Here is a 54,709-nt window from a genome sequence, read left to right on the forward strand (position 1 = left end):
GAATGTGATCATCTTGGCGGCCATCGGCTGCTCCTGTTCCTGCTCTGGTTTCTGCTCTTGTCGGAAGGCCCTGCTGGGCCCTCGGGGGCGTGGCCGGGACGGCGCCCGCGACGGACGGCTCGCGCAGGACGGGCATGGCAGTCTGATCTGCGGAGCCTCGCCGTCTCCGGCGACGCCATGTGGTCGGCACTTCGGGTGGGAGGTGCCGGGCGTCGTCCCGTACTTTACCCACAATGTGCGTGGCACGCACAAGTTGCGTGGCGCGCATCATCGGGTAGGCTTCTCGCCATGAACGATGACGCCATGGATCTGCGGTCCCGTAACAAGCAGGCCACCCGGGAGGCGATCGGTCACGCCGCACTGCGGCTGGCCATCGAGCAGGGCCCCAACGGGCTGGCGCTCGTTCGCGTCCATGACATCGCCACTGCTGCGGGTGTTTCGCCGCGTACGTATAACAACTACTTCTCCAGCCGGGAGGAGGCGATCTGCGCTTTTCAGGCCGATCAGTCGCGGCGGGTGGGGAAGGCGCTGCGGGCCAGGCCCGCGGGGGAGGCGCTGGAGGAGGCGGTGATCGCGGCCGTGGTCGAGCTCTATACCGATCCTGAGCCGGATCGGGCCGGTCTTGCCATGATCATGTCGACGCCCGCGTTGGAGGGGGAGGCGCTCAAGGCGTTCAGCATGGCCGAGGAGCCGCTGGCGGAGGCCATCGCTGAGCGGACCGCTGGCGATCCTCGGACTGACCTGTTTCCTGCTGTGACGGCTGCGGCTGTTGCCGGGGCTATCCGGGTGGCGGGGCGCCACTGGTTGCAGCCTGGGGTCACCGGCTCTTTCGCTGGTGTTTTGCGTAGTGCGCTGTCGTGTGTCTTCGCTGCTGGGCGCGGGGGCGGGAGAAAGGAGTGAGGCGCGGGTGGCGGAGGAGTGAAACGCGGTGTGGACGGTGAAGTGAGGCGGAGGCTGCAGTGACGGGCGGCAACGGAGTGCGGCGAGGGGTGGATTCGGGACGGGTGACGGTGTGGGTGATGGCGTCAGTTACGCAGTAGGTGATGGTGTGAGTGGCGGAGCGGGTGATGGTGTGAGTGACGGAGCGGGTGACCGTGTGAGCGAGGGGGCCGCTGGGGGAGCATGCTGGGGACCTACGACGTGCTGACTCGCGGGAGGCGGCGCAGTGCAGACGGGTGCACGTTTCCGAGGCATTCAGATGAAGAAGCTGTCGCCCGCATGAGGATGCCGACATCCTGGCGAAGCCGCTGGCCTTTTCGCCGCAGAGCCTCCGACTACTGACGCTCGCTGCTCATCAGGCCGTCCCGCTGACCGGCATTTACATCGGCTGGCGCCCACGGCGGCACACGACACAACTCGACAATCTCAGCCTTGAACGTGCGGCGAGGACACGGCTTTTCCTTCCCGTGCTCTCCACCATGGATGTCATTCCGGGGACGAAACCGGATCAAGCCCACCGGGGCAACTCCAGTGGTGAGTCATTGCGCGGCGCAGTTTCGCACTGCGGCACGGTTCGGGGCAGTCTGCGTCGTCAGCGGGTGATCACATCTCCCACCCGGCCGAGTCCATCACCGGACGTACTTCCACGGTTCCGCCATGTCCGTCCGCTACGAGCGCCGCCAGTTCGACGGCCCGCTCCCGGCTTTCGCAGTCGAGCAGGTACTGCCCGGCCGCTTGCTGCGCGACCGGAAGGTACGGTCCGTCGTTCACCTCCACCACGCCATCCCTGACCTGTACGACGGTGCTGATGGACGGGTCGGAGAGAGCGTGGCCGGCGATGAGCTCGCCCGAGCGGCCGGCCACGGCCAGGATGCGTTCGTGATCGAGTGCGGTGGCGGCGCTCGCGTAGACGTTCAGCAGGAACTTCACCGAGCTCAGCCGTCGGCCGTGCCCGCGAAGACAACCGGGCGCACCTCGATGCCAAGGCCCTCGACGCCGGCGTCCGGGATGAGCGCGGCCAGTTCGAGGGCGCGCTCCCGGCTGTCGCACTCCACCAGGTAGTAGCCGCCGAGGAACTCCTTGGCCTCCAGATACGGCCCGTCCGTCACGACCGGGACGCCGCGACGGACCCGCACCACGGCGCTCTGCCCCGGATCGGCCAGGGCCGCGGTGCTGATCAGCTCTCCGGACTTGGTGACGGTTTCCATGAATCCGCCGTGGCCGCTCATCACCTCGTTGCGCTGCTCCTCGGTGAGCGCCTCCCAGACCTGGGGGTTCGTGTGCATGATCAACAGGAACTTCATGTCATCTCCTTCGATGGACGTTCGGTGCCCCCGTGGGGCCGTTCACCGTGGGGTCGGAGCCGGTTGCGGGTTTTTGCCGTGGCGGACGCAAGAATTCTTCCGCTGCTCCGACCTCCCTGCGGAGCGGGTGTTCCCGCTCGACGGTTACGAATGGAGCATACGAATGAGTCTTCCCCGCATCGGCGTGACCCTGCCGCAGGTCAGCCCGTACGCCGGCCCCGACGCCGTCGTCACCGTGGCGCAGGCGGCCGAACGGCTCGGCTATCACGCCGTGTCCGCCAGCGACCGGCTGCTGATCCCCGCCGGGCCGCACTGGAACAACGACGCGGGCCTGCCCGAGGACCACGTCTGGGAGTCGCTGGAGCTGCTGACCTGGGCGGCGGCGCACACCCGGCGCATCCGCGTGGTCACCGGCATCCTGAACACGATCTTCCAGCCGCCCGTCGTCCTGGCTCGCAGGCTGGCCACGCTCGACCGGCTCTCCAAGGGGCGGCTGGTCGTGGGCATCGGGCAGGGCGGTGGCACCCGGCTGCCGCCGTTCTACATTCCCGAGGAGTTCACCGCGGCTGGGGTGCCCGCCGGGCGCAGGGGTGCGGGGTTCGTTGAACATACGGCGGCGATGCGTGCCTGCTGGGCTCCTGACCCTGTGGAGTTTCACGGTGAGGACTACCGGATCCCGCTGGCCAAGGTGGGGCCGAAGCCTTGGCGGGGCAGCATTCCGCTGCTGTTCGGTGCGATCACGCGTACCACGATTGAGCGGGCTGCGCGTATCGGGGACGGGTTCATTACGACTGCGGTGAATTGGGATGACACTCGTACGCAGGTCGGGTGGTACCGGGACGCTAGCAGCGGGAGCGGGAGCGGGAGCGGGAGCGGGAACGGGAACGGAGGCGGCAGCGAGAGTCGGAGCGGAGGCGACAGCGGGAGCGGGAGCGGAAGCGGGAGTGGAAGCGGGAGTGGCAGCGGCGGAGGCAGTCGCAGCGGAAGCGGGAGCGGGAGCGGCGACGCCAGCGGAAGTGGGAGCGGGAGTGACTGGGGCAGGGGCACGGGCAGTGGCCGGGGCGGGGGTGGTGGCACGGTTGTGGTGAACATCATTCCGACTCCTCCCGGGGAGCCGGTCTCGCCCCAGGTCTTCGCCGGCGCCGTGCTGGGGCAACTCGATCGTGCGGTGGAGGTTGGTGCTGATGAGGTGCACATCGCGCTTCATCTCCTGCCGATGGACGCCGAGCAGCAGGTCGGGTTGATCGAGGAGTTGGCCGCTGAGCTGGGGCTGCCTGCGTCCGCGCCGGTTTCGTAGCCGGTTCTGGCGGCCCGCCTTGACCGGTCGTGCGGCGATCTGGAAGGCGGGTGGCGTTGATGGTCGCTCCGGTACGTGTAAGTGTGGCCTTCGGCGACGAAGGGCGGATCGATGAGATCGTTCACGGGGAAGACGGCCGTCGTCACGGGAGGCGGCGCCGGGATGGGCCGCGAACTGGTCGTGCAGCTGGCGGCTGAGGGCTGCTCGGTCGCCGCCTGCGACATCGACGAGGCGGCCCTGGCCATCACCGCTGAGCAGGCCGCCAAGGCCGCCAAGGCTGTGAACGGCGAAAACGCGCGGGCCGCCAGGATCGCGCCCGGAGGTGATGGGCGAGCCGTCGCGGCCGGGCCTGGCGGTGACGGGCAGGCCGTCAACAGCGCGCCCGAGGCACGAGCTGCCGAGAGCGCGTTCGAGGTGCGGGCTGCCGAGAGCGCGTCCGAGGCGCGGGCTGCCAAGAGCAGACCCGAGGCGGGAGGTGACAAGAGCGGGCCCGAGGTGGGGGCTGCCAAGAGCGGCCCCGAGGCGAGGGCTGACAAGAGCGGGCCCAGTGGTCAGGCGCGGGCCGTCAACGCCGCGCCCGGCGGTGAGGTTCGGATCACGACCCACCTGTGCGACGTGTCGGACGAAGCCCAGGTGGCGAGATTCCGCGACGAGGTGATCGAGCGACACGGCACCGACCACATCAACCTGCTGTTCAACAACGCCGGCGTAGGCGGCGGCAGCAGCTTCGTCACCAGTCCGCGAGCCGAATGGGAGCGCACGTTCGCCATCTGCTGGGGCGGCGTCTACAATTGCTCGCGCGCGTTCATGCCCCTCCTCATCGCCGCCGACGAGGCCTGCCTGATCAACACCAGCAGCGTCAACGGCTTCTGGGCGTGCGGCCCGAACATGCCGATGAGCGCCTACAGCGCCGCCAAGTTCGCGGTGAAGGGTTTCTCGGAGTCGCTGCTGGTGGACTTGCGGCTCAACGCCCCCCACGTGCGGGTCGCGCTGGTGATGCCCGGCCACGTCGGCACCGAGATTGTGATCAACTCGCGAAGGCTGCACGGTGGCGCGGAGCCAGACGACATGACCCCGGAGGAACTCGCGGACGCCCGGGGCCTCGCCGCCGCCGTCGCCGGGGTTCCCGCCGATGCGCTGAGCGACGAGGCGGTGCGGGCGGCGGTCAAGGCCATGGGGGAGGGCTTCCGCGACAACGCCCCGCTCTCCGCCGCCGAGGCCGCGACGATCATCCTCGACGGTGTGCGCGCGGGCACCTGGCGCATTCTGGTCGGTGACGACGCCCGCGCGCTGGACGAGGCGATGCGCGCCGACCCGCTGGACCTGTACGAGCCCGGCAGCCGGACGCTGGCCGAGATGTTCGCCAACATGCGCCCGCGCGGGGAGTGAGCGGGCTCGGGGCCAGCGGAAGGGCTGGTCACGCAGCCTCGCGACGCTCCCGCCGTCTCGTCCGGGTCAGCGGAGGGGCTGGTCGCGCAGCCTCGCGACGCTCCCGCCGTCTCGTCGGGGTCAGCGGAAGGGCCCGGTCACGCAGTACGTGATGCCGCCCGACGACGCCCCCGACGTCCCGCGCTGGGAGGAGAAGTACAGCCGGTCGCCGGCCGGGCTGAAGGCGGGCCCGGTGATCTCCGACCCGCTCTGCCCGCTGATCCGCAGGAACGGCGAGATCTTGTCGTCCGGCGTGATCAGGCAGATCTCCATGTTCCCGCCGTCCTCGGCCACGTAAAGGTCACCGGAGGCGGAGCCGGTGACGTTGTCGACCCCGGTGAGCGGCGGCGTGCCCGGGCTGACGAGGCTGTCGTCGTAGGCGAGCTCGTACCTGTTCGTGGTCGGATCGACCTGCCACACCCGGTTGTCGCCCTTGGTGGTGAACCAGACGGTGTCGTTCGCGTAGTGGCAGCCCTCGCCCCCGTTGAAGGACTTCGATCCCGATACCTGGCTGCGGGTGGCGGTCGGGGAGCCGTCCGGGTCGGGCACGTTCGCCCAGGTGAAGGAGCCGGAGGTGGCGGAGCCCGCGACCAGCACCTGTAGGGTGCCCGACGACAGGTCGCCCCAGGTGGTGGGAACGAACCGGTAGAACCGTCCGTCTGGCTCGTCCTCGGTCAGGTAGATCACCCGCCGCACCGGGTCGGCCGCGGCGGCCTCGTGCTTGAACCTGCCCATCGCGGGCCGCTGCACGGCGGCGCCGCCGAACGGGTACGTCTCGTAGACGAAGCCCCGGCTGACCTCCTCGCACGACAACCAGGTGTTCCAGGGCGTCTTGCCGCCCGCGCAATTCGTCCGGGTGCCCGACAGGATGCGGTAGGCCGAGGTGACGTCGCCGTCGGCGTCGAAGCGGAGCGCCGAGGCGCCGCCGCCCGGGTTGATCTCCGAGTTGGACACGTAGATCCAGCCGCTGCCGTCGGCGAAGCATGCGCCTCCGTCGGGCGCGTCGTGCCAGGTGTAGGACGTGCCGGTGACGGCCTGGCGGGACCGGGCAATCACTCGGCTGGTGAAGCCGGCGGGCAACCGGATGCCGTTGGCGTCGGCGGCCTGCAGCGCGCCGTACGGGCCGGGGGCGTTCTGGGCGGGCGCGGCCAGGGCCGCCCCCTGCCAGAGACTGCCGGAGAAGGCGATCGTGCCGGCGCCGAGCACCGAGGCGCGCAGGAAATGGCGGCGTTCCATCGACGAACCTCCTGAGTGGGGGTGCAGCCTCGCCGACAGTAAGTCGACCACATGGACACCGATCTGTCAGGAAAGTTAACGACAACGGTGTGTTGCGCCACATTCCGGGTGGATCGCGAACAAGACTATGATAATGGTTTTCATTACAAGCATGGAGGTTCGCGTGGCCACTCCTGTCGTCCTGGTCGCCGGTCCGTACGCCGACGCCCGCGCGGCCGTCGTACGGCGGCTGCTCGCGGATCACCCCGGAGCGGCGCTGATGAGCTCCGGCCCGCCCCCCGGCGCCGCCTTCCTGGTGATGGAGCTGCCGGACACCGCCGAGCCGCGCCCGTTCGCCGAGGCGCTCGCTGCCGAGGCCGGGCTCCGCCTGACCGGCGTGCTCACCGCGCTCGACGCCCGGCACATGCCCGTGGACATCCTGCGCGCCGACCGCCTGCCCGGCCGCGACGAACGGTACGTCGCCGAAGTGCTGGCCAGGCAGCTCGAGTACGCCACCCACCTGGTGCTGGACGGCGGCGACGCCGAGGACGGCGAACTGTCGCGGGCCGTGCTCGCCCACCTGGCGCCCGCCACCCCCGTCCACCACCTGCGCGACGGCCTGCCCCGCCTGACCGGCCGGACGGTGTGCCCCCGCGAGCTGGCCGACCGCGTCGAACCCGCCACCGCGCTGCTGCCCTGCGAGGCCAGGACCGGCGCGGTCACCACGGTCGTCTGGCACCGGCTGCGGCCCCTGCATCCCGGCCGTCTGTTCGAGGTCACCGAGGAACTGGCCGCCTGCTCCGTGCGGGGGCGCGGGCGCTTCTGGCTGGCCGGGCGGCACGACCGGCTGCTGGCCTGGGACTCGGTGGCCGGGCGGCTCGCCGTGCGCGACGCCGGGCCCTGGCTGGCCGCCATGCCGCCGTCGGCGTGGGACGCGTGCCGCCCGGCCCGCCGCGCCGTGGCCGCCCTCGACTGGAACCCGCTGACCGGCGACCGGGTGCAGCACCTCGTCTTCACGGGGCCCGACCTCGATCGCCGGCGCATCTGGGAGTTGCTCGACGGGTGTCTGCTCGGCCGGGCGGAGATGCTGGCCGGTTCGGACGTCTGGAGCGGCTACGAGGACCCGTTCTCTCTCGTTCTCGACGCGGACGCGATGCTGCCGTCGTAGGGGCGAGCGGCCCGGCGGCCCCGCCCCACGCTGCGCCGCCGGTCAGCGCCGTCGGTCAGTGCCGCCGGGTCGGTGCCGCCGGGTCGGTGCCGCCGGGTCAGCGCCGCCGGGCCGGGTGGTGCCGGGCCGGGCGGCGCGGGTTCACGGCTTTCCGGGGCGGGACGCGTACGGCAGCAGTGCCATCTCCCTGGCGTTCTTGATGGCGCGGGCGAGCTCCCGCTGCTGCCGCACACTCACCCCGGTGACCCGCCGGCTACGAATCTTCCCCCGATCGGAGATGAACCGGCGCAACAAGTTCGTGTCCTTGTAGTCGATCCGCTCCACCCCTGCCAGCGGATTCGGCTTCCTGCGTGGCGCGCGACGGCTCTTCATGCGATCTCCTCAAGGTCCAGCATCGGTGCGAACGGATCATCGAGCAGGGCCACGGGCCCGTCCTCGGGGGTGGTCAAACAGGAGTCCAGCAACGCCCGCAGCCGCTCGCCGTCCAGGTCGGGCCCGGTGAACACGAGATGCTGAACGCGATCACCGACCTCGCAATGCCAGTCCAGGGAAGCGGCCAGCCGCCGGGCGGGCGAGACGAGGTCCCACGCGGCCTCGGGCAGCGCGGCCAGCCACGGGCCCGCGTCCTCGACGGAGACGATCCCGGCGACCGCGTCCCAGGCCAGCAGCCGGCTGGGCCGGGTGGCCAGCCAGAAGCGGCCGCGCGAGCGTACGGACTCGGTGACCAGCTCGTCCACCGCCTCGAAGAGGCGGCCGGGGTGCAGGGGGCGGCGGCTGTGCCAGACCATGGTGGTGATCTCGTCGGTGCGGGCGTCGCCGGGAAGCTGCGCGGTGGCGGGCTCCACGCGTTCGGCCAGCTCGGACGTGCACAGCGCCGTCCCGGTGACGGCGGGCATGGCGGTGACGGGATGCACCGGCGTGAACGGGGCCAGGTGCGTGAGCACGGCGGCCGTCAGCTCCTGGTCCTCCTCGTCGCCGCCGTGCGGCACCAGGCCGGTGCCGTACTCGATCTGCCGGGTGAGCACCTCGGCCAGGAAGCGCTGGTCGCCGGCCGCGGCGGGTTTGCCGACCTCGATGAGGCGTTCGCCCCTGGTCAGGTCCTCGGGCATGGCGGCGGCGTCCACGGCGGTGAGGACGGCGGTGAGCCGCAGCAGGTCGTGCGCCTCGGGGCAGTCGACGGCCTCGGCGACGGAGCGGGGCTCGACGGAGTCCCACAGGTCGGCGATCAGCAGTGGCGCGGTGGGTGCGAGCGCGATGAGCCGGGGGAGCAGGTCCTCGCGCACCGTGCAGGTGACGCAGCCGTGCGCGAGCCGCACCTGCGCGCTCTCCCGCACGCCGCTCGCGTCGCGGACGGTGCGCGTGATCAGGCCGGTGGTGACCCGCCCGAGGTCGTGGTGGACGGCGAGCGAGCCGGGATGGCCGGCGAGCAGCCGCTCGACAGCGGCCGTGCGGGCCGCGCCGTGCAGGCCCGCGACGAGGACGACGGGGGTGGGCACCGGACCTCCAGTTGTCGAAATGAAAATCGTTGTCGTTATCATGGCACAGCTCCGCAACCCGAAAGGAACCGCTGTGGCCAGAAACGAGCTGCGGCCGCTGATCAAGCTCCGCTCGACAGCCGGCACCGGCTACACCTACGTGACCAGGAAGAACCGCCGTAACGACCCCGACAGGCTGACGCTGCGCAAGTACGACCCGATCGTGCGCAGGCACGTGACGTTCCGCGAAGAGCGATGACCCGTCCCGACGGAAGGAAATGATGTCCGCACACTGCCAGCTGACCGGCGCGGCGCCGGTCTTCGGCAACGCCGTCTCCCACTCCCACCGGCGCACCCGCCGCCGCTGGGACCCCAACATCCAGCGCCGCCGCTACTGGCTGCCGAGCGAGGGCCGGCACGTACGGCTGACGCTCAGCACCAGAGCCATCAAGATCATCGACAGGATCGGCATCGAGCAGGCCGTGGGGCGCATCCGCGCCAGGGGGGAGAGAGTCTGATGGCCAAGAAGAGCAAGATCGCCGCCAACGAGCGACGCAAGGCCGTGGTGCGCCGCCACGCCGAACGGCGGGCCGAGCTCAAGGAGATCATCCGCACCGGCGGCCCGCAGGAGAGGGCCGACGCCGTGCGGGAGCTGGCCCGCCAGCCCCGCGACGCCAGCCCCACACGGGTGCGCAACCGCGACTCCATCGACGGACGCCCCCGCGGTCACCTGTCGAAGTTCGGGCTCTCGCGGGTGCGCTTCCGCGAGATGGCCCACCGGGGCGAGTTGCCCGGCGTGACGAAGGCGAGCTGGTAGCGGTGGCCGTGCCCAAGCGGAAGACGTCCCGCTCGAACACGCGGCACCGCCGCAGCCAGTGGAAGGCCGCCGCGCCCGACCTCGTGCCCATCGTGGTGGACGGGCGGGAGCTGCTGGTGCCGCGGCCGCTCGTCAGGGCGTACCAGCGAGGCCTCATCACCCCCCGCTGACCGCCCCCACCGGCCGGCGCCGCACGGCGGCGCCGGCCTCCGACCTCACGGCCTGAGCGCTGACCTCACGGCCGGGCCTCCGACCTCACGGCCTGAGCGCTGACCTCACGGCCGGGCCGCTGACCTTACGGCCTGAGCGCCGACTTCGCTGCCTGAGCGCCGACCCTACGGCCCAAGCACTGGGCCTCACTGCCCGGCCGCCACCTTCAGCCCGGCGATGTCGATCTTCTGCATGCCCATCATGGCCTTCATGACCTGCTGCGCCGTGGCCGGGTCGGGGTGCTGCAGCAGCTCGTGCATTTGCTTGGGGATGATCTGCCAGGACAGGCCCCACCGGTCCTTCAGCCAGCCGCACTGCGACTCCTCGCCGCCCTCGGTGAGCTTGTCCCACAGCTCGTCCACCTCCTCCTGCGACTCGCAGTTCACGTACAGCGAGATCGCCTCGTTGAACTTGTACTGCGGACCGCCGTTCAGCGCCAGGAACCGCTGGCCCGCCGCCTCGAACTCCACCATGAACGCCGGCCCGGTGTCCCCCTGGCGCTGCACCGACACGATGCGGGAGTCGGGGAACAGGGAGGTGTAGAAGGTGGCGGCCTGCTCGGCCTGGTCGTCGAACCACAGGAACGTGGTGATCTTCTGCATGGCGGGTCCCTCCTCAGGGGTTGTCGTTCGTTCCGCACCAACGCGTCGTACGGGCGGGGCGCGGATCGACACGATCCAGGAAAGAAATTCTCAGCCGAGCACGGCGCCGATCGCCGTCATGATCGGAATGGACAACCCCGTGGTCAGCAGCACCGCCCCGCGAGCCAGCCGCCTCCCCGTGTCGTAGGTGACGGCGTACACATAAATGTTCTGCGCCGTGGGCAGCGCCGCGAACAACGTCGCCGCCAGCAGTTGCGTGCCCTCCAGGCCCAGCGCGAAGCGGGCGGTCACGTACGCGAGCGCGGGCTGCGCGAACGCCTTGAGCGTCACCGCCAGCGCGATGTCCTTGCCCACGCCGTTCTCCTCGGGCGCGGCCGGGGCGCGGCGCGAGCCGTACAGGCTGAGGCCGTACGCCAGCAGCGCCACCGGTACGGCCGCGCCGCCGAGCAGGTCGATCGGGCGCATGACCGTGACCGGCAGCGAGACGCCGCTGAGCGCGAGTGCCAGGCCGAGCAGTGAGGCGACGGTGAGCGGGTTGCGGAAGGGCAGCAGGAGTGCCGCGCGCGGGGAGCGGGAGCCCTTGTCGAGGATCAGGAACGAGACCGGGGTCAGGACGAGGAGCTGGAAGAGCAGGATGGGCGCGACGAGGGCGGCGTCGCCGAGCACGTACAGCGAGATCGGCACGCCGAGGTTGCCGGCGTTGACGTAGGAGGAGGCGAGCGCGCCGATCGTGGCCTGTCTCGTGGTGCGCCGCCAGGCGAGCTTGGCCACCAGCACGAACACGAGTTGCGTGACCGCCACCGCGATGATCTCGGTCAGCAGCACCGGAGAGAGCAGCGCGCCCAGGTCGGCGCGGGACACGGTGGCGAACATCAGCGCCGGGGTCGCCACGAAGAACGCCAGCCGCGACAGCACCAGCTCGTCGCTGGACTTGAGCAGGCCGATGACACCGATGACGTAGCCGAGCACGGCGACCGACACCAAGGCGGCGAACGCCGCGACTACCCCCGACAACCCATTCCCTCCCAAACTGGACGTTCAGGAGGGTATCTGAGGTATCCGGGCTGGTCCGAGCCCGGCTCACCGGCTTAGGACAACCGGAAGGGGGTAAGCCCGTCGTAAGGCGCTGACCTGCGGAAACTTCGTCATGTGCGGGCGCCGAGAGCACCACGGGGCAAATGGGGGGTTCCCGGTGACCATTGACGAACCGCGTACTGACGAGCCGTTGACACCGGTGGTGGCGCCGGTGAGGCCGTCGAGCAAGGGCCGCATCATCGTGCGCTGGCTGTCGAGCACGGACCACAAGGTCATCGGCTACATGTACCTGATCGCCTCGTTCGTGTTCTTCTCGCTGGGCGGCATCATGGCGCTGCTCATCCGGGCCGAGCTGATCCATCCCGGCATGCAACTGGTGACCAACGAGCAGTACAACCAGCTCTTCACCATGCACGGCACGATCATGATGCTGCTGTTCGCCACCCCGCTGTTCGCCGGGTTCGCCAACGTGATCATGCCGCTGCAGATCGGCTCGCCGGACGTGGCCTTCCCCCGGCTGAACGCGGTGAGCTTCTGGCTGTTCCTGTTCGGCGGCCTCATCGCGGTCAGCGGCTTCCTGAGCCCCTCCGGAGCGGCCAGCTTCGGCTGGTTCGCCTACACGCCGCTCTCGGACGCGACCTTCTCGCCCGGCGTCGGGGGAGACCTGTGGGTCATGGGGCTGAGCCTGGCCGGCGTCGGCACGATCCTCGGCGCCGTCAACTTCATCACCACCATCATCTGCATGCGCGCCCCCGGAATGACCATGTTCCGCATGTCCATCTTCACCTGGAACGTGCTGCTGACCAGCATGCTCGTGCTGATGGCGTTCCCCGTGCTGGCCGCCGCGCTGCTCGCGCTGGAGGCCGACCGCAAGGTGAACACCCAGTTCTTCCACCCCGAGAACGGCGGGGCGATGCTCTGGCAGCACCTGTTCTGGTTCTTCGGCCACCCCGAGGTGTACATCATCGCGCTGCCGTTCTTCGGCATCATCACCGAGGTGCTGCCCGTCTTCAGCCGCAAGCCGATCTTCGGCTACATCGGCCTGGTCGGCGCCACCATCGCCATCGCCGGGCTGTCGATGACCGTCTGGGCGCACCACATGTTCCCCACCGGGCAGGTGCTGCTGCCGTTCTTCTCCTTCTTCACCTTCCTCATCGCCGTGCCGACCGGCGTGAAGTTCTTCAACTGGACCGGCACCATGTGGCGGGGCCATCTCAGCTTCGAGACGCCCATGCTGTTCGCCGTCGGCTTCCTCATCACGTTCCTGCTCGGCGGCCTGACCGGCGTCATCCTCGGCTCGCCGCCGCTGGACTTCCACATCACCGACAGCTACTTCGTCGTGGCCCACTTCCACTATGTGGTGTTCGGCACCGTGGTGTTCGCCATGTTCGCCGGGTTCTACTTCTGGTGGCCCAAGATGACGGGGCGCATGCTGCACGAAGGCATCGGCAAGCTGCACTTCTGGATGCTGTTCATCGGCTTCCACCTCACGTTCCTGGTGCAGCACTGGCTCGGCGTGGCCGGCATGCCGCGCCGGTACGCCGACTACGGCGCCGGCGACGGCTTCACCGACCTGCACCTGATCTCCTCCATCGGCGCGTTCCTGCTGGGCGCCTCGACGCTGCCGTTCCTCTACAACGTCTGGTACACCGCGCGCACGGCCAAGCGGGTCGTCGTGGACGACCCCTGGGGGTTCGGCAACTCGCTGGAGTGGGCCACCTCCTGCCCGCCGCCCCGGCACAACTTCACCAGCATGCCCCGCATCCGCTCCGAACGCCCCGCCTTCGACCTGCACTATCCGCATGTCGGCGGCCGTGCGGCGGAGTGAGGGCGTGGACGGCGTGGACGGGGTGGACGGACTGTCGCCGCGGGAGCGGCTCGTCCTGGCGGAGATCGAGCTCGAGCTGCGGCACAGCGGGGAACGGCTGGCCAGCCGGCTCAACGAGTTCAACGAACGCGCGGCGGAGGGCGGCCCGCGCCGCTTCGGCGATCACGTCAGCCGCGGCGAGGTGGCCGTGGTGGCGGCCATGGTGCTGATCCTGACGGGGATACTGACGCTGGTGATCGTCACCTGCGGCAAGTGACGCCGTCCTCACGTACGACGTGCGGCAGGCCGTACACTGTTCGGGCCAACCGTGCGGGAGGAGACGAACAGTGGCCGACGGTCAGCCGCTGCCCTCGGTGTGGGCGCGCCCCCGGCGCGAGCGCCGCGAGCAGCCGTCACTCAGCCGCGAGCAGATCGTCGCCGCGGCGCTGCGGCTGCTCGACGAGGACGGCCTCGACGCGCTCAGCATGCGCAAGCTGGGCTCCGTGCTGAACGCGGGCGCCACCTCCATGTACACCCACGTGACCAACAAGGACGAGCTGATCGAGCTGGTCGTGGACGAGGTGTACGGCGAGGTCGAGGTGCCGCCGGGAGACTGGCGTGAGGCACTGGCCGGCTGCGCCCGCAGCATGCGCGCCACGCTGCTGCGCCATCCGTGGATCGTGTCCGTGCTCGGCGAGGCGGGCGTGGCCTACCTGGGGCCGAACGTGTTGCGGCTGTCCGAACGGATGCTCGCCGTGCTGGAGGAGGGCGGGTTCGCCCTGGAGGCGGCCGATCGGGCGGTGAACACCGTGGTGGCGTACGTGATCGGCGCCGCCACCAGCGAGGCCGCGTGGCTGACGACGCTGGCCCGCAGCGGCAGGAGCGAGCAGGAGTGGGCCGAGGCGCTGTGGCCCGCCGCCGAGGCCGCCGTCCGCGACCACCCCCGGCTGCGCGGCCTGTACGCCGGGCAGCGCGGGCAGGACCGGGGGCGGACGCGCGCGGAGGAGTTCGAGGACGGGCTGGCGTGCGTGCTGGACGGCGTGGCGAGCCGGCTCAAGTGACCCGCAGCGCCTCGAGTCCAGCGACCCCATGACGCCGCCGACGACCCGGTCACGCCTCCAGTGAGGTGGCCGTGGGCTGAGCGGTGAACGACACCCGCCGGTACCACTCGTTGCCCAGCAGTTGCGCCCGCGCCCGTTCCGGCAGCGACGTCAGCAGCGTCATCGACGCGCCCCGCTCCACCTCCGACTCGTGCGCGTGCATGGCCGCCCACTTCCGCTCCGCCCACGCCGCCACGTCCAGGTGGACGGCGATCTCCCCGTCCGGCACGCCGAGCATCGTCTGCCCCGGCTCGGGCGGCGCCCCGAACACCTCCTCCCACCCCGCCACGACCACCGAGCGCGGAAACGTGGCCAGGTAGACGGCCCGTGGCCGCCACGGATCGCCCGCCCCGGGATAGAGCTGGTCGTATCCGGCCGCCTCGGCCGCCGCCAGCGTGACCCGGTGGGCGTGCACGTGATCCGGATGGCCGTAACCGCCGTAGCCGTCGTAGGTGAGCACCACGTCCGGCCTGACCTGCCTGATGTGCTCGACCAGCCGTCCCACCGACTCCTCCAGCGGCACGTCCACGAAGCGCGGCGCGCCCGGCGCCGAGTCTGGCTTGCCCGCGTCGGCGTACCCGAGCAGCCGCGGCCCGCCCGCGCCGAGGATCTCCAGCGAGCGCTCCAGCTCCCCGGCGCGGCCGGTGCCCGCCGCCCAGGTGCAGGTCACCACGGCCGTCCTGGCTCCGGCGTCGGCGTACCTGGCCAGGGTGCCGCCCGTCCAGATCGCCTCGTCGTCGGGGTGCGCGTGCACGCACAGCAGTCCGAGATCCACTCGATCATGCTAGTGGCCTGCCCTATCGTGGATCGCCCCATCCACGACAGGAGCCACATGTCCACGCCCCGGCTGCGCAGGGCGGCGCGCGCCGTCATCCTCGACCAGGACGACCGGGTGCTGCTGTGCAGGATCGACCTGACCGCCGAGGACGGCCCGGTCGTGTGGGCCATGCCGGGCGGCGGGGTGGAGCCCGGCGAGACGAGCCTGCGGGCGCTGGCCCGCGAGCTGGAGGAGGAGATCGGGCTGCGCCTGGACGGCGAGCGGCCGCCGCACGTCTGGCACCAGAGCGTGACCGGCCCGTACGCGCCCGGCTACGACGGCGTGGTCAACGACTACTACCTCCTGCGGCGGCCCGGCTTCGTGCCCCGGGGGGCCATGAGCGACGAGGAGCTGGCGGCCGAGCACATCACCGGGTGGCGGTGGTGGAGCGTGGCGGAGATCGCCGCGGGCCACGGCGACGACCTCTTCTCGCCCCGCGACCTGGCGGGTGTCCTGGGCGCGCTGCTGGCTGACGGCGTGCCCGCCGCGCCGATCCGCATGGGGATATGAGCCGCGGCCTCGGACGCGCGGCTCCCGGCGCGCGGCCCTTGAACGTGCGGCCGGGGTCCGCGTGGGGTCATGACGTGCGGCCCTTGAACGTGCGGCGCAGGTCAGCCACCCACTCCCCGGGGATCTCCCACGGGATGAAGTGCCCGCCATGGTCATGGCAGGTGATGTTCACATGGTTGTACCAGGCGGCCCTGTCACCGCCGAGGAAGCCGCGGACGCGCTCCTCGCCCGTCGTCACGCCGGGCGGGTTCTCGTAGCCGACGAACGTGATCCCGGTGGGCGCCTCGACGACCGGCCACCGGTCGTGCGACGGCGTCCACGGGTAACGGTTGTTGTTGGCGTAGGTACGGATCGAGGTGTCGATCCCGCCGCCGGCCCAGTAGATGGTGGCGTGCGTGAGCAGGTCGTCCTTGCTGAACACGCGCTCCACGTCGCCGCCGTTGTCCGACCACTTCGCCCACCGCTCCAGCAGCCACGCCAGCATGCCGGAGGGGGAGTCGGACAGGCCGAAGCCGAGCGTGCTGGGGGCCAGCATGTGCGCGGCCAGGTGCACCGCGAAGCGCCGGTCCAGCTCGACGAACCGGTCGTGCACGTCGGCGGGCAGGCCGGGCGGGATGGGCGCGCCGCCGCTGAGGTCCCACGCCCTGTCGCCGTTGAACATGGTGAGCTTCTGCGCCGAGCCGATGTGCGTCGCGTACAGCTCGCCGGCGTACTTGTGCCCGAGCTGCCCGGTGATCAGCGCGCCGACGTCGCAGCCCGCCGCGGCGTACTTGTCGTGGCCGAGCACGCCGGTCATCAGCTCGTGCCAGACGTCGGCCATCTTCCAGAAGTTCATGTCCGGGCGCTGCGTCAGCGGCGTGGAGAAGCCGAAGCCCGGCAGCGACGGCACGATCACGTCGAACGACTCGGCCGGGTCGCCCCCGTGCGCGGCCGGGTCGGCGAGCGGGTCGACGACCTTGGACCAGTGCCAGAACGTCCACGGCCAGCCGTGGCTCAGGATCAGCGGCACCGGGTCGGGGCCGGCGCCCGGCCTGCGCATGAAGTGCAGGGGCACGCCGCCGACGTCCACGCGGTAGTGCTCGTAGCGGTTGATCGCCCGCTCGGCGGCCCGCCAGTCGTAGCCGTCCGCCCAGTACGCGACCAGCTCCTCCAGGTACGCCCGCCGCACCCCGTAACGACCGTCCTCGTTTCCGGCGTCCAGCGGCCATCGGGTCGCCTTCAGCCTGCGGCGCAGATCGTCCAGGGTCTCGTCCGGCACGTGCAGCGGCACCGGCTCCAGCGGGAACGGCCGATCGGGCATCGTCAATCCTCTAGACCTTCGAGGCGCGCGGCGATCTCCGTCATCCGGGCCAGGACCCGCGCGTAACCGTCGAGCTCCGCCTGCTCCCGCGCGTCGAGGTGCTCGACCACGCGCGCCAGCCGCGCGATCCTGTCGGCGCGCCGCGACTGGACGACCTGCTCGCCCTCGGAGGTGAGGGACAGCAGCACGGCCCGGCCGTCGCGGGGGTCGGGGCTGCGCGCGACCAGGCCGTCGCGCTCCAGCTTGGTGACCAGGCTGGTCAGCGCGGGCTGCTTGAGCTGCTCCGTCGCGGTCAGCTCGGTCAGCCGCATCGGCCCCTTGCGGGACAGGGTGTGCAGCACGGACAGGCTTGAGAAGCTCAGCCTCCTGACCGCGGGGAGCCGGATGAAGTACGTGTTGAAGTCCTCGATCGCGCGGGCCAGCGCGTCGAGGCCGGGCTCCCCGCCGGGTGAAGAAGGCACGTGCGCAGTTATATCAAACTTCGATATAACTGCGCACCGCGGTCAGTTGACGCAGTCCTGCTTGTCGAGCCCGAAGGCCAGCTCCCTGACCTTGCCGCCCTTGGTGTAGAGGAAGGCGTAGTAGGCCTTCGCGTTGCCGGGCACCGCGACGTACGAGATGCCGGCGGGCGAGACGCGCAGCCCCGGGTAGGCCTTCCTGACCTGCTTGGCGGAGGAGCCGAGGCCGATCCCCTGCGGCGTCCTCATGCCCTTCTGCGCCAGGATCACGGCCACCCCGACCCGCTTGGAGATGTACAGGCCCACGCGGCCCTTCCCCGCCGGGTGCGCCTTGAGGTTCCAGCCGGAGCACGGGCTCGCGCCGGACCCCATCCTGAAGACGATCTTCCCGGTGGCCTTCGCCTTGGTGGCGCTCATGCCGAGCTTCACCGCGCCGTAGCCGTACGGGCCGAGGGCGGGCTTCTTCGCGGTCGTGGCGGCGAGCGCGGGCGCGGCGGAACCGGCCACCAGCGCCCCACCGGCCAGCAGGGCGACGAGCAGCTTCTTCATGATTTCCTCCCCGTTGTCATGGCATATGAGGATTCGTCGGTCAGGGCTGGATGGATCACTGCCCAGGACGCAGGATGGTCTTCCACGCCGAGCACTCGCCCGTGGGCCGCTGGGCCGTGCCCCGGCAGACCCGCACCTTGACCTGCCGCGCGTCGCGGTAGTCCTTCCTGAACGTGCCGACGCCCGGCACGCAGTTGTAGAAGCCGTGATCGCGCCGGCGCCCGTCGCGCGAGCCCTGCGAACGCAGCACCGCCCACGCGCAGCCCTTGCCGCGCGTGTCCTCCAGATTGCCGGTCACGAGGTGGCCGAACTGGTGGATGGCGACCTCGCCCCAGGCCGAGGCCATGCCGTCGGCGGAGTGCACGGCGCGCCACTTGCGCAGCGCGGGCGTGGCGGCGGCCGGGACGCTCAGCGTCAGCGAGACGGCGGCGGCGGTGACCAGGACGACGAGCGAACGCATGAAAAGACTCCAGGTGGCGGTGACGATCGAACCCTCCTACGAATATTGCGCCGCTCTTGCGATCGGCTTGGAGATCGCTGATCACGTCACCAGCTCGCCCGCCGGGCGGCGCGGGCTGCGCGCCACGTACGGGCCGTAACCGAGCCTGATGATCATCTGGGCGTGGCCGCGCCGGTGGTACGGGTCGCGGCGGCTGCGCATGTCCCGCAGGTCCAGCGGCTGGTTCAGGAACGACGCCGACACGTCGTGCAGGGCCGCGACCAGCAGCACTCGCTGCAGCGCCTGACCGGCACGCAGCCAGTCGGCGGGACGGTCGCCCATCGTGGTCAGCACCGCGAGCTGCGGCCGCTCCTCGAAACGCGCCTCGCCGTCGTGCCGGCCGAAGTCCCGGACCGGCGAGGGGTCGCGCAGCGCCCGCGGCCCGTGCACGTGGCCGGGCAGGCCGTCGTGCCGCGCGCCCCGCATCGTCCAGGCCGCCACCTCGGCCAGGTAGCCGCGGTCGCGGGCGAGCTCGTCCTCGGCGATGGCCGCGTAGTCGAGCATGTCGGCCGTGGCGGGCCGGCCGAGGCGCACCAGGGCCGCGCCCTCCCGGGAGGCCGCCAGCCGCAGCTCCTCCCACACCGCGCGCGGCAGGCTCCGGCTGATGAACGGGCGGCGGCTGGTGCGGCGCACCGGGATGAGGTCGTACAGCTCGCGGGCGTCGCCGGGAACGGGCGACGCCGCGCCCAGGCGGACGGCCGCCAGCAGGCCGGGCTCCTCCCCGGGCGACGGCAGCAGCCACACCATCGGCCGCCACCCCGCCGTCCGCACCGCCAGGCGCAGGTTGAACAGCGCCGCGCCGCAGCTCACGTGCTGGTTGCGGCCGCGCGGATCACCGACCCGCAACCGCCGGTCCTGGTCGGCGAGCACCTCGACGTACTCGCCGCGCACCACGCGGAAACGCCAGGGCTGGGTGTTGAGCACCGACGGTGCCTGGCCGGCCGCCACCAGCAGCCGACGGACACCGAGCTCGGTGGCGATCGAAGCGGACATCGCACACACCTCCTGCCACCGACGCTCGCGCACCGGCCCCGCCCCCGAAGAGTGCCGGACGGCCTCCTGGCGGCGCCGAAGGTCCCACGGCGGGGGCAAGGACCAATGACCTTCGAGCGCGGGTCCTACGGCACTGAGCACGGAAGGCTCCCGGCGGTGTGATGGAGGCGTGACAAGGACTGCACCACCGAGCTGGAAAGGGAGGCTCGTCATGGCAAGCACCATCCACCAGCCGCAGGCGACCGTGGAGACCGCCGTTCGCCGCCCCGTCGACTACGTCTGGGCGGCCGCCCGGATCTCGATCGGCTGGATCTTCCTGTGGGCGTTCCTCGACAAGACCTTCGGGTGGGGCTTCGCCACCCCCGCCGAGCGGGCCTGGATCAACGGCGGCAGCCCGACGACCGGCTTCCTCAAGAGCACGGGCGAGAACGCGCTCGGCGGGCTCTTCGGCTCGCTGGCCGGTCAGGCCTGGGTGGACTGGCTGTTCATGGCCGGCCTGCTCGGCGTCGGCCTGGCCCTCATGCTCGGCATCGGCACCCGGATCGCCGCCGGCGCGGGCACCGCGATGCTGCTGCTCATGTGGGCCGCGGAGCTGCCCCTGGAGAACAACCCGTTCATGGACGACCACATCATCTACTCGATCGTCATCATCGGCCTGGCCCTCGCCGGAGCGGGCCGCACCCTCGGGCTCGGCAACCTGCCCATCGTCCGGCGCACCCCATGGCTCAAGTAGCGGGCCACCCCGCCCACCCCCCGGACGCCGGGGGGTGGGCGTTTCGCCGTGCCGTCACTCGAACAGCGACGGGTCCCCCGTGCCGACGCGGAGGATCTCGGGCTCGTCCTGCGACAGGTCGACCACGGTCGTCGGGGTCGCGCCGCACTCGCCGGCGTCGATCACGGCGTCCACCGAGTGGTCCAGCCGCTCCTTGATCTCCCAGCCCTGCGTCGGCGGCTCGTCCTCGTCCGGCAGCAGCAGGGTGCTCGACACCAGCGGCTCACCCAGCTCGGCCAGCAGCGCCTGCGTCACCACGTGGTCGGGGATCCGCACCCCCACCGTCTTCTTCCTGGGATGCAGCAACCGCCGCGGCACCTCCTTCGTCGCCGGCAGGATGAACGTGTAACCGCCAGGCGTCGCCGCCTTCACCAGCCGGAACACCGCGTTGCTCACATGCACGAACTGGCCGAACTGCGCGAAGTCCCTGCAGATCAGGGTGAAGTGGTGGTCGCTGCCGAGGCCGCGGATCTCCCTGATCCGGTCGATGCCCTCCTTGTTGCCCGGCCGGCAGCCCAGCGCGTACGAGGAGTCGGTCGGGTACGCGATCAGCCCGTCGGCGCGCAACAGGTCGACGACCTGGCCGATCAGGCGGGGCTGGGGGTTTTCCGGGTGAACGTCGAAGTATCTGGCCACTCTCGGATCCTAGAAGCGGTCCACCACCACCCAGGACATCCGGCGTCTAGACTCTGCGCGCATGCGCCTAAAGACGATCTTCGCGCTGTTCCTGGTCTACCTCGTCACCGCGGCACCCCTGTTCCTGCCCGGTGAGCTGCGGGTGGTCCTCCAGCCCGCCACCGGCGACGGGGTCGAGGTGTTCTACGAGGTCACCTCTCCCGTGATGCTCAGGTCGTACGAGGGGATCGAGCCCTTCAACCGGGCGCGGCTCCTCGCCGAGCAGCGGGCCGAGGCCTACCCGGACGACCTCGGCCCCCCTTACATCGCGCACGGCGGGGCGTACCGGCTCGTCGCCCCCTACGTCACCGAGCGGGGCCGCGCGCTGGCCACCCCGGTGATCTCCGGCGTGTACTGGCAGGACGGGCGGCGGGTCAGGTTCGACATCGTGCCGGAGGTGCGGCGGGTCGCCAACAGCCAGGCGGCGCTGAGCCGGCTGCGCGAGAGCACGGCGGGGTCCGAGGAGCCAGCCGTCCACGCGGGCGGCATCGACGCGGAGGTCAACCGGATCGTCCTGGAGACGAACGTCTTCGATCCGGGCCTGCGCCGCCGCCTGGCCGAGCGGTACGGCGGGCTCGTCATGGTGAAGTGGGATCCGTTCGGGGGGCCTATGAAGCTCCTGTGAGGAGCTGTTCGACGAGGTCGGCGGCGCGCGTGGTGCCGCCCTCTGCGCGCGCGTCCGCCTGGAGCCGCGCGGAGCGGCGGGCGACCTCCGGGTCGGCGGTGAGTTCGAGCAGCGCGGACCGCAAGGCGGCGGCGGTGGCGTCCGCGGTGTCGATGCGCCGGGCGACGCCCAGCTCCACGAGCCGGTCGGCGTTGAGGAACTGCTCGGCGCCCTGCGGAACGGCGATCATCGGGACGCCGGCCAGCAGCCCCTCGCCGCAACCGCCCATGCCGGCGTGGGTGACGAACGCGTCCGCCCGCTCCAGGATCGCCCGCTGCGGCACCCAGGGATGCACCTCGACGTTCGCCGGGATGTCGCCCAGCTCGGCCGCGTCGGTGTGCCGGCCGATCTGCAGGACGACGTGCCAGCCCGGCAGGTCGCCGAAGGCGGCCAGGCACTGCCGGTAGAACTCGGGCTGCCGCGTGTACGCCGACCCCAGGGAGATCAGCAGCACCTTGCCCGCGCCGGCGGGGGGTGTCCACTCGTCCTGCTCGCCGGGCGGGCCGTAGCAGGGGCCGACGAAGGTCACCGTGCCGGTGTCCACCTGGTCGGCGTGCGGCTGCATGGCCCGCGTGGTCAGCGCCAGAGCCCGCGACGGGACGCCGGAGAAGGCGTCCACGTCGGTGGTGGACGCCCCGGAACCGGCCAGCCACCGCGCGAACCTGTCCTGGTACGCGTCCGCGCCCGGCAGCCGCCGGATCTGCGCCGCCACGTCCTCGTCGTAGCCCTTCCAGGCCACGAACGTCGGCGACAGTTGCAGCAGCGGGCGGCCCTGCGACTCGGCGAGGGCGCGGGCGGCGTAGGCGCCGATGTCGTACAGGTACAGGTCCGCCGGATCCTCGTCGTAGGCGGCGCGGAGCTGCGGGAGCGCCCGCATGGCGTCGTCCAGGAAGAGGCTCATCGCCGCCACCGGGTCGTCGGGCCAGGAGTCGTCGGCCACCGGCAGCACGGAGGTGCAGGTGACCGGCTCGGCGCCGGTGGCGGCGATCAGGTCGCCGACCACGGGATCGTTGGCGTAGGTCACCCGGTGGCCGCGGGACACCAGCTCACGGATGATCTCCAGGCTGGGCAGCACGTGGCTGACGATCGGGATGCCGGCCATCGCGATGTGCGCCATGGTCACTTTCCTCCGGGGGTGGCGGCTACGAGGTCGGCGACGCTGCCCGACATGATCGTACGTACGTGCCCGGTGATGTGCTCCGCAGGCCAGTCCCACCAGGCCACCGCCAGCAGCCGGGCGACGTCCGCCTCGCTGTAGCGGGTGCGGATCAGCCGGGCCGGGTTGCCGCCGACGATCCCGTAGTCGGGCACGTCGGAGGTCACCACGGCCCCGGCGCCGATGATCGCGCCGTGCCCGATCCTGACGCCCGGCATCACCGTCGCGCCGTAGCCGAACCAGACGTCGTTGCCGACCACTGTGTCGCCGCGGCTCGGCAGGCCGGTCAGCAGGTCGAAGTGCTGCGCCCACGAGCCGCCCATGGTGGGGAAGGGGAAGGTCGAGGGGCCGTCCATGCGGTGGTTGGCGCCGTTCATGATGAACCGCACGCCCGTGCCCAGCGCGCAGAACCTGCCGATGACCAGCCTCTCGGGGCCGTAGTGGTAGAGCACGTTGCGCGTCTCGAACGCGGTCGGATCGTCGGGGTCGTCGTAGTAGGAGTACTCCCCGACCTCGATCAGCGGGGACTTCACCAGCGGCCGGAGCAGCACCACCCGCGGCTGCTCCGGCATGGGGTGCAGCACGGTCGGATCGGCGGGGACGAGCGGATTCATGAGGTGCGGCTCCGTTAACGCGACAACTTGTACATTAAGATGGTGGCATGGAGCGGTTCGATGAGCAAACCGATGAAGCGGCGACGGCGGCTGAGAAGGCGCCGCCCAGGCGTCGTCCGGGCGGCCGGACGAGCCGCACCCGCGCGCGGGTGCTCGACGCCGTCCGGGCCGAGCTGGCCGAGCACGGTTACGACGGGCTGAGCCTGGACGGGGTCGCGGCCCGCGCGGGCGTGCACCGGGCGACGGTGTACCGGCGCTGGCGGGACGTCGGCGGCCTGCTCGCCGACGTCCTGGAGGCGACGGGGGACGACGACTGGCAGCCCGAGGACACCGGCTCCCTGCTGGGCGACCTGATCGTGCTGAACCGGGAGAACCTGGGGGCCATGACCGCGCAGCCGTCGATGGCCGCCGCGCTCATCGCCGCCTCGTTCCGTTCCGAGGAGGCCGCCCGTGGGCTGCGGCGGCTCTGGGAGGATCGCTACACCCGCTGCGAGGTGATCGTCAGCCGGGCGGTCGGGCGTGGGGAGCTGCCGCCGGGGACGGATGCGCGGCGGCTGCTGGTCGCGGCCACGGCGCCGCTCTACCACCAGCTCGTGCTGCTCCGTACGCCGCCGGACCCCGACCTGCCGGAACAGGCGGCCAGGACCGCCGTCCTCGCCGCCTCCGCAGGCGCCTTCACGCCCGAGCCGTCAACCACCCCCGCCTCCGCGTCCGGGCCGTCAGCCCCCTTCGCCTGACAGCGGGCCGTCAGCCCCCTACGCCTGACAGCGGGTCGTCGCCGAAGACGGCGGCGAGCGCCTTGGCGATCAGGCCGGGCAGTTCCTCGCGCCCGTCTCCCTCGGCCCACCGCACCAGCGCCGTGTGCAGAGCGGCCAGGCACGCGCTGGCCGCCGCCTGCGCCTGGAACGCCGCCTCGGGGTCTGCGGCGTCGTCACCCAGAGCACCGATGATCGCCTGCTGAAGGGCGTACTGGTTGTCGAGGTGCTTGGCCCGCAACGCGGGCGTGGAGATCATCAACCGGAGCCGCGTGAGCAGGAACTCCCTGGCCCCTTCGTCCCCGGTCAACGCGGCCCCCGACTCGACCAGCGCACCCCCGATCCGCCGCACCAGCGCCGGCCCGGCCCCCGACGCGGCGATCCGCTCGGCCACGAGCCGGCCGTGCTGATCGGCCAGGACGAGGTCCTCCTTGGTCGGGAAGTGCCGATACACGGTCATCGGCGACACCCCGGCGGCCTCCGCGACGTCCGTCACGGTCGTCGCGTCGTACCCGCGCTCGGCGAACAGCCGCACCGCGTGCGCCTGGATCGTGCGCTGCGTCTGGGCTCTCCTGCGCTCCCGCAGTGTTGAGTGCTGATCGGCCATGTGGTAGACACTACCGCAGTGATAGTCACTACCAGTTTGGTAGCAACTAACGGAAACGGGATGGTCGACATGGACGGCAGAACGGCTCTGGTCACCGGCGCGTCGCGCGGCATCGGGCAGGCGATCGCGCTCCGGCTGGCCGCCGCGGGCGCGACGGTCATCGTGCACTTCGGCACGGACGAGGACGGCGCACGCGAGACGGTCGCCGAGATCGAGCGCGAAGGCGGCGCCGCGCACACCGTCGGCGCGGAACTGGGCACGGACGGCGACGTCGAGACGCTCTTCACGGAAGTAGAGGCGGCCCTGGCGGGACGGCCGCTCGACGTCCTGGTCAACAACGCGGCGGCGCCGCCCGCCGGGCCGCTCGGGGCGACGACGCGGGCCGCGTTCGACCGCCTCTTCGCGGTGAACGTGCGCGCGCCGTACTTCATCATCCAGCGGGCGCTGCCGCTGCTGCGCGACGGCGGGCGGGTCATCACGATCTCGTCCGTGGCGACCCGGATGGCCAACCCGGCGCAGACGTCGTTCGCCATGACCAAGGGCGCCGTCGAGACCATGACGCTGACCCTGGCCAACGAGCTCGGCGCCCGCGGCATCACCGTGAACGCGGTCGCTCCCGGCGCCACCAGGACGGCCACCAACGGCGCGATCTTCGAGGCGCCTGGCCTGGCCGACCTCATCGCCGCTTCCACGGCGCTGGATCGGGTGGGCGAGGCGGGCGACGTGGCCGACGTCGTCGCCTTCCTCGCCTCGGACGCCGCCCGCTGGATCACCGGCCAGGTCATCGACGCCAGCGGCGGCCTGTTCCTGGGGCCGCGCGCGGCCTGACCCCAGGGACGCGGGTCACCCCCACTGACCCCGCACAGTCCGGGCCCGGCGGCGGGAGGTCATCCCCACTGGCCGGGCCGGTAGTCTCCGGCGGGCTGCCGGGTGGCGACGTTCAGCCGGTTCCAGGCGTTCATGACGGCGATCAGGCCCACCAGCGCGGTGAGCTGCTCCTCGTCGTAGTGCTCGGCGGCCCCGGCCCACGCCTCGTCGGACACTCCGCCGGAGCCGTCGGCGATGCGGGTGGCCTGCTCGGTTAGCTCCAGCGCCGCGCGCTCGGCGGCGGTGAACACGGTGGCCTCGCGCCACACCGCGACCAGGTTGAGCCGCACCGAGGTCTCCCCGGCGTGCGCGGCGTCCTTGGTGTGCTGGTCCACGCAGACGGCGCAGCCGTTGATCTGGCTGACCCTGAGCTGCACCAGCTCCCGGGTCGCGGCGGGCAGGGGCGAGTCGTGCACGACCCTGCTCGCCGAGACGAGGTACTTCGCGATCCTGGCCCCGACGGGGTTGCCTGCGTAGTCGAGACGGGCGTCCATGGTGATCTCCTTGCCGTGCGGTGGTTACACCCAGGCGACGAAGTGATCGGGCGCACGGGGACAATCTTCGAGGAAATAGTCCCCGGTACGGCCGTTCGCCCGTCGTACAGGTGAGAACAGTGGAGGCCGCCATGCAGTACGCCCTGATCATCTACGAGGAGCCCGGCTACCTCGACGCCCTGCCGCAGGAGGAGCGCGAGGCGGCGTACGCGGAGTATCGCGCGCTGGCCGAGGACCCCCGCTACGCCGGCGGCGCGCAACTGCAGCCGGTCGAGACGGCGACCGGCGTGCGCGTGAGCGGCGGCCGGACGCTGGTGACCGACGGCCCGTTCGCCGACACCAAGGAGGTGCTCGGCGGGTTCTGCCTGGTCGAGGCGGCCGACCTGGACGAGGCGATCGAGCTGGCGGCGCGCGTCCCGGCCGCCAGGCTCGGCGGCGTGGTGGAGATCAGGCCGGTGGGGCGGCTCTGAACGCGCTGGAGGAGGTCTTCAGGGACGAGTGGGGCAGGGTGCTGGCCTCGCTGGTCGGGTTCCTCGGCGACTTCGACCGCGCCGAGGAGGCCGTGCAGGAGGCGTTCGCGATCGCGGCCGAGCGCTGGCCCAAGTCCGGAATGCCAGACAGGCCGGGCGCGTGGCTGGTGACGACGGCCCGTAACAGGGCGATCGACCGCGTACGCCGCGAGCGCACCCTGGCCGGGAAAATGCACCTGCTGCAGCCATCCGAGGTCGTCATGGACGAGTTCGACGACACGGTCGTCAAGGACGAACGACTGGAGCTCGTCTTCGCCTGCTGCCACCCCGCGCTGCCCCTGGACGGGCAGGTGGCGCTCACGCTGCGGGCACTCGGCGGCCTGGAGACCGCCGAGATCGCCAGGGCCTTCCTGGTCTCCGAGGAGACCATGAAACGGCGGCTGTCCCGCGCCAAGGCCAAGATCAAGGCGACCGGCATCCCGTTCAGGGTGCCCGCCGCGCCCCTGCTGCCCGAGCGGCTCGACGCGGTGCTCGCCGTCGTCTACCTCATCTACAACGAGGGCTATCGCGGCCGGGTGGACCTCGGCAGGGAGGCCCTGCGCCTGGGCCGGCTGCTCGCCGCGTTGATGCCGGACCAGCCGGAGGCGCTCGGCCTGCTGGCCCTGATGACGATCCACCACGCCAGGCGGCGGGCCCGCTTCTCCGGCGAGGACCTGGTGCTGCTGGAGGATCAGGATCGGTCGCTGTGGGATCAGCGCGGCATCGCGGAGGGGCGCGCGGTGCTCGACCGGGCCATCGCGCTGGGCGGGCGCGGCGCCTACGTCGTCCAGGCGGCGATCGCGTCGCTGCAGGCGCGGGAGCGGATCGACTGGCCGCAGGTGGCCGCGCTCTACCGGCGGCTGGCCGGGCTCACCGGCTCGGCGGTGGTCGAGCTGAACGGCGCCGTCGCGCTGGCCCAGGCGGGCGACCCCGCCGCCGCGCTGCGCGCCGTCGACCGGCTCGGCCTGGACGGCTACCTGTACTTCCACTCCACGCGCGGCGAGCTGCTGCGGCGGCTCGGCCGCGACGCCGAGGCAAGGGACGCCTACGGCCGGGCGCTCGCGCTGGCCACCTTGGCCCCCGAGCGGCGGTTTCTCACGCGGCGGCTCGAACAACTCTGACGAGTTGTCCCGGGAGGGCGTGCCCGTTCGTCGCCTCAATGCGGGCGACGGACGCCCGCGCCACATCGGAGGAGAGTTCAGATGCGGACCAGCAACAAGGCGGCGTTCCGGCGCTTCCACGAGGCGATCAGCAGCGGCGACGCGGACGTCATCGCCAAGGCGATCGGCGAGCTCGTCCAGCCGGACGTGCGCTTCCACGCGCCCGCGCCGGCCGCGCCAGGCGGGGCGGAGGCGTTCACGCGGGTGTGGGACATGCTCCTGCGCGCGTTCCCCGACCTGCACGTCCAGATCGAGGACGTGATCGAGGAGGGCGACCTGGTCGCCTGCCGGAACACCGTCACCGGGACCCACCGGGGCGAGTACCGCGGCCTCGCGCCGACCGGCAGGACCGTCACGTACGGGGAGATGTTCGTGGTGCGCTTCTCGGACGGCAGGATCGCCGAGATCTGGGGCGTCGTGGACGTGTTCTCGCAGCTGCGCCAGCTCGGAGCCCTGCCCGCCTGACCTGGGCGTTCGTATTGTCCAACGGTCCTGGACGGACGCTGGACAAAGAACGCTTGCCGTTCGCGGGGGCCGCCGTACAGCGTGGAGACAGAGCCCCGGCGCACAGGTCGCCGCCCGACGGGGGCGGCAGGCGAAGCCGATCCGGGGCGTCCCGAGACGAGAAAGAGGATCATGACGTACTCGAAGCTCGCCCCCGCGGCCGCCGGACTCGCCGCCGCCCTCGCGCTGCTCGCCGTCCCGTCCGCCGCGTCGGCCGCCACCGCGCAGAGCACGGCGCAGGCTCAGTCGCTGAGCGTCCACCGGGCGTCGGCGTCGTGCACGTCGCCACGGGGGCAGAAGATCAACGTCTCGTGGGGCGACGGCAACGTCTCCACCACGGTCTACTTCAACAACCACTGCAACCAGAAGCGGTGGATCGAGCTGAAGTTCGTCAAGCAGAACCACGACTACTTCTGGAAGTGCGTGCCGGTCAACCCGCGTACCAGCGGCAAGAAGAAGTTCGACAACTCGAACCCGGACAAGGTCGTCCTCACCAAGAAGAAGACGAACTGCTAGCCGCGACCGATCGGCTCGGGCCCCGCCGCCGGCGGGGCCCTTCGCAGTTTGACAGCCCCGCACGCCTGCCTGATACTCGGATCCGAGTGATAGGAGGCAAGTGATTGGACACGACTAAGAAGCGCCCGGTGTCGAACGCCCTGGGCCTGGCCGTGCTCGGGCTGCTCATCGAGACCCCGATGCACCCGCACGCCATGGCCGCCACCCTGCGCGAACGCGGCCAGGACCGGGCGTTCAAAGTGACCACCGGCTCCCTGTACGACGTCGTCCGCGCGCTGGAACGGGCCGGATGGATCGAGGCGCGCGAGACCGTCAAGGTCGGCGCCCGGCCCGAGCGCACCGTCTACCAGCACACCGAGCTCGGGCGGGCCGAGTTCGGCCGCTGGGTCGAGGAGCTGATCCGCGTCCCGGCCGCCGAGTACCCGAAGTTCCTGTCCGCCGTCGGCTACCTGGGCGCGCTCGGGCCCGGCGGCGCCACGGCCGCGCTGCGCGAACGCGCCACGCGGTTGCGCGCGACGCTGGAGGAGTACCGGCGAGAGCACAGTGAGCTGCTGGCGAGCGGGAAGGTGCCGCGCCTGTTCGTGATCGAGGTGGAGTACGCCCTGCGCATGCAGGAGGCCGAGCTCGGCTGGGTCGAGGAGATCGCCGCCGACATCGAGACGGGCCGGCTGGCCTGGCCTGATGTGACCGGGCAGGCGCCTGCCGGGGAGGAGAGCCGATGAGCGGCCGTAACGGGACCGAGGCGCCGGTGAGCGGTGGCGGCGCGGCCGAGATGGCGGTAAGCGGCGGCGGCGCGAGCGCGGGGTCGGTGAGCGTTGGCGGCGCGGCCGAGACGGCGGTGAGTGGCGGCGGTGCGAGCGGGGCGGCGGTGAGCGGCGATGGCATGATCATGGTGGTGGGCGCCGGGCCCGCCGGGCTGATGCTGGCGGCGGAGCTGAGCCTCGCCGGGGCCGAGGTGACGGTGCTCGACGGCCTGCCGGAGCGCTCGCCGTTCTGCCGGGGCTTCAACCTGAACGCCCGCAGCCTGGAACTGCTCGACCGGCGCGGCATCGCCGGACGGTTCCTGGCCGAGGGGCCGACCGTCACGGCGAGCATGTTCGCCGACCCGGCCCGGCCGCTCGACCTGACGCAGATGGACAGCGGCCACCCGTACGTGCTGGGCATCGCGCAGACGCGCGTCGAGGAGCTGCTCGAAGAGTGGCTGGCCGAGCTGGGCGTCAAGGTGCGCTGGGGCCACACGCTCGTCGACCTGCAACAGGACGGCGACGGGGTCGAGGTGACCATCGAGTCCGGCGGCAGGCGGCAGCGCACGCGCGTCGCCTACCTGGTCGGATGCGACGGCAGCCGCAGCACCGTACGCAAGCGCGCAGGCATCGCCTTCCCCGGCACGCCCGCCACCAGCTACGGCGTGCTCGCGGACGTCGAGCTGGCAGACCCCGCCGCGCTGCCGTTCGGCGTGACGCGGGGCGAGCGCGGCGCGGCGTTCGTGATCCCCAGGCCCGGCTACGTGCGCATCGTGCTCGACGACCCCGAGCCGCCCGCCGACCGGGACGGGCCGGTGACCCTGGCTTACTTCCAGCGCCTGCTGGACGACCAGCTCGGCCGCCGGGTGGAGCTGCGCGAGCCGCGCTGGCTCACCCGGTTCGGCAACGCGGCCCGCCTGGCCGACCACTACGTCTCCGGACGGGTGATGCTGGCCGGCGACGCCGCGCACATCCACCCGCCGACGGGGGCGGTGGGGGTGAACGTGGCGCTGGCCGACGCGGTCAACCTCGGCTGGAAGCTCGCGGCCACCGCGCTCGGCCACGCCCCCGCCGGTCTCCTGCACAGCTACCACGAGGAACGGCACGAGGCGGGGGAGCGGCTGCTCGGCACCCTGCGCGCCCAGGCGGCCCTCGCCGGGCACGACCAGGATCTGGCGCCGGTGCGCGACCTGTTCGGCCAGCTCGTCGAACGGGTGCCGGGCGTCGGCAAGTACCTGGCCGAGCTGGCGGCCGGGGTGAGCACCCGGTACGACCCGAAGATCCCCGGCGAACACCCGTGGCTCGGCCGCCTCGCCCCCGACCTGGAACTGACCACCGACGGCCGCCTTGCCCCCGACCTGGAACTGACCACCGACGGCCGCCTCGCCCACGGCCCGGAGCCGATCACCGACGGCCGCCTCGCCCACGGCCCGGAGCCGATCACCGACGGCCGCCGCACCAGCGTCGCCGAGCTGCTGCGCCCCGCCCGCCCGCTCCTGCTTCGCCTCGGCGACCGGCCCCTACCGGCGGCAGGCGGCGGCTGGGTGGACACCCTCGACGCCCGCTGCCTCGCTCGGCCCGACCTCGAAGGGCTGCTGATCCGCCCGGACGGGCACACCGCCTGGGTCTCCACCACGTCCGACCCCCAGCCGACCGGCACCCTCGCCACCGCCCTCGGCACCTGGTTCGGCGCGCCGGTCGACCTTGGATCGCCCCGTTGACGGAATAGCGCTGCAGGAGCAGGAGGGTTGCGAGGAGGATGAGGCTTCGACGTTGCGTGATCATGGCGTGCTTCCGGGGAAGGACGCTGTCCCTCGCGGTCGGGGCGTGGTGCGCAAATCGTTAAGTTACGCGCGTAGCAAGCCGGGTCGAGGGGTGCGGCAGCGGCTCAGGCGGAGTGGCGGCGTACGAGGCGGGCCGGGACGACCAGCTCCGTGGACGGCTCGTCGATGGCGCCGCGCAGCCGTTCGAGCAGCCGCATGGCCGTGGCCCGGCCGATCTCGCGGGCCGGGTTGGCCATCGTGGTCAGGCCGGGCGACACCATGCCGGCGGCGTCGATGTCGTCGAAGCCCATCACCGCCAGGTCCTCCGGCACGCGCAGGCCGCGCCGCGCCGCCACGTCGAGCGCCCCGATCGCCATCACGTCGTTCGCGCACAGGACGGCGTCGGGCGGCTCGGGCAGCTCCAGCAGCCGCGACACGCCCTGCGCGCCGCCCGTCCGGCTGAACTCGGTGTGCGCCACCAGCGCCTGATCGGCCGGCACCCCGGCCTCGGCGAGCGCCGCGCGGTAACCGGCCACCCGCTCGGCCGCCGGGCCCTCGGCCGCGGGGCCGCACACGAAGGCGATCCTGCGGTAGCCGCGGGCCAGCAGGTGGCGGGTCGCCTCGGCGGCGCCGCCCTCGTCGTCGCTGTGCACCACGTCCACACCCCGCTGGGCCAGCCGCCCGCCCAGCCGCACCACGGGGATGCCCGCCTCGATGACCGGCAGCAGGTCCCCGGCGTGCGTGTGGAACACCGCGAACGCCAGCCCGTCCACCTGGCGGGCGATCATCTGCTCGATCGCCGCCTGCTCGATCCGCCGCATGCCGTCGGTGTTGCTGATGATCTGGTCGTAACCGGCGGGGCCCAGGACGTCCTGCAGACCGCGGGCCAGTGCCGGGTAGAACGGGTTGGTGATGTCGGGGATGATCAGGCCGATGGTCTGGCTGCGGCTCGTGCGCAGGCCCCTGGCCAGGACGTTCGGGCGGTAGCCGAGTTGTTCGATCGCCTGGAGGACACGGCGGCGGGTCTCCTCGGCGACGGGGCGGCGGCCGTTGAGGGTGTGGGAGACGGTCGTCGCGCTCACCCCGGCCAGGTCGGCCACCCGCCTGATGCTCGGCCGCTCACCCCTGACCAGGCGGGGTTCGTCTCGGGTGATGCCTTCCGGTGCGCCGTCGCCTCGTCCCGCTGATCCGGGCGGAGCGCCGTATGCGGGCGCGCCCGGGGGTGTGGTGCCGCGTCCGGGCGTGCCTGCTGGTGTGGTGCCGCGTTCAGGTGCGGCTGTGGGGGTGGTGCCGCCTGGGAGAGCGTCGTCTCCGGGGGTGACGCGGCGGCCCTGGAAGAAGGCTTCGAACGCGCCGCCGAGCACGGCGTAAGCCTCCTCCAGCGCACGCACGCCTCGCGCGACGGCCTCGGCGGGCGGCACCAGGTCGGCCGCCTCCAGCAGGATCGCCTCCCACACCTGGCGCAGAGGTCCGAGCGCCGCAGCCGCCAGGATCCGCGCCCTGAGACCGCCCGCGTCCGCCGCCCTCGCCGCGTCTCCCACCCCGGCCGGCGTCTCCGCCAGCGCCTCCGCGAGCGCACGCTCCCGTGCCGCGAACAGCTCCCGCCCGAACGCCCGCAGCGTCTCACTCCCGCGATACACCCGCCCGAACAGGGCGAGCTCCCCGGCAGGCGCGGCCCGCAGCAGCCCGCCGAGCGCCACCGCCGTCAGCCCGCCCCGCCGGTGCCGCACCACTTCGGCCGGATCGCCCGCCAGCAGCGGCTCGTGCTCGTAGAAGAGCTGCTCCTTGACGGGAAAGTAGTTGAACACGGTCTTGGCCGACACGTCCGCCGCCTCGGCGACCTCGCTGACCGTCACCGCGTCGAACCCCCGCAACGCGAACAACCGCAGTGCGGCATCGGCGATGGCGCGCCGCGTCTCGGCCTTCTTCCGCTCACGCCTGGCCGGGGGCTGCTGGGTGGGCATGCGGAGATCTTACGACGACAGGATCCTTTCAGCCGCTGAAAGTTCAGAGACCGCCGTCGGGCCGCCGTACTCCGGCTCCCGAGGGGTGCGTGAGTCTGGATCAAACGTCCTCTGACCCGGCAGACGCAAGCATCCAAAGCCAAATTGCACCATACGATCGAGATTTTGCGGATCTTCGTCGCTTCTCACCGTTCACTCGCTGAACAGTCAGACTCTTGACAGCCATATTTCGTCGCGGTAAGCAACTCGATGGATCCCGAAATATCCGTCCAAATCGTCAAGCGCAATCTCCACAAGCAAAGCGCGGCCGGCGCGCGCCTTGCCTGACGTCCCCCCGGTCAGGAAAGGAAGCCCATGTCTGTGTGGTCGAGGCTGCTCATCGCTGCGTCGCTGGTGTTCACCGGCGCGGCGGCGATCGACATCCCACCCGGCGACTACCAGCACGTCCAGCTCGCCCTCGGGCCGTCCGAGCTGGGTGAGCCCATGTCGCTGGCGGTCCTGCCCGACAGGTCGGTGCTGCACACCGCCCGCGACGGAACCGTCCGCCACACCGACGCCTCCGGCGCTACGAAGGTGGCGGGCAAGCTCGACGTCTACACCCACGATGAGGAGGGCTTACAGGGCATCGCCGCCGACCCCGGCTTCGCCGCCAACCGCTTCGTCTACCTGTACTACTCGCCCAAGCTGAGCACCCCCGCAGGCGACGCCCCGGTGACCGGCAGCGAGGCCGACTTCGCGCCCTGGAAGGGGCATCTGAACCTGTCGCGCTTCACGCTGAAGGCCGACAACACCCTCGACCTGGGCAGCGAGAAGGTCGTGCTGGAGGTGCCGAACGACCGCGGCCAGTGCTGCCACGTGGGCGGCGACCTCGACTTCGACGCCGCCGGCAACCTGTACCTGACCACCGGCGACGACACCAACCCCTTCGAGTCCAGCGGCTACTCCCCGCTCGACGAGCGCACCGACCGCAACCCCCAGTTCGACGCGCAGCGCTCCTCGGGCAACACCAACGACCTGCGCGGCAAGCTGCTGCGCGTCAAGCCGCAGCCGGACGGCACCTACACGGTCCCGGCGGGCAACCTCTTCCCGCCCGGCACGGCGGGCACCCGGCCCGAGATCTACGCCATGGGCTTCCGCAACCCGTTCCGGATGTCGGTCGACAAGCAGACGGGCACGGTCTACGTGGGCGACTACGGCCCGGACGCGGGCGGCGCCGACTCCTCCCGCGGCCCCGGCGGGCAGGTGGAGTTCGACCGGATCACCGCGCCCGGCAACCACGGCTGGCCGTACTGCACCGGCACCAACACGGCCGCCGAGACGTACAACGAGTACACCTTCCCCAGCGGCCCGTCCGGCGCCAGGTACGACTGCGCGGGCGGCCCGGTGAACAACTCCTTCCGCAACACCGGCCTGACCAGGCTGCCCGCCGCCAAGCCGAGCTGGATCAAGTACGGCGACGCGGGCTCGCCCCCTGAGTTCGGCGGCGGCTCGGAGTCGCCCATGGGCGGCGAGGTCTACCGCTACGACGCCGGCTCTTCCTCGCCGGTCAAGTTCCCGCAGTCGCTCGACGGCCGCTTCTTCGCCATGGAGTTCGGCCGCCAGTGGATCAAGGCGATCGCGGTCGGCGGCGACGGCGCGCCCGGCGTGATCGAGGACTTCCCGTGGGACGGCACGCAGATCATCGACTCGGAGTTCGGCCCGGACGGCGCCCTGTACGTGCTGGACTACGGCACGGGCGGCGGCAACCAGGCGCTGTACCGGATCGAGTACCTCGGCGGCGCCAACCGCAACCCGGTCGCCAGGGCCGCCGCCGACAGGACCTCCGGCAAGGCGCCGCTGACCGTCGCGTTCTCCTCGGCGGGCAGCTCCGACCCCGAGGGCGGCGCGCTCACCTACGCCTGGGACTTCGGCGACGACACGTCCGCCACGCAGGCGAACCCCACGCACACGTACGCGGCCAACGGCACGTTCCGCCCGACCCTGACCGTACGCGACCCGCAGGGCCTGACCGGGACCGCCAGCCTGGTGATCACCGTCGGCAACACCGCGCCTGCCGTCACGCTCACCACCCCGGCCGCCGGCCAGATCTTCTCCTACGGCCAGGCCGTGCCCTTCCGCGTCACGGTCACCGACCCCGAGGACGGCACCGTGGACTGCGCCGCCGTCAAGGTGACGTACCTGGTGGGCCACGACAGCCACACCCACGCCATCACCTCGAGGAACGGCTGCACGGGGTCGATCACCATCCCGCCCGACGGCGAGCACGACGCGGCGGCCAACCTGTACGGCGTGTTCGACGCCGAGTACACCGACAAGGGCGGGCTGACCGGCCACGACCTGCGCACCCTGCAACCGGCGCACCGCCAGGCCGAGCACTTCGGCGCGCAGCAGGGCATCCAGACCGCCGCCCACGGCGGGGCGGAGGGCGGCACCACGGTCGGCTTCACCGACAACGGCGACTGGATCTCCTTCGAGCCGTACCTGCTCGCGGGGGTGACCCGTGTGACGGCCCGCGTCTCCTCCGGCGGCCCCGGCGGCACCGTCGAGGTCCGCGCCGGTTCGGCGACCGGAACGCTGCTGGCCACGCTCACCGTCGCCAACACGGGCGGCTGGGACACCTTCACCGACGTCTCCACCACCCTGAACGGCGGCGCCCCCACCGGCCCGACCAAGCTGTTCCTCGTCTTCAAGGGCGTGACGGGCCAGGGCAACCTGCTCGACGTGGACGCCTTCACCTTCTCCGTGGCAGCGACGACGGCCGAGGGCGAGTCGTACACCTCCAGCTCGGGCGTGCAGGTCGCCGACCACCCGCCGGCCAGCGGCGGCAAGACGCTCGGCTACGTGGACAACGGCGACTGGGCGGGCTACGCGGGCATCGACACCGCCGGCGCGAAGACGTTCTCCGCCCGCGTCTCCTCCGCCGGCGTCGGCGGCGCCATCCAGGTCCGTTCGGGCTCGGCCACCGGCACCCTGCTCGGCTCGGTGCCCGTGCCGGTCACGGGCGGCTGGGAGACCTTCCAGAACGTCACCACCACCCTGACCGGCTCCGCCACCGGACCGCTGTTCCTGGTCTTCACCGGCGGCAGCGGCAACCTCTTCGACATCGACACGTTCACGATCACCAGGTAGGCGGCGATGCTGTCCAAACTCCTGAGCCTCACCCTCGTCGCGGCGAGCCTGACCGCCGTCCCCGCGAACCCGGCCTATCAGGTGCTGGTCTTCTCCAAGACCGCCGGGTTCCGCCACGACGCGATCCCCGCGGGCATCCAGGCCATCCGCGACCTCGGCGCCGCGAACAACTTCACCGTCACGGCCACCGAGGACGCCGGCGCCTTCACGAACCTGTCCGGCTACGAGGCCGTCGTCTTCCTCAACACCACCGGCGACGTGCTGAACGACACCCAGCAGGCCGCCTTCCAGCAGTACGTGGACGGTGGCGGCGGCTACGTGGGCGTGCACGCCGCCGCCGACACCGAGTACGACTGGCCGTACTACGGAAGGCTGGCGGGCGCGTACTTCAAGAGCCATCCCGCCATCCAGCAGGCCACCGTCCGCACCGAGGACCGCGCCCACCCCGCGACCGCGCACCTCGGCCCCGCCTGGACGCGCACCGACGAGTGGTACAACTACCGCGTCGGCCCCCGCACGTCCGTACGCGTCCTGCAGTCCCTGGACGAGACGACCTACAGCGGCGGCGACATGGGGGACCACCCCATCACCTGGTGCCACCCCCAGGGGCAGGGCCGCGCCTTCTACACCGGCCTCGGCCACACCATCGAGTCCTACGCCGACCCCGCCTTCCGCGGCGTGCTGCTCGGCGGCATCCGGTACGCGGCCGGGACGGCCAAGGCCGACTGCCGCCCCGAGACCGGCTACACCCCGATCTACAACGGCTCCACCAGCGGCTGGTCGCAGGCGGGCCCAGGCGGCTTCGCCAACGCCGACGCCACCCTGACCTCGCAGGGCGGGATGGGCCTCCTGTGGTACTCCGCCAGGGAGCTGGGCTCGTACTCGCTGAAAGTGGACTGGAAGGTGACCGGCGACAGCAACTCCGGCGTGTTCGTCGGCTTCCCCGCCTCGGGCGACCCGCAGTCCGCCGTGGACAACGGCTACGAGGTGCAGATCGACGCCACCGACACGGCCGACCGCACGACCGGCTCGATCTACGGGTTCAAGGCCGCCGACCAGGCGGCCCGCGACGCCGCGCTCAACCCGCCCGGCTCCTGGAACACCTACGAGCTGCTGGTGGAGGGCGAACGGCTGCGCGTCCACCTCAACGGCGCGCTGATCAACGACTTCACCAACACCGACCCCCGCCGTTCGCTGCGCCAGGGCCACGTCGGCATCCAGAACCACGGCGCCGCCGACCAGGTCGCCTTCCGCAACGTCCGCGTCAAGGAACTGGGCGGCGGCGGCGTCACCGCCGAGGGCGAGTCGTACACCTCCAGCTCGGGCATCCAGATCGCCGACCACCCGCCGGCCAGCGGCGGCAAGACGCTCGGCTACGTGGACAACGGCGACTGGGCGGGCTACGCGCACGTCACGACCGCGGGCGCCACCCGCTTCTCCGCCCGCGTCTCCTCCGGCGGCGTCGGCGGCGCCATCCAGATCCGTTCGGGCTCGGCCACCGGCACCCTGCTCGGCACGGTCACCGTCCCCGTCACCGGCGGCTGGGAGAACTTCCAGACCGTCACCACGACGCTCACCGGCTCCGCCACAGGACCGCTGTTCCTGGTCTTCACCGGCGGCAGCGGCAACCTCTACGACATCGACACCATCACCCTCGACGGCGGCGGCCCGGCGCCGCTCCTGTCGGACAAGGTGCACGTCTTCTACTACCCCTGGTACGGCTCGCCGCAGGTCAACGGCGGCTGGCGGCACTGGCAGCAGGGCGGCCGCACCCCGCCGGGCGACATCGGCGCCGACTTCTACCCGGCGCTGGGCGCGTACGACTCGGGAGACTTCGCCGGAACGGTCGCCCAGCACATGAAGTGGATCAGGCAGTCGGCGGCCGGGGTACTGGTGCTGAGCTGGTGGGGCCGCGGCAGCTACGAGGACGGCCTCGCCCGCGGCATCCTGGACGCGGCGGCCAGGGAAGGGCTCAAGGTCGCCTGGCACCTGGAGCCGTACGCCGGCCGCACCGCCGCCTCCACCGTGGAGGACGTCCGCTACCTCAACCAGACTTACGGCGCGCACCCGGCCTTCAGCGACGCCTTCTACGTCTTCGAGAGCCTGCGCATCACCGACTGGTCGGCCCTCGGCCAGGTGAACCAGGACAACGTCATCCTGGCCCAGACCACCGACACCAGCAAGATCGCCCACTTCAACGGCATGTACACCTACGACGCGATCGCCGGCGCCACCGCGCCCGGCTGGCAGCAGGCCGCCGACTACGCGCGGCAGCACGGGCTGGTGTGGGCGCCGTCCGTGGGGCCCGGCTACCTCGACGACCGCGCGGTGCCCGGCAACACCACCCCCACCCTGGCCAGGGACAACGGCGCCACCTACGACAAGGAGTGGGCCAACGCCCTGCAGACCCGGCCCACGTGGGTGTCGATCACCTCCTTCAACGAGTGGCACGAGGGCAGCGTGATCGAGCCCGCCGTGCCGCGTGCGGGTTACCAGAGCTTCGAGGGCGCCTACGGGCGTACGGGGGCGGCGGCCCAGACGGCGTACCTGGACCGCACGGCTTACTGGGTGGGCCGGTTCGCCGAGACCCGCTGAGATTGCTACTTGACGGACGATAGCAAGTACTTGCTATCGTCCGTCAAGTGACGACGACCGAAGAACACGTCGAGCTGGTGGGCGCGCTCGTCCGGCTGCTGGAGACCCGGGTGCTCGACCCCCTGGAGATCCTGCTCGCCTCCGACGAGCCGCTCACCCCGATCAAGGACCGCCTGCACGTGGAGGCCGAGGTCTGGGCGGCCCAGCTGCTCGGCCCCGACCGGCGGCAGGCCGCGCGGACCGCCGCGAAGCTCATCGCCGTCCTGTTCCCCGGCGACGAGCCCTTCGACCCGCCCGAGCAGTGGTGGCGCACCCCGCTCGGCCGCGCCGTGGCGCGCGGCGCCGGGCACCCCTCCGCGACGGCGGTCTCCTACTCCACGGCGGGCGCGATGCTCGGCATCACCCGCCAGGGCGTCCACGACCTGGTCAAACGCGGCAAGCTCGACAAAGATCCCGGGGGCGGCGTCACGACCTCCTCCATCCAGGCCCGGCTCAACCGTCCCAAGGAGAGCACCTCTTGACCGCACACGACCTCGTGATCGAAGACCGCCCCGTCCACCTGGCCGTCCGCGACCACGGCGGCGACGGCGCCCCCGTCCTGCTGCTGCACGGCCTCGGCGGCACCCTGCTGCACTGGGACGCCGTCGCGCCCCTGCTGACCGGCTCGCACCGCGTCGTCGCCATGGACCTGCGCGGACACGGCCTGTCGGGCGAGGGGCCATGGGAGTGGGAGGCCGTCCTGGACGACGTCCAGGCCGTCATCGACCACCTCGGCCTGGACGAGCCGCTCGTCGTCGGACACTCGCTCGGCGGCATGGTCGCCGTGCGGTGGGCGCTGCGCCACCCCGGCGGGCCCGGCATCGTCAACCTCGACGGACTGCGCTCGGCCGAGACCGAGCCGCGCCACTACGCCGGCCTCGCCCAGGACGAGCTCCAGGAGCTGCTCGCGGAGCTGAGATCCGTCTTCGACGCGCAGGCGGCGGCGATGGCGCAGCCGCTGCCGGAGGCGCACGCCGCGATGTACCCGCGGCGGTCGCTCCGCACCACCGCCGACGGCGTGTTCGTCCGGCCGGGCGCGGCGCTGGCCGGGCAGGTCCGGCACGACCCGTACTTCCTGGACAGCGTCCCGCCCGTCGCCGGCATCCGCTGCCCCGCCCTGTTCGTGCTGGCCACCCGGGACCTGCCCGGGCTGCCCGGGCGCGTCGCGGAGCTCATGCCCGCGCACCGGGCGGGCATCCGCCGCGACCTGCTGCCCCTCGTCGCCGACCGGCCCCACCTGCGCGTACTCGAACTGGACGCCAGCCACAACATGGTGGCCGAGCAGCCGGACGAGATCGCGCGGGCCGTGCTGAACTTCCCTCACCCCGCCCAGGTGCCTGACCTGGGAGCTCTCGGGTAGCGGAGCGGCATGGGGGAACGGGTCATCGCGGTGATCGGGGTGGGGCCGCGCGGCCTGTCCGTGCTGGAACGCCTGCTGGTACGCCTGCGCGACCCCCCGCACCACGGCCACGACAAGGTGACCATCTGGGCCTTCGACGCCGTGGGCCACGGCGGCGGCCGGGTCTGGCGGGTCGACCAGCCGTCCTGGCTGTCGGCCAACACCACGGCGGGCGAGAGCACCATGTGCTCGCCCGGCGACGACGGCCTGCCCGCCGAACGGTACGGCACGATGGCGCGCTGGGCCGGGCTGGAGCCGGGCGCCTACCCGGCCCGCCGCCTGTACGGGCAGTACCTGGCCGACGTGTTCCGCGCGCTGTGCGCGACGGCGCCGCCGTACGTGCGCGTCCGTCCCGTACGGGCCGAGGTGACCAGGATGACCCGCGTTCCGGGTGGATTGCGGCTGGTCGCGGACGGCGTCGCGTACCGGGTGGACAAGGCGGTGCTGGCCACCGGCCACGGCAGCCTGGAGCCCGACGACGAGCAGCTCGCCTGGCTCCGGCACGCCGACGACCACGGCCTGTGCTACCTCCCGCCCGGCCTGGCCGCCGAGATGCCGCTCGACGACCTGCCGCCGGGGGCCGAGGTCGCGGTGCGCGGGTTCGGGCTGACGTTCTACGACGTGATGCGGGCGGTGACCCTGGGCAGGGGCGGACGCTTCACACCCACCCCCGCCGGGCTGCGGTACCTGCCCAGCGGCGACGAGCCGATCCTGCTGGCGCTCTCGCGCGGCGGCCTGCCGTTCCTGGCCAGGCCCGCGGTGCCGGACTTCCCCGCGCCGCCCGTACGGCTGCGGGTCGTGACGGAGGAACGCCTGGGAGAGCTGCGCGCGGCGGCGCTGGCGTCCACCGGCACGCCGCAGCTCGACTTCGCCCGCCTGGTAGAGCCGCTCATCCAGTACGAGGCGGACCTGGCCTGCTCCAACGGGGCCGCCCACCCGCTCACCCACCTGGCCAGGCCCTTCCGCGACCGGCGCTTCGCCACCCCGGACGACTACCACGCCGGCCTGGCCCGGCTGCTGCGCGAGGACGCCCGGCGGGCGGGCGCCGGCTGCGTGGACGGCACGGTCAAGGCCGCCACCGAGATGCTGCGCGCGATCAGGCCGCTGCTCCCGCAGGTCGTCGACTTCGGCGGGCTGCTGCCCGACTCGCACCGAGACTTCCTGGCCAGGTTCGTGCCGCAGAGCTTCGTGCTGTCGGCGGGCCCGCCCGCGGCCCACGTCGACCAGCTCGCCGCCCTGATGGAGGCCGGGATCGTGCGCCCTGTCGGGCCAGGGGCCGTGGTGGAGGCGGTGCCCGGCGGGTTCGGGGTGGAGTCGCCGCAGGTGAACGGGTCGCGGCGGGTCACCAGGGCGCTCGTGGACGCGCGGGCGCCCGCGCGTGACCTGTCCAGGGACGCCTCGCCGCTCGTCAAGCAGTTGCTGGCGGACGGGATGGTCAGCGAGTTCGTCAACGTGGACCCGGCCACGGGGGCGCGTTTCGACGCGGGCGGGCTGGCCGTGACGCGGGCGCCGTACCGGGTGATCGACGGAACGGGACGCGCGGCGCCGGACATCCACGCGCTCGGCGTGGCCACCAACCACACCCGCTGGTTCACGGAGGTCGGCACCGGCCGCCCGGGGCAGGAAAGCCCGTTCTTCCGCGACGCGGACGCGGTGGCCGCCGCCCTCCTGGCCCGCGCGTGAAAGACGGGCCGTTTGAGCGTGCGGGGGCAGGGCAGCCAGGGATTCACCCTGAGGAGGTTCGTCATGCGTCTGCCCGCCGCCCGCGGCCCGATCACAGCCGGGCTCTTCGCCCGCCTCGGCGGCCGGCCGGTCGAGCTGGACCCGCCGCTCGTCACCCCGCCGCCCGGCACGGCGCTCGACGACGGCGACCTCCAGCTCGCCCTCTTCGCCTGCTACGAGCTGCACGCCCGCGGCTTCGACGACGTGGACGACCTCTGGGAATGGCAGCCGTCCCTGCTGGCCACCCGCCGCGACCTGGAGCGATCACTGGAGTCCGCGCTGGCGCACGCCGTGCCCCGCCCCCCGGCCGTGCCGCCGTCCCGCGTGCGCGACGCGCTGGCCGAGCTGGTCGCCAAGGAGGAGACGAGCGTCCTGTCGCCCGCGCACCTGCAGCGCGAGGCCGATCTGGGACGGTTCCGCGAGCTCCTCGTGCACCGTTCGATCCACCACCTCAAGGACACCAGCACCCGGGTACGCCTGTCCGGCGACCCGTCCGCCGAGCGTGACGCCGGCGCCGAGCAGGCCGGCGTCCACCTCTTCAGAGCCACCATGACCGGCATCGGCCTGGACGACTCCTACGGCGCCTACCTGCCCGTCGTCCCCGGCATCACGCTGGCCGTCTCCAACGTCAGGACACTGTTCGGCCTGCACAGGCGGCTGCGCGGCGCGCTCGCCGGTCACCTCGCCGCGTCGGAGCCGGCCACCTCACCCGCCCACCTCGCCGCACTCGGCCTCTGCGCGGAACTGGCCGCCCGGGAGCCCTCCCTCACCGGCGACATCCTGTACGGCGCCGCCTGCGCCCTGGCGCTCGAGCGCCGCTGGGCCGAGCACGTCGTGAACCGCTGGCGCCTCGGGCTCAGCTCCCTGGACGGGGATCCGGACGAGGTGGGACGGGAGCCGGTGCGGCACGGCGACCAGGAGGGCGAGGCGGTGGCGGCGACCGGCTGAGCCCACGCCGCTCCTCCACCGGAGCCCCAGCTCCCCGCCGTCCACCCTCCATCAAGCTCCCACGGCCGGGCCCCTGACTCCTACAGCCGGGCTCCGGCAGGTCACGCTACTTCCCCGCGGGACCGGCCGCACCGCACTCAGAAGGCGGTGAACGCCGACGGCGCCCCGGACAGCCGCGCCGCCTCCCGCCGGGCCACGGCCGCCGACACCTGCGGCGGCGTCCGCCTGATCTCCGCCTCCAGCTCCGCCAGCACCGTCTCGGCCTGCTGCCTGAGCCGCTGCCGGTAATGCCCCAGATCCTCGCCGAACCTCCTGGCGACCGGCCCGATCCACACCGCGTCACCGGAGAACAACCGGAACGGCTCGTCCAGCGCCGCCCGCAACTGGGCGACATGCCGCTCCACCCTGACCTGCGCCTCCCGTAGGGCCGTATAGCGAGGATTATCCACCGGAGTGTCGGTCATCGGGGCCAACCCATCTTGGCGTTACGGGTACGGCGGGGGGTCGGTGATGGAGTATGGGAGCGGCTGGGCGGGCGATCGGGACGGAGACGGTGTCGATGGTGGCGGTGGGGCGTTGGGCGGTTGTGGTGGGGGTGGTCGTGGTGCTGGGTGGGTGCTCGGCGGCTGAGGCGGGGCCGACGGTGGAGGAGGCGGGGGAGACGCTTCAGCGGCATATCACGGAGTTGATGGAGTCGGTGGATCCGGAGGAGACGGTGGTTGTGGATGCTGGGGGGAAGGATGTGCCTTGCGGGTCGGGTGGGGTGAAGCGTACTTATGGCGTTAAGTCCACGTTCTCTAGGTATGACGACAACCTCATCGCCGAGATGGCGGGGAGGCTCGGCACGAAGTGGGGCTACGAGGTGTTCGACCCTTACAAGCCAGGTCTGCCCAAGACGACCCTCAAGCTCTCTTCGTCGCGCACCAGCATCACCGTGGAGACGCCCAGCGACCATGAGGCCGCCGCCGTAGGCGAAACGGACTGCATCCCGCGCGAATAGCTCGGACATGATCACCTTTCTTCGATCAGAGCCTCTTTCAGGTCGGGATCGGTCGTGGAAAGGAAGTTCTCCACGTTCTTCCGATCCCCAGAGAACCTCGTGGACGCTGCCGCGGCCACCTTCCCCAGCGTCCGGCGGTCGGCCTGGTCGTCGACGCTGCCGTTCTCCTTCAGCCAGGCGAGGAAGGCCTTCATCGCCTGTTGATTGCCGTCGATCTCCGCGTATGGCCGTAGCCGCCCCTGCTGATCGACGATGAGCGGGTCGGTCGGAGGCTTGAAGTCCACTGGTGAATTCTTCGAGGTGTAGCCCTGTGCGACGAGCCCAGAAGCGATCTCGTACAGCGCCGCGCGCGCCTGCTCCAGCTCCTGTTTGTTGACGTCCGGCATCCGGAGGTCGGGCTCCATCGCGGCTGCGACGCCGTCCTTGAGCCCCCAGCTGAGAAACATCCAGCCCGCCGCCGCAGGCAGCCCTCCTGCGGTGGGCAGGAACAGCATGCCCGCGTCCATGCCCTTGTCCAGTACCTGGCCGAATCGTTCGACTTCTTCCTCGTCCTTGAGGTCCGCAGCGCCGCGAACGGACTTCATCGCGGCGAACTGTATACCCGCGACCGTGCCCAGCCGGGCGAAGACCTGCTCGACCGCCGTCTGTTGCTGCCGGCGGTCCGGGGGAGGGAAGGCAAGCAGGTGCCGGTCCGCTCGCACGCCCGCCTCGAAGAGTCGCTGGGTCAGCGCGGCCATGCCCTCGTTGAACGGTTCCATGTGGGCGTTGGTGTCTGCGAAGGTCTTCATGAAGAGATGGCTGTCCGCCAGGGACAGCCGGAACATCGGGGTCGTTCCGACGAGCTTGTCGTCGAAGCCGCCAAGCCGACTCGGAAGCTGGGAGTCGGGGTCCAGGAAAGCCGCGCTCGCTGCGAACTCCGTCGCATAAGCCCCGGCGATCTCCGCGAAATACCTCCGCATGACATCGTTCGTCACCAGCTCAGGCCCCCGCGTAATAACCCCGAACGCAAACGCCGCAGCCCCCTCACTATGCCCTCCATCCCTCTCGTCATAAACCCCCGAAGCCGCCGCCAACACCCGCCCAAAAGCCGCACTAGCCTCCGAATCCTTCCCCACCCGCACAGCCAACCCCGCCAAATCCGAAACAACAGCCCGAGCCGCCACCGCATTATGCGATAGAGCACTCAAAAACCGCCCGGTAACATCCACCCGCCCGCTGTCCGTCAAATGCCGCCGCCCCACAGCAGTAAGCCACTGAGTAGGAAACACCCCTTCGCTCACCAACCATGACAACGACGAGGAATCCACCCCCTCCCCACCCCGCTCGATATCACTCATCACCTTCGGAAAGCGCGGATCCGGCGGCGAGGCGGTGGAGGCGGCGGCGAACATCCGGCTGAACTCGCCGAGCAGCTTCTTCTCCGCCTCCCGCACCGGAATACCAGCAGCGGCAGGCCCGAACAGGTCGAGGATGTCCTTGGGCACCGCCAGGGTCCCCGCCGTCCCCAGCTCCCCGAAGAAGGCCGCCGCGAAGTCGGGATCGTCCTTGTGCGCCGATATGCGCTCCAGAAGCTCCGCGAAGCGCCGCACGGCGGAGTTGGGCCGGGGGCTGCTCATGCCGAGCTTGGCCGCCTGCGCGTACTGCCGGTAGAGCGCGGCCATGGCGGCGCCTTCGCGTCGCGACTCCTCCGGCGTGGCGTACGGCATGGCCGCCTCGTCGTAGGTCACGATGCCCGGCGTCCAGCCCGGCACCTGCTTGCGGATGGTGGCGTTGCGGGCCTGGAGCTTGGGGACCTGGCCGCGCGCCCAGCGTTCGATCTCGACGAACGGGGTCAGCGTCAGCGTGCCGACGCCCAGGCGTGTCAGCTCCGCTCTGACGGCCTGGGTCTGTTCGGCGACGTCCGCGCAGGCGCGGTCCAGGGCGGCGACGAACGTGTCCATGCGCGCCGGGTCGATCCCCGACACCTCGGGTCTCCACGGGCCATACGGGTGAGCCACGCGTCGCTACCTCCTCGACCCCGCGGACGGTGGCCTGGGTGGACCGTACGAGGCACCAACTTTCCCACAGGTGCACTCGCCGCACGCCGCCTTATAACCGTTTGGACGGTGACCGTGGGGTAGTTGCCGCCGTCTGGGGGATGAGAGCCGGATGACTACGATCGACGAGGTCACGGCGGCGGCCTACCGTGTTCCCGCCGGGTGTCCTGAGGGGGATGGGACGCTGGCCTGGGAGTCGACCACGATGGTGGTGGTGACCGTGGCGGCGGCGGGCGTCATGGGGACGGGGTGGACGTACGCGCCGGCCGCCGCGGCCGCGTTCGTCACAGAGACGCTCGCGGGCACGCTGAACGGCGCCGACCCCGACGGAATTCCCGCGCTCTTCGCCGCCCTGACGCGTCAGGTGCGGAACGCGGGCCGTCCCGGCGTCGCCGGTTACGCGGTCTCGGCCGTGGACGTGGCGTTGTGGGATCTCAAGGCGCGTCTGATCGGGGTGCCGCTGACCCGGTTGTGGGGCTTGGCGCGGGAGCGGGTACCACTGTACGGTTCGGGCGGTTTCACCACCTACGACGACGCCACCACCGTCGGTCAGCTCACGCACTGGGTGCACGAGCAGGGCATTGGCCGCGTCAAGATCAAGATCGGCGAGTCGTACGGCAGCCGCCCCGACCGCGACCTGCACCGGGTGGCGCTGGCCCGCCGCACCATCGGCCAGGACGCCGAGCTGTACGTGGACGCCAACGGCGGCTACACCGCCAAGCAGGCCGTCCGCGTCGCCGAGCGGATGCGCGAGCGGGACGTCACCTGGTTCGAGGAGCCCGTCTCCTCTGACGACCTGGCCGGCCTGCGCCTGGTGCGGGAGCGCTGCCATGCCGACGTCACTGCGGGCGAGTACGGCTGCGATCCGGGGTACTTCACCCGCATGTGCCAGGCGCGGGCGGTGGACTGCCTGCAGATCGACGCCACGAGGTGCGGCGGCTACAGCGGCTGGTTCGCCGCCGCGGCCGTGGCGGGCGGGCACCATCTGGAGGTGTCGGCGCACTGCGCCCCGAATCTGCACCTCCCGGCCGCGGCGGCCACGGCCGGGCTGCGGCACATCGAGTGGTTCCACGATCATCAGCGGATCGAGGCGGAGCTGTTCGACGGGGCCGCCGACCCGTCCGGAGGGCTGGCCAGGCCCAACACGGACGCGCCCGGCCACGGCCTGACGCTGCGCCCCGCCGCGGCGGCGCGCTACCGGGTGGCCTGACGCTGCGCGGCGGCGCGCTACCGGTGGCCTGACCGAAGGCGTAGTGCCCGCTGCTCAGGCCCGTCCGGAAGGTGGAAGCGCGCCTTGTCGGCGGTGGACAGCGCATGCACCCGCGTCGTACGAGGCGCGCGCTTCGCCTCGTACCCGCGCAAACCCGGACGACCGGCGGAGGCGAGGCAGGCGGCGCGCCGGTCGGTCCAGGACTCGCGCGTCCAGGTGTCCTGCCCGGTGACGGCCACGAAGTTGACCAGCCGGCCGCCGGCGACGAAGTGGTGCACGAAGTGCCCGCCGGGCCCCATCCAGAGCTGCGTCGTGATCTCCAGCTCCAGCGCGCGCAGCCGTTCGGCGGGCACCAGGCCGCGCTAGGCACGAATGAGTCTGACTCGTTAACCGCGGAAAGCGTGGCTTCGGTTAACCTCTCCACCATGGGCCTCGCCTTGATTCCGAGCCCCTCGGAAGCGGTCTGGGACATCGGGTTCATCCCGATCCGGGCCTACGCGCTGTGTCACATTCTCGGGATCGTCGTCGGCGCCTGGCTGAGCGAGCGCCGCTGGCGCGCCCGTGGCGGCGAGAAGGGCACGATGTACGACATCGCGGTCCCCGCGGTGATCTTCGGTCTGATCGGCGGCCGGCTCTACCACGTCATCGTCGACTGGCAGACCTACTTCGGCCCGCGCGCGATCAAGGAGCCGATCCAGGCGCTGTACATCTGGGAGGGCGGCCTTGGCATCTGGGGCGCGGTCGCGCTCGGCGGCGTCGGCGTGTGGCTGGCCTGCCGCCGCCGCGGGCTGTCGCTCGGCGCGGTGGCCGACACGGTCGCCCCCGGCATCGCGTTCGGGCAGGCGATCGCCCGCTGGGGCAACTGGTTCAACCAGGAGCTGTACGGCAGCCCGACCATGCTGCCCTGGGGCCTGGAGATCGACCAGGCGCACGGCGGCCAGCCGGGCGTGCTCTACCATCCGACGTTCCTGTACGAGTCGTTGTGGGACGCGGCGCTCGGCTTCGCGCTGATCCTGATCGGCCGGAGGTTCGTGCTGCACCACGGCCGCCTGTTCGCGCTGTACGTCGCGGGTTACACGTTCGGGCGGTTCTGGATCGAGGGGCTGCGGATCGACCCGGTGGGCGGGGTGGACCACGCGGTGCTGCTCCTGGGGTTGCGGATCAACCAGTGGACGTCGATCGTGCTGTTCGCGGGGGCGCTGGCCTACTTCTGGGCCACTCGCGCCAAGGACAGCGAGGAGGTGGTGGTGGCCCGCGGGGCATGAGAACGCCCCCGACCGCGTACCGCAGCAGAGGCGTCCTCAGGGGTGGGCAATCGATCCCCTACGCAGACCCCTACCCGCCACGTCCAGTATGTATGCATTTGTCCGGGTCGCCGGGTGGGCTCAGAAGGCGTTCACGCTGTCGATCCAGAGCTCCCTGTTCACCGTGTGCAGGTAGAACTCGACGCGGATCTGCTTCGGCGAGGTCCCCGAGGTGTCCATCGCGCAGGTCACGAGCCGCCACTCCGGCGTGGCCGTGAACCTGGCGGACACCGCGCGGTTCACGCCGAGGTCCCAGATCGCCAGCGACGCCTTGACCGGCTGCTGGGAGCCGGACCTGACCCAGGCGAAGCAGGAGACGCTCGCGGGCGGCCCGGTGGCGGTGAAGTCCTGGGCGACCGACCCCTCCAGCTGGCTCGTGCTCATGACGAGGACGGCGTCGCCGGATCTGGCGTCGCTGGTGCCCCAGATCTTGTACTGCACGGAGCCCGCCTGGTTCATCCGCGTCCAGGGGGCGATGTCGGGGGCCTCGAAACTGGGATTGCGCAGGTACGACAACGTTCCTCCTCGATCGATCGGACTCGGCGGCATGCACAGAGTGCGGCAAGGGGGCGGCGGTCGCATCCGGGACCGGATCCGGGAAAACCCTAGGCCCGGCACGCCAGGGGCGCGCCGGGCCGGGAAGGTCGCGGCTCAGACGGTCACGGAGGGCTGGGCCTCGGCGGCCGGCCGGTCGGCGGGGCGGCGCAGGACGGTGAGCGCCACCACGAACGCCGCCACCAGCAGCCCCGCGGAGATGGCGAACGCGAGCCGGTACCCGCCGGTGAGCGCGGCGGCCTCACCGGCCCCGGCCGCGAGCAGCTCGCCCGTACGAGAGGCGGCCATCGTGGACAGCACCGCCACCCCCACGGCCATGCCCACCTGCTGCGTCGTGTTGAACAATCCGGAGGCCAGCCCCGCGTCGCTGTCGCGGGCCCCGGACATGCCCAGCGTGGCCAGCGCCGGCAGCACCAGCCCGCCGCCCGAGATCAGCAGCATCGGAGGCAGCAGGTGGGTGAGGTAACCGGCGTCCACGCTGACCCGGGTGAGCAGCAGCATCGCCGCGACGAGCAGCACCAGGCCGCCGATCAGCACCGTGCGGGCGCCGAACCGGGCGCTGAGGCGGGCGGAGACGAACAGCGAGATCGTGCCGATGCCGACCGCGGCGGGCAGCATGGCCAGGCCGGTCTCCAGGGCGCCGTAGCCCAGGACCCGCTGCATGTAGAGCGCCACGAGCACCTGGAAGGCGAACATGCCCGACAGGCTCAGCATCTGGGCGAGGTTGGCGCCCGCCACGTTGCGCGAGCGCAGGATCCGCAGCGGCATCAGCGGGGCCTTGGCGGTGGCCTGCCGTGCCACGAAGCCGCCGAGCAGGGCGATGGAGAGCGCACCGAGGCCCAGGGTGTGGGCGGCGAGCCAGCCGTACTCCTCGACCTTGACGACCGTGTAGATGCCCAGCATCAGGCCGGACGTCACGAGCAGGGCGCCGATCACGTCGGCCCCGGCCGACAGGCCTGCGCCGCGGTCGGCGGGCAGCGCCGGCAGTGCGAGCAGGATGGTGACCAAACCGATCGGCACGTTGATGAAGAAGATCCACGGCCAGCTCAGCACGTCGGTCAGCACACCGCCCACCACCTGCCCGATGGATGCGCCGGCGGCCCCGGTGAAGCTGAAGATCGCGATCGCCTTGCCGCGTTCGGCCGGCTCCGTGAACAGCGTCACCAGGATGCCCAGGACCACGGCGGAGGCCAGCGCGCTGCCCACGCCCTGGAGGAAACGGGCGGCGATCAGCAGACCGGCGTCGGTGGCCGCGCCCGCCAGCACGGAGGCGGCCGTGAAGACCGCGTTCCCGGCCAGGAACATCGCCCGCCGCCCGATCAGGTCGCCCAGCCGGCCCGCCAGGAGCAGCAGGCCGCCGAAGGGGATCAGGTAGGCGTTGACGATCCAGCTCAGCCCGGCGGCCGAGAAGTCCAGATCCTGCTGGATGGCCGGCATCGCCACCGTCACGATGCTGCCGTCCAGAACCGTCATCAGTCCGGTCGCGGACAGCACGCCCAGTGCGGTCCAGCGCGAATTGAGCACATTAGACATTGGTCTCTCCCGTCTCAGGTCGACAAGAGAGACCGTAGCAGATAGTTCCGTTACAGACGATCCTTTTCGGACTTACTTTGCGCGCTCCCGCGCCCTGCGGGCCTGCTGCGTGCCCTCGGCGGCGGTCGCCAGATGCCCGCCGACCAGGCGGTTCAGGGCGCGGACGAGCACTTTGCGCTCGTCGTCGGGCAGCGTCTCGAGCGCTGCCCTGTGCACGCCGTCCACGATCTGCTGGCTGCGCCTGGCGACCTCGGCGCCCGCCTCGGTGACCGCGATGATCCTCGCCCGCCGGTCGGTGCTGGACGGGCGGCGCTCGGCGTAGCCGGCCTTCTCCAGCGCGTCCACGGTCACCACCATCGTGGTCTTGTCCATGTCGCCGATCTCGGCAAGCTGGATCTGCGTGCGTTCCTCCTCCAAGGCGTGCACCAGCACGCAGTGCATGCGCGCCGTCAGCCCGATCTCGGCCAGCGCCGCCGACATCTGCGTGCGCAGCACGTGGCCCGTGTGGTCGAGGAGGAAGGACAGGTCTGTTTCTGTACGCGCGGGAGCCATCGCTGTCATGCCTGCCAGCCTACCCAAACCATCCCGCTGGAGATTATCTGCGAGAGGACGATCGACTCGGCGGTCTCCGGGCCGGGTAGGAGCCGGGCATGGCGAAGGCAGTGCGATTCGACGAGTACGGCGGCCCTGACGTCCTGCGCGTGGCCGACGTCCCGATCCCCGAGCCCGCGGCCGGCCAGGTGCTGGTCCAGGTCAAGGCCGCGGCCGTCAACCCCGGCGAGGCGAAGATCCGCCAAGGGCTGCTGCACGACCGGTGGCCCGCCACGTTCCCGTCGGGCGAGGGCAGCGACCTGGCCGGGATCGTCGTCAGGACCGGCCCTGACGTGACCGGCCCCGCGCCGGGCAGCGAGGTCATCGGCTTCACCGACGCCCGCGCCAGCCACGCCGAGTACGTCCTCGTGCAGGCCGGCGACCTCACGCCCAAGCCGGAGAACGTGCCGTGGGAGGTGGCCGGGTCGCTGGCCATCGCGGGGTGCACGGCCTGGGCGGCGGTGCGCGCGGTCTCGCCGCGGCCGGGCGACACGGTGGCGGTGTCGGGCGCGGCGGGCGGTGTCGGCTCGATCGCCGTCCAGCTCGCCAGGCGGGCCGGGGCCGAGGTGATCGGCATCGCCGGGCCCGCCCATCACGAGTGGCTGGCCGCGCACGGCGTCCGGGCCGTCGCCTACGGGGACGGCCTGGAGGAACGGCTGCGCGAGGCCCGTGTCGACGCGTTCGTCGACACCTACGGCGACGGGTACGTGGCGCTCGCCGTCGAGCTGGGGGTGCCGCCGGAGCGCGTCAACACGATCGCGGACTTCGCCGCCGTGGCCAAGTACGGGGTGAAGGCCGACGGCAGCTCCGTCAAGAACGCGGGGCTGCTGGCCGAGCTCGCCGCGCTGGTGGCCGCTGGGGAGCTGGAGGTGCCGATCGCGGCCACGTACCGGCTGGACGATGTTCGTGCCGCGTTCGAACGGCTGGAGCGGGGGCACCTCCGCGGCAAGATCGTCCTGCTGCCCTGAGTGCTGCGCTCGCGCTTCAGCACGGGGTGTCCTTCGGCGTCCGGAGCCGGGCTCAGGCGGCGGGTGGTGCGGTGCTTTCGCGGATGATGAGTTCGGTGGCCAGTTCGACGCGGTTTTGTGGCAGGGGTTGGCCGTGGGCGAGGGTGAGGAGCATGGTGGTGGCTGCGGCGGCCATGTCGGTGAGGGGCTGGCGGATGGTGGTGAGTGGGGGGATGGTCCATTGGATGGAGGGCATGTCGTCGAAGCCGATGACGCTGAGGTCGTGGGGGATGCGCAGGCCGAGGTGGTGGGCGGCGTGGTAGGTGCCGATGGCTTGGCCGTCGTTGGTGGCGAAGATGGCGGTGGGTGGGTCGGGGAGCTGGAGGAGGTGGTGTGCTGTGGTTTGGCCGGCGTGGATGTGGAAGTCGCCGTGGCCGATGAGGGCGGGGTCGGCGGGCAGGCCGGCGAGGTCGAGGGCGGTGCGGTAGCCGTCGAGGCGGGCGCGGCTGGCCAGGGCGTTGTCGGGGCCGGTGATGATGGCGATGCGGCGGTGGCCGAGTTCGAGGAGGTGGCGGGTGGCGGTGAGGCCGCCGTTCCAGTTGCCGGCGCCGACGGAGGGGATGGTGCGGGCGGGTGTGTCGGCGGGGTCGAGCAGGACGAGGGGGATGTCGCGGTGGGTGAGTTGCTGGTGCTGGGGTTCGGTGAGGCCGGAGAAGACGGCGATGACGCCGGTGGGGCGGCGGCGCAGGACGCCTTCCAGCCAGGTGTCGGCGGCGTGGGGGTCGCGGCGTAGGTCGGAGATGCTGACGGTGAGGTCGTGTGCGCGGGCGATCTGGGCGACGCCTTTGGTGATTTCGACGGGGTAGTCGCCTTCGAGGGCGTGGAAGACGAGTTCGATCAGGCCGGTGGGGGTGGAGCGGCGGCGTTGGCGGCGGTAGCCGTGCCGGCGGATGAGTTCTTCGACGGCGGCGCGGGTTTCTGCGGAGACTTCGGAGCGGCCGTTGACGACCTTGGAGACCGTCGCGGTGGAGACGCCGGCCAGTTCGGCGAGCTGGGCGATGGTGAGGGGGGACGACTCCGTGGTCATGGCGGCAGTCTAGCCACCGGCCGTGCGGGCGGCCCGCCGTCGCTCGACGGCCGCCCGCGAACCGTCAGTGCCGCCATCTCGCCGGTATGTTCACTTTCCGCTCCCCAGGGTCATCCCTTCGATGATCCGCCGGCCGAGCCAGACATAGATGATCAGCAGCGGCAGGATGACGATCCCGAGCGCGGCGAACAACCCGCCCCAGTCGGCCCCGCTGTACTGCACCCGCGTCAGGAACCCGAGCAACGCCAGCGGAAGCGTCTGCTGCGCCGGATCCTGCAAGAAGATCAGCGACAGCAACCCCTCGGACCAGTGCTGGATGACGTTGAGGATCAGCAGCGTGACGATCCCGGAGCGAGCGAGCGGCAGCATGATCTGCCAGTACGTACGCCACGGCGTCGCCCCGTCGATGGCCGCGGCCTCCTCCAGATCGCCCGGCAGGTTACGGAAGAAGGCCGTCAGGAAGAACACGGCGAACGGCACGGACGTCGCCACGTAGACGATGATCAGACCGCTGAGACTGTTGACCAGCCCCACCTGCGACAACGCCACGAACAGCGGCAACATGATGGCCTGCACCGGGATGCCGAGACCCAGCGCGAAGAACGACGTCAGCGGCGACGCGCTCCTGGTGCGGAAGCGGCTGAGCGCGTAGGCGGCGGGCGCGGCGATGGCGACGGTGCCCGCCGCGGTGGCGGCGACCACGACCACGGTCCGCAGGATGGCCGGCCCGAACTCGCTGACCTGCCAGGCGCGGGCCCAGTTGTCGAACTGCCACGTGGCGGGCAGCGAGAAGGGGCTGGCGAAGATCTCCTTGGCCGTCTTGAGCGAGGAGAGCAGCATCCACAGCAGCACCAGGACGTCGAACGCCACGACGAGCCAGACGACGGCGAACCCGGCGTGCCGCGGGCGCAGGCGGAGGGGGACAGGGGCCATGGTCAGTACTCCAGGCTGTCGCGGCGGGTGACCCGCCTGGTCAGCAGGGTCAGCACGACGATGAGGACGAGCGTCACCACCGTGGCCGCCGCCGACGCGCCGAACCTGGACTCGCCGGTCGGCTGGAACGCCTCGGCGTAGGCGTACAGCGACAGCGTCCAGGCCTTGGTCGTCGGCACCGAGCCGGCCGCCCCCGCGAACACGTAGATGAACTCGAAGATCTTGATGGCGCTGATCGCCCAGAGCGTCGCGCTCACCGCGACCGCGTCCCACATCAGCGGCAGGGTGATGGCGCGGAACTTCTGCCACGACGTGGCGCCCTCCAGATCGGCCGCCTCGTACAGGTAGGCAGGGATGCGGTCGACGGCCGCCATCAGGATGGTGGTGTAGAAGCC

Annotated in this window: 60 protein-coding genes (1 of these 60 cut by a window edge); 32 read left to right on the plus strand and 28 right to left on the minus strand. The window is 71.6% G+C overall.

All coding sequences use genetic code 11. The annotated features are described in order from the left end of the window. Positions 1–288 precede the first annotated feature (288 nt). Positions 289–900, plus strand: coding sequence for a TetR/AcrR family transcriptional regulator (locus FXF51_RS42810; RefSeq protein WP_148440518.1), 612 nt, complete (start codon positions 289–291; stop codon positions 898–900). A gap of 642 nt (positions 901–1,542) precedes the next feature. Here the strand turns inward: FXF51_RS42810 and FXF51_RS42815 are convergent. Both FXF51_RS42815 and FXF51_RS42820 read right to left on the minus strand, forming a co-directional pair. Next, on the minus strand, positions 1,543–1,869 hold the full coding sequence (locus tag FXF51_RS42815) for a YciI family protein (protein WP_187414892.1): 327 nt from the start codon (positions 1,867–1,869) through the stop codon (positions 1,543–1,545). A 5-nt stretch (positions 1,870–1,874) separates the two neighbouring features. Next, the gene (locus FXF51_RS42820; protein ID WP_148440520.1) at positions 1,875–2,243 is read right to left on the minus strand and encodes a YciI family protein; all 369 of its coding nucleotides are present in this window, start codon (positions 2,241–2,243) and stop codon (positions 1,875–1,877) included. A gap of 163 nt (positions 2,244–2,406) precedes the next feature. Here FXF51_RS42820 and FXF51_RS63105 point away from each other — a divergent pair, with 163 nt between their 5' ends. Both FXF51_RS63105 and FXF51_RS42830 read left to right on the plus strand, forming a co-directional pair. Further along, a complete protein-coding gene (locus tag FXF51_RS63105) occupies positions 2,407–3,540 on the plus strand; it encodes an LLM class flavin-dependent oxidoreductase (protein WP_148440521.1) in 1,134 nt (377 codons plus the stop codon). Between the two features lie 111 nt (positions 3,541–3,651). Then, positions 3,652–4,929, plus strand: coding sequence for an SDR family NAD(P)-dependent oxidoreductase (locus FXF51_RS42830; RefSeq protein WP_222871714.1), 1,278 nt, complete (start codon positions 3,652–3,654; stop codon positions 4,927–4,929). A 120-nt stretch (positions 4,930–5,049) separates the two neighbouring features. Here the strand turns inward: FXF51_RS42830 and FXF51_RS42835 are convergent, their stop codons facing one another. Further along, positions 5,050–6,204 (minus strand): alkaline phosphatase PhoX, encoded by a 1,155-nt coding sequence (locus FXF51_RS42835; protein WP_148440522.1) that lies wholly within the window; start codon positions 6,202–6,204, stop codon positions 5,050–5,052. A 163-nt stretch (positions 6,205–6,367) separates the two neighbouring features. Here FXF51_RS42835 and FXF51_RS42840 point away from each other — a divergent pair, with 163 nt between their 5' ends. Further along, positions 6,368–7,351 (plus strand): GTP-binding protein, encoded by a 984-nt coding sequence (locus FXF51_RS42840; protein ID WP_187414893.1) that lies wholly within the window; start codon positions 6,368–6,370, stop codon positions 7,349–7,351. Positions 7,352–7,492: 141 nt separating this feature from the next. Here FXF51_RS42840 and rpsR read toward each other — a convergent pair whose 3' ends face one another. Both rpsR and FXF51_RS42850 read right to left on the minus strand, forming a co-directional pair. Further along, entirely contained in the window at positions 7,493–7,723 is a 231-nt protein-coding gene (gene rpsR, locus FXF51_RS42845; protein WP_148440524.1) for a 30S ribosomal protein S18, read from the minus strand. Further along, entirely contained in the window at positions 7,720–8,847 is a 1,128-nt protein-coding gene (locus FXF51_RS42850; RefSeq protein WP_148440525.1) for a CobW family GTP-binding protein, read from the minus strand. Before FXF51_RS42850 ends, rpsR begins: the two co-directional genes overlap by 4 nt. Before the next feature lie 73 nt (positions 8,848–8,920). Between FXF51_RS42850 and rpmG the strand changes: the two genes are divergently transcribed. Genes rpmG through rpmF form a run of 4 tightly spaced genes read left to right on the plus strand, consistent with a single transcriptional unit; the run spans position 8,921 to position 9,813 of the window. Continuing rightward, a complete protein-coding gene (gene rpmG, locus FXF51_RS42855; protein WP_148440526.1) occupies positions 8,921–9,085 on the plus strand; it encodes a 50S ribosomal protein L33 in 165 nt (54 codons plus the stop codon). Between the two features lie 22 nt (positions 9,086–9,107). After that, a complete protein-coding gene (gene rpmB, locus FXF51_RS42860) occupies positions 9,108–9,344 on the plus strand; it encodes a 50S ribosomal protein L28 (protein ID WP_148440639.1) in 237 nt (78 codons plus the stop codon). After that, the gene (rpsN, locus tag FXF51_RS42865; RefSeq protein WP_148440527.1) at positions 9,344–9,643 is read left to right on the plus strand and encodes a 30S ribosomal protein S14; all 300 of its coding nucleotides are present in this window, start codon (positions 9,344–9,346) and stop codon (positions 9,641–9,643) included. Before rpmB ends, rpsN begins: the two co-directional genes overlap by 1 nt. Positions 9,644–9,645: 2 nt before the next feature. Continuing rightward, positions 9,646–9,813, plus strand: coding sequence for a 50S ribosomal protein L32 (gene rpmF, locus FXF51_RS42870; RefSeq protein WP_148440528.1), 168 nt, complete (start codon positions 9,646–9,648; stop codon positions 9,811–9,813). Positions 9,814–9,999: 186 nt separating this feature from the next. On the opposite strand, the gene FXF51_RS42875 is transcribed toward rpmF, so the two are convergent. Continuing rightward, positions 10,000–10,455, minus strand: coding sequence for a VOC family protein (locus tag FXF51_RS42875; protein WP_148440529.1), 456 nt, complete (start codon positions 10,453–10,455; stop codon positions 10,000–10,002). A 90-nt stretch (positions 10,456–10,545) separates the two neighbouring features. After that, a complete protein-coding gene (locus tag FXF51_RS42880) occupies positions 10,546–11,469 on the minus strand; it encodes an AEC family transporter (protein WP_148440530.1) in 924 nt (307 codons plus the stop codon). Positions 11,470–11,689: 220 nt separating this feature from the next. Between FXF51_RS42880 and ctaD the strand changes: the two genes are divergently transcribed. The 3 genes from ctaD (at position 11,690) to FXF51_RS42895 (ending at position 14,358) form a co-directional block, all read left to right on the plus strand. Beyond that, a complete protein-coding gene (gene ctaD / locus FXF51_RS42885) occupies positions 11,690–13,318 on the plus strand; it encodes a cytochrome c oxidase subunit I (protein WP_262380218.1) in 1,629 nt (542 codons plus the stop codon). Beyond that, positions 13,293–13,574 carry a DUF3040 domain-containing protein gene (locus tag FXF51_RS42890; RefSeq protein WP_148440532.1) on the plus strand — a complete coding sequence of 94 codons (282 nt, stop codon included), beginning with the start codon at positions 13,293–13,295 and terminating at the stop codon, positions 13,572–13,574. Before ctaD ends, FXF51_RS42890 begins: the two co-directional genes overlap by 26 nt. A 70-nt stretch (positions 13,575–13,644) precedes the next feature. Then, positions 13,645–14,358, plus strand: a complete 714-nt coding sequence (locus tag FXF51_RS42895) for a TetR/AcrR family transcriptional regulator (RefSeq protein WP_148440533.1) — start codon at positions 13,645–13,647, stop codon at positions 14,356–14,358. A gap of 49 nt (positions 14,359–14,407) precedes the next feature. Here FXF51_RS42895 and FXF51_RS42900 read toward each other — a convergent pair whose 3' ends face one another. Continuing rightward, entirely contained in the window at positions 14,408–15,172 is a 765-nt protein-coding gene (locus FXF51_RS42900) for a PIG-L family deacetylase (protein WP_222871715.1), read from the minus strand. 57 nt (positions 15,173–15,229) lie between these two features. Between FXF51_RS42900 and FXF51_RS42905 the strand changes: the two genes are divergently transcribed. Then, entirely contained in the window at positions 15,230–15,724 is a 495-nt protein-coding gene (locus FXF51_RS42905) for an NUDIX hydrolase (protein ID WP_148440534.1), read from the plus strand. 67 nt (positions 15,725–15,791) lie between these two features. On the opposite strand, the gene FXF51_RS42910 is transcribed toward FXF51_RS42905, so the two are convergent. The 5 genes from FXF51_RS42910 to FXF51_RS42930 all read right to left on the minus strand — a co-directional run bounded on the left by FXF51_RS42910 (position 15,792) and on the right by FXF51_RS42930 (position 19,523). Continuing rightward, positions 15,792–17,024 (minus strand): epoxide hydrolase family protein, encoded by a 1,233-nt coding sequence (locus FXF51_RS42910; RefSeq protein ID WP_148440535.1) that lies wholly within the window; start codon positions 17,022–17,024, stop codon positions 15,792–15,794. Positions 17,025–17,026: 2 nt separating this feature from the next. Continuing rightward, positions 17,027–17,485, minus strand: coding sequence for a MarR family winged helix-turn-helix transcriptional regulator (locus tag FXF51_RS42915; protein ID WP_148440536.1), 459 nt, complete (start codon positions 17,483–17,485; stop codon positions 17,027–17,029). A 42-nt stretch (positions 17,486–17,527) separates the two neighbouring features. Beyond that, positions 17,528–18,031 (minus strand): hypothetical protein, encoded by a 504-nt coding sequence (locus FXF51_RS42920; protein ID WP_148440537.1) that lies wholly within the window; start codon positions 18,029–18,031, stop codon positions 17,528–17,530. A 55-nt stretch (positions 18,032–18,086) separates the two neighbouring features. Further along, entirely contained in the window at positions 18,087–18,491 is a 405-nt protein-coding gene (locus FXF51_RS42925) for a hypothetical protein (RefSeq protein WP_148440538.1), read from the minus strand. An 81-nt stretch (positions 18,492–18,572) separates the two neighbouring features. After that, positions 18,573–19,523, minus strand: coding sequence for an Acg family FMN-binding oxidoreductase (locus FXF51_RS42930; RefSeq protein WP_148440539.1), 951 nt, complete (start codon positions 19,521–19,523; stop codon positions 18,573–18,575). Positions 19,524–19,734: 211 nt separating this feature from the next. On the opposite strand from FXF51_RS42930, the gene FXF51_RS42935 reads away from it, so the two are divergent. Beyond that, entirely contained in the window at positions 19,735–20,256 is a 522-nt protein-coding gene (locus FXF51_RS42935; RefSeq protein WP_148440540.1) for a DoxX family protein, read from the plus strand. A gap of 54 nt (positions 20,257–20,310) precedes the next feature. Here the strand turns inward: FXF51_RS42935 and FXF51_RS42940 are convergent, their stop codons facing one another. Continuing rightward, positions 20,311–20,931: an L-threonylcarbamoyladenylate synthase gene (locus tag FXF51_RS42940; protein WP_148440541.1), complete on the minus strand. Its 621-nt coding sequence runs from the start codon at positions 20,929–20,931 to the stop codon at positions 20,311–20,313. 61 nt (positions 20,932–20,992) lie between these two features. Between FXF51_RS42940 and FXF51_RS42945 the strand changes: the two genes are divergently transcribed. Next, positions 20,993–21,595, plus strand: coding sequence for a hypothetical protein (locus FXF51_RS42945; protein ID WP_148440542.1), 603 nt, complete (start codon positions 20,993–20,995; stop codon positions 21,593–21,595). On the opposite strand, the gene FXF51_RS42950 is transcribed toward FXF51_RS42945, so the two are convergent. Beyond that, on the minus strand, positions 21,579–22,751 hold the full coding sequence (locus FXF51_RS42950; RefSeq protein ID WP_262380201.1) for a macrolide family glycosyltransferase: 1,173 nt from the start codon (positions 22,749–22,751) through the stop codon (positions 21,579–21,581). The two genes, FXF51_RS42945 and FXF51_RS42950, sit on opposite strands and share 17 nt — an antisense overlap. Before the next feature lie 2 nt (positions 22,752–22,753). Further along, positions 22,754–23,404 (minus strand): CatB-related O-acetyltransferase, encoded by a 651-nt coding sequence (locus FXF51_RS42955; protein ID WP_148440543.1) that lies wholly within the window; start codon positions 23,402–23,404, stop codon positions 22,754–22,756. Positions 23,405–23,451: 47 nt separating this feature from the next. On the opposite strand from FXF51_RS42955, the gene FXF51_RS42960 reads away from it, so the two are divergent. Continuing rightward, a complete protein-coding gene (locus FXF51_RS42960) occupies positions 23,452–24,141 on the plus strand; it encodes a TetR/AcrR family transcriptional regulator (RefSeq protein WP_148440544.1) in 690 nt (229 codons plus the stop codon). 10 nt (positions 24,142–24,151) lie between these two features. On the opposite strand, the gene FXF51_RS42965 is transcribed toward FXF51_RS42960, so the two are convergent. Then, the gene (locus FXF51_RS42965) at positions 24,152–24,766 is read right to left on the minus strand and encodes a TetR/AcrR family transcriptional regulator (RefSeq protein WP_148440545.1); all 615 of its coding nucleotides are present in this window, start codon (positions 24,764–24,766) and stop codon (positions 24,152–24,154) included. 69 nt (positions 24,767–24,835) lie between these two features. Here FXF51_RS42965 and FXF51_RS42970 point away from each other — a divergent pair, with 69 nt between their 5' ends. Further along, positions 24,836–25,594: an SDR family NAD(P)-dependent oxidoreductase gene (locus FXF51_RS42970; protein WP_262380202.1), complete on the plus strand. Its 759-nt coding sequence runs from the start codon at positions 24,836–24,838 to the stop codon at positions 25,592–25,594. A 59-nt stretch (positions 25,595–25,653) separates the two neighbouring features. Here the strand turns inward: FXF51_RS42970 and FXF51_RS42975 are convergent, their stop codons facing one another. Continuing rightward, positions 25,654–26,127: a carboxymuconolactone decarboxylase family protein gene (locus tag FXF51_RS42975; protein ID WP_148440547.1), complete on the minus strand. Its 474-nt coding sequence runs from the start codon at positions 26,125–26,127 to the stop codon at positions 25,654–25,656. Positions 26,128–26,237: 110 nt separating this feature from the next. Between FXF51_RS42975 and FXF51_RS42980 the strand changes: the two genes are divergently transcribed. The 6 genes from FXF51_RS42980 (at position 26,238) to FXF51_RS43005 (ending at position 31,280) form a co-directional block, all read left to right on the plus strand. Further along, entirely contained in the window at positions 26,238–26,597 is a 360-nt protein-coding gene (locus FXF51_RS42980) for a YciI family protein (protein WP_262380203.1), read from the plus strand. 38 nt (positions 26,598–26,635) lie between these two features. Continuing rightward, positions 26,636–27,757: an RNA polymerase sigma factor gene (locus FXF51_RS42985; RefSeq protein ID WP_148440548.1), complete on the plus strand. Its 1,122-nt coding sequence runs from the start codon at positions 26,636–26,638 to the stop codon at positions 27,755–27,757. 81 nt (positions 27,758–27,838) lie between these two features. Continuing rightward, positions 27,839–28,261 (plus strand): ester cyclase, encoded by a 423-nt coding sequence (locus FXF51_RS42990; RefSeq protein ID WP_148440549.1) that lies wholly within the window; start codon positions 27,839–27,841, stop codon positions 28,259–28,261. A gap of 171 nt (positions 28,262–28,432) precedes the next feature. After that, a complete protein-coding gene (locus FXF51_RS42995; RefSeq protein ID WP_148440550.1) occupies positions 28,433–28,816 on the plus strand; it encodes a hypothetical protein in 384 nt (127 codons plus the stop codon). Between the two features lie 128 nt (positions 28,817–28,944). Further along, the gene (locus tag FXF51_RS43000; RefSeq protein ID WP_262380204.1) at positions 28,945–29,538 is read left to right on the plus strand and encodes a PadR family transcriptional regulator; all 594 of its coding nucleotides are present in this window, start codon (positions 28,945–28,947) and stop codon (positions 29,536–29,538) included. Continuing rightward, on the plus strand, positions 29,535–31,280 hold the full coding sequence (locus tag FXF51_RS43005; protein WP_222871716.1) for an FAD-dependent monooxygenase: 1,746 nt from the start codon (positions 29,535–29,537) through the stop codon (positions 31,278–31,280). The genes FXF51_RS43000 and FXF51_RS43005 overlap by 4 nt, the downstream gene beginning before the upstream one ends. Positions 31,281–31,447: 167 nt before the next feature. Here FXF51_RS43005 and FXF51_RS43010 read toward each other — a convergent pair whose 3' ends face one another. Then, entirely contained in the window at positions 31,448–33,286 is a 1,839-nt protein-coding gene (locus FXF51_RS43010) for a substrate-binding domain-containing protein (RefSeq protein WP_148440551.1), read from the minus strand. Between the two features lie 354 nt (positions 33,287–33,640). On the opposite strand from FXF51_RS43010, the gene FXF51_RS43015 reads away from it, so the two are divergent. From FXF51_RS43015 to FXF51_RS43040, 6 genes are all read left to right on the plus strand, one after another. Then, complete coding sequence (locus tag FXF51_RS43015; RefSeq protein WP_148440552.1) at positions 33,641–36,415, plus strand: carbohydrate-binding protein; 2,775 nt, start codon at positions 33,641–33,643, stop codon at positions 36,413–36,415. 6 nt (positions 36,416–36,421) lie between these two features. After that, on the plus strand, positions 36,422–39,010 hold the full coding sequence (locus FXF51_RS43020) for a ThuA domain-containing protein (RefSeq protein ID WP_148440553.1): 2,589 nt from the start codon (positions 36,422–36,424) through the stop codon (positions 39,008–39,010). A 47-nt stretch (positions 39,011–39,057) separates the two neighbouring features. Further along, positions 39,058–39,531 (plus strand): hypothetical protein, encoded by a 474-nt coding sequence (locus FXF51_RS43025; RefSeq protein ID WP_148440554.1) that lies wholly within the window; start codon positions 39,058–39,060, stop codon positions 39,529–39,531. Next, positions 39,528–40,409, plus strand: a complete 882-nt coding sequence (locus FXF51_RS43030) for an alpha/beta fold hydrolase (protein WP_148440555.1) — start codon at positions 39,528–39,530, stop codon at positions 40,407–40,409. The genes FXF51_RS43025 and FXF51_RS43030 overlap by 4 nt, the downstream gene beginning before the upstream one ends. Positions 40,410–40,418: 9 nt before the next feature. After that, positions 40,419–42,131, plus strand: coding sequence for an FAD/NAD(P)-binding protein (locus FXF51_RS43035; RefSeq protein WP_148440556.1), 1,713 nt, complete (start codon positions 40,419–40,421; stop codon positions 42,129–42,131). 63 nt (positions 42,132–42,194) lie between these two features. After that, positions 42,195–43,118, plus strand: a complete 924-nt coding sequence (locus tag FXF51_RS43040) for an iron-containing redox enzyme family protein (protein WP_148440557.1) — start codon at positions 42,195–42,197, stop codon at positions 43,116–43,118. Positions 43,119–43,255: 137 nt separating this feature from the next. On the opposite strand, the gene FXF51_RS43045 is transcribed toward FXF51_RS43040, so the two are convergent. After that, on the minus strand, positions 43,256–43,582 hold the full coding sequence (locus tag FXF51_RS43045; RefSeq protein WP_148440558.1) for a hypothetical protein: 327 nt from the start codon (positions 43,580–43,582) through the stop codon (positions 43,256–43,258). Between the two features lie 95 nt (positions 43,583–43,677). Here FXF51_RS43045 and FXF51_RS61260 point away from each other — a divergent pair, with 95 nt between their 5' ends. Continuing rightward, complete coding sequence (locus FXF51_RS61260; protein ID WP_187414894.1) at positions 43,678–44,118, plus strand: hypothetical protein; 441 nt, start codon at positions 43,678–43,680, stop codon at positions 44,116–44,118. A gap of 11 nt (positions 44,119–44,129) precedes the next feature. Here the strand turns inward: FXF51_RS61260 and FXF51_RS43055 are convergent, their stop codons facing one another. Then, entirely contained in the window at positions 44,130–46,082 is a 1,953-nt protein-coding gene (locus FXF51_RS43055) for a hypothetical protein (protein WP_148440559.1), read from the minus strand. Between the two features lie 184 nt (positions 46,083–46,266). Here FXF51_RS43055 and FXF51_RS43060 point away from each other — a divergent pair, with 184 nt between their 5' ends. Next, positions 46,267–47,364 (plus strand): enolase C-terminal domain-like protein, encoded by a 1,098-nt coding sequence (locus tag FXF51_RS43060; RefSeq protein ID WP_148440560.1) that lies wholly within the window; start codon positions 46,267–46,269, stop codon positions 47,362–47,364. Positions 47,365–47,381: 17 nt separating this feature from the next. On the opposite strand, the gene FXF51_RS43065 is transcribed toward FXF51_RS43060, so the two are convergent. Next, entirely contained in the window at positions 47,382–47,717 is a 336-nt protein-coding gene (locus tag FXF51_RS43065; protein WP_148440561.1) for a hypothetical protein, read from the minus strand. A gap of 72 nt (positions 47,718–47,789) precedes the next feature. On the opposite strand from FXF51_RS43065, the gene lgt reads away from it, so the two are divergent. Further along, positions 47,790–48,629, plus strand: a complete 840-nt coding sequence (lgt, locus tag FXF51_RS43070) for a prolipoprotein diacylglyceryl transferase (RefSeq protein WP_148440562.1) — start codon at positions 47,790–47,792, stop codon at positions 48,627–48,629. A gap of 120 nt (positions 48,630–48,749) precedes the next feature. Here lgt and FXF51_RS43075 read toward each other — a convergent pair whose 3' ends face one another. The 3 genes from FXF51_RS43075 to FXF51_RS43085 form a co-directional block, all read right to left on the minus strand. Then, positions 48,750–49,184: a hypothetical protein gene (locus FXF51_RS43075; RefSeq protein WP_148440563.1), complete on the minus strand. Its 435-nt coding sequence runs from the start codon at positions 49,182–49,184 to the stop codon at positions 48,750–48,752. 135 nt (positions 49,185–49,319) lie between these two features. Beyond that, positions 49,320–50,756, minus strand: coding sequence for an MFS transporter (locus tag FXF51_RS43080; RefSeq protein WP_148440564.1), 1,437 nt, complete (start codon positions 50,754–50,756; stop codon positions 49,320–49,322). A 72-nt stretch (positions 50,757–50,828) separates the two neighbouring features. Continuing rightward, complete coding sequence (locus FXF51_RS43085; protein ID WP_148440565.1) at positions 50,829–51,317, minus strand: MarR family winged helix-turn-helix transcriptional regulator; 489 nt, start codon at positions 51,315–51,317, stop codon at positions 50,829–50,831. Between the two features lie 89 nt (positions 51,318–51,406). Here FXF51_RS43085 and FXF51_RS43090 point away from each other — a divergent pair, with 89 nt between their 5' ends. Beyond that, the gene (locus FXF51_RS43090; protein ID WP_148440566.1) at positions 51,407–52,315 is read left to right on the plus strand and encodes an NADP-dependent oxidoreductase; all 909 of its coding nucleotides are present in this window, start codon (positions 51,407–51,409) and stop codon (positions 52,313–52,315) included. Between the two features lie 52 nt (positions 52,316–52,367). On the opposite strand, the gene FXF51_RS43095 is transcribed toward FXF51_RS43090, so the two are convergent. From FXF51_RS43095 to FXF51_RS43105, 3 genes are all read right to left on the minus strand, one after another. After that, positions 52,368–53,381 (minus strand): LacI family DNA-binding transcriptional regulator, encoded by a 1,014-nt coding sequence (locus FXF51_RS43095; protein ID WP_148440567.1) that lies wholly within the window; start codon positions 53,379–53,381, stop codon positions 52,368–52,370. Between the two features lie 90 nt (positions 53,382–53,471). After that, on the minus strand, positions 53,472–54,314 hold the full coding sequence (locus tag FXF51_RS43100; protein ID WP_148440568.1) for a carbohydrate ABC transporter permease: 843 nt from the start codon (positions 54,312–54,314) through the stop codon (positions 53,472–53,474). 2 nt (positions 54,315–54,316) lie between these two features. Continuing rightward, on the minus strand, positions 54,317–54,709 hold the 3' portion of the coding sequence (locus tag FXF51_RS43105; protein ID WP_262380207.1) for a carbohydrate ABC transporter permease. Its footprint extends 567 nt past the window's final position; the window shows 393 of its 960 coding nt (coding positions 568–960); the start codon falls outside the window, past its right edge; its stop codon occupies positions 54,317–54,319.

Source organism: Nonomuraea sp. PA05, from assembly GCF_008086045.1.
Lineage (GTDB): Bacteria > Actinomycetota > Actinomycetes > Streptosporangiales > Streptosporangiaceae > Nonomuraea > Nonomuraea monospora.

Bases quoted from the DNA above. Each gene is read 5' to 3' on its own strand.
- FXF51_RS42810 (WP_148440518.1), top strand. From the start codon at position 289: ATGAACGATGACGCCATGGATCTGCGGTCCCGTAACAAGCAGGCCACC.
- FXF51_RS42820 (WP_148440520.1), bottom strand. From the start codon at position 2,243: ATGAAGTTCCTGTTGATCATGCACACGAACCCCCAGGTCTGGGAGGCG.
- FXF51_RS63105 (WP_148440521.1), top strand. From the start codon at position 2,407: ATGAGTCTTCCCCGCATCGGCGTGACCCTGCCGCAGGTCAGCCCGTAC.
- FXF51_RS42830 (WP_222871714.1), top strand. From the start codon at position 3,652: ATGAGATCGTTCACGGGGAAGACGGCCGTCGTCACGGGAGGCGGCGCC.
- FXF51_RS42835 (WP_148440522.1), bottom strand. From the start codon at position 6,204: ATGGAACGCCGCCATTTCCTGCGCGCCTCGGTGCTCGGCGCCGGCACG.
- rpsR (WP_148440524.1), bottom strand. From the start codon at position 7,723: ATGAAGAGCCGTCGCGCGCCACGCAGGAAGCCGAATCCGCTGGCAGGG.
- rpmB (WP_148440639.1), top strand. From the start codon at position 9,108: ATGTCCGCACACTGCCAGCTGACCGGCGCGGCGCCGGTCTTCGGCAAC.
- rpsN (WP_148440527.1), top strand. From the start codon at position 9,344: ATGGCCAAGAAGAGCAAGATCGCCGCCAACGAGCGACGCAAGGCCGTG.
- FXF51_RS42875 (WP_148440529.1), bottom strand. From the start codon at position 10,455: ATGCAGAAGATCACCACGTTCCTGTGGTTCGACGACCAGGCCGAGCAG.
- FXF51_RS42890 (WP_148440532.1), top strand. From the start codon at position 13,293: ATGTCGGCGGCCGTGCGGCGGAGTGAGGGCGTGGACGGCGTGGACGGG.
- FXF51_RS42905 (WP_148440534.1), top strand. From the start codon at position 15,230: ATGTCCACGCCCCGGCTGCGCAGGGCGGCGCGCGCCGTCATCCTCGAC.
- FXF51_RS42910 (WP_148440535.1), bottom strand. From the start codon at position 17,024: ATGCCCGATCGGCCGTTCCCGCTGGAGCCGGTGCCGCTGCACGTGCCG.
- FXF51_RS42920 (WP_148440537.1), bottom strand. From the start codon at position 18,031: ATGAAGAAGCTGCTCGTCGCCCTGCTGGCCGGTGGGGCGCTGGTGGCC.
- FXF51_RS42925 (WP_148440538.1), bottom strand. From the start codon at position 18,491: ATGCGTTCGCTCGTCGTCCTGGTCACCGCCGCCGCCGTCTCGCTGACG.
- FXF51_RS42930 (WP_148440539.1), bottom strand. From the start codon at position 19,523: ATGTCCGCTTCGATCGCCACCGAGCTCGGTGTCCGTCGGCTGCTGGTG.
- FXF51_RS42935 (WP_148440540.1), top strand. From the start codon at position 19,735: ATGGCAAGCACCATCCACCAGCCGCAGGCGACCGTGGAGACCGCCGTT.
- FXF51_RS42945 (WP_148440542.1), top strand. From the start codon at position 20,993: ATGCGCCTAAAGACGATCTTCGCGCTGTTCCTGGTCTACCTCGTCACC.
- FXF51_RS42950 (WP_262380201.1), bottom strand. From the start codon at position 22,751: ATGGCGCACATCGCGATGGCCGGCATCCCGATCGTCAGCCACGTGCTG.
- FXF51_RS42955 (WP_148440543.1), bottom strand. From the start codon at position 23,404: ATGAATCCGCTCGTCCCCGCCGATCCGACCGTGCTGCACCCCATGCCG.
- FXF51_RS42960 (WP_148440544.1), top strand. From the start codon at position 23,452: ATGGAGCGGTTCGATGAGCAAACCGATGAAGCGGCGACGGCGGCTGAG.
- FXF51_RS42965 (WP_148440545.1), bottom strand. From the start codon at position 24,766: ATGGCCGATCAGCACTCAACACTGCGGGAGCGCAGGAGAGCCCAGACG.
- FXF51_RS42970 (WP_262380202.1), top strand. From the start codon at position 24,836: ATGGACGGCAGAACGGCTCTGGTCACCGGCGCGTCGCGCGGCATCGGG.
- FXF51_RS42975 (WP_148440547.1), bottom strand. From the start codon at position 26,127: ATGGACGCCCGTCTCGACTACGCAGGCAACCCCGTCGGGGCCAGGATC.
- FXF51_RS42990 (WP_148440549.1), top strand. From the start codon at position 27,839: ATGCGGACCAGCAACAAGGCGGCGTTCCGGCGCTTCCACGAGGCGATC.
- FXF51_RS42995 (WP_148440550.1), top strand. From the start codon at position 28,433: ATGACGTACTCGAAGCTCGCCCCCGCGGCCGCCGGACTCGCCGCCGCC.
- FXF51_RS43005 (WP_222871716.1), top strand. From the start codon at position 29,535: ATGAGCGGCCGTAACGGGACCGAGGCGCCGGTGAGCGGTGGCGGCGCG.
- FXF51_RS43010 (WP_148440551.1), bottom strand. From the start codon at position 33,286: ATGCCCACCCAGCAGCCCCCGGCCAGGCGTGAGCGGAAGAAGGCCGAG.
- FXF51_RS43015 (WP_148440552.1), top strand. From the start codon at position 33,641: ATGTCTGTGTGGTCGAGGCTGCTCATCGCTGCGTCGCTGGTGTTCACC.
- FXF51_RS43020 (WP_148440553.1), top strand. From the start codon at position 36,422: ATGCTGTCCAAACTCCTGAGCCTCACCCTCGTCGCGGCGAGCCTGACC.
- FXF51_RS43035 (WP_148440556.1), top strand. From the start codon at position 40,419: ATGGGGGAACGGGTCATCGCGGTGATCGGGGTGGGGCCGCGCGGCCTG.
- FXF51_RS43040 (WP_148440557.1), top strand. From the start codon at position 42,195: ATGCGTCTGCCCGCCGCCCGCGGCCCGATCACAGCCGGGCTCTTCGCC.
- FXF51_RS43045 (WP_148440558.1), bottom strand. From the start codon at position 43,582: ATGACCGACACTCCGGTGGATAATCCTCGCTATACGGCCCTACGGGAG.
- FXF51_RS61260 (WP_187414894.1), top strand. From the start codon at position 43,678: ATGGTGGCGGTGGGGCGTTGGGCGGTTGTGGTGGGGGTGGTCGTGGTG.
- FXF51_RS43060 (WP_148440560.1), top strand. From the start codon at position 46,267: ATGACTACGATCGACGAGGTCACGGCGGCGGCCTACCGTGTTCCCGCC.
- lgt (WP_148440562.1), top strand. From the start codon at position 47,790: ATGGGCCTCGCCTTGATTCCGAGCCCCTCGGAAGCGGTCTGGGACATC.
- FXF51_RS43080 (WP_148440564.1), bottom strand. From the start codon at position 50,756: ATGTCTAATGTGCTCAATTCGCGCTGGACCGCACTGGGCGTGCTGTCC.
- FXF51_RS43085 (WP_148440565.1), bottom strand. From the start codon at position 51,317: ATGACAGCGATGGCTCCCGCGCGTACAGAAACAGACCTGTCCTTCCTC.
- FXF51_RS43090 (WP_148440566.1), top strand. From the start codon at position 51,407: ATGGCGAAGGCAGTGCGATTCGACGAGTACGGCGGCCCTGACGTCCTG.
- FXF51_RS43095 (WP_148440567.1), bottom strand. From the start codon at position 53,381: ATGACCACGGAGTCGTCCCCCCTCACCATCGCCCAGCTCGCCGAACTG.
- FXF51_RS43100 (WP_148440568.1), bottom strand. From the start codon at position 54,314: ATGGCCCCTGTCCCCCTCCGCCTGCGCCCGCGGCACGCCGGGTTCGCC.